The 56,253-nt window shown below is 57.5% G+C and carries 56 protein-coding genes, 2 tRNA genes and 1 pseudogene (1 of these 59 only partly in view); 28 read left to right on the plus strand and 31 right to left on the minus strand.

Annotated features, from left to right (window positions below; translation table 11 throughout):
* Positions 1-102 precede the first annotated feature (102 nt).
* Genes mtnC through DXY31_RS11690 form a run of 4 tightly spaced genes read right to left on the minus strand, consistent with a single transcriptional unit; the run spans position 103 to position 2,576 of the window.
* On the minus strand, positions 103-849 hold the full coding sequence (gene mtnC, locus DXY31_RS11675) for an acireductone synthase (protein ID WP_114993947.1): 747 nt from the start codon (positions 847-849) through the stop codon (positions 103-105).
* The gene (gene mtnB / locus DXY31_RS11680) at positions 846-1,457 is read right to left on the minus strand and encodes a methylthioribulose 1-phosphate dehydratase (RefSeq protein WP_114994194.1); all 612 of its coding nucleotides are present in this window, start codon (positions 1,455-1,457) and stop codon (positions 846-848) included. Before mtnB ends, mtnC begins: the two co-directional genes overlap by 4 nt.
* A gap of 52 nt (positions 1,458-1,509) precedes the next feature.
* Positions 1,510-2,361, minus strand: coding sequence for a DNA-formamidopyrimidine glycosylase (locus DXY31_RS11685; protein ID WP_114993948.1), 852 nt, complete (start codon positions 2,359-2,361; stop codon positions 1,510-1,512).
* A gap of 5 nt (positions 2,362-2,366) precedes the next feature.
* Entirely contained in the window at positions 2,367-2,576 is a 210-nt protein-coding gene (locus DXY31_RS11690) for a photosystem I reaction center subunit IV (protein ID WP_066912053.1), read from the minus strand.
* A 156-nt stretch (positions 2,577-2,732) separates the two neighbouring features.
* On the opposite strand from DXY31_RS11690, the gene DXY31_RS11695 reads away from it, so the two are divergent.
* Both DXY31_RS11695 and DXY31_RS11700 read left to right on the plus strand, forming a co-directional pair.
* On the plus strand, positions 2,733-3,755 hold the full coding sequence (locus DXY31_RS11695) for a hypothetical protein (RefSeq protein WP_114994195.1): 1,023 nt from the start codon (positions 2,733-2,735) through the stop codon (positions 3,753-3,755).
* 42 nt (positions 3,756-3,797) lie between these two features.
* Positions 3,798-5,285 carry an ATP-dependent DNA helicase RecQ gene (locus tag DXY31_RS11700; RefSeq protein ID WP_114993949.1) on the plus strand — a complete coding sequence of 496 codons (1,488 nt, stop codon included), beginning with the start codon at positions 3,798-3,800 and terminating at the stop codon, positions 5,283-5,285.
* Between the two features lie 7 nt (positions 5,286-5,292).
* Here DXY31_RS11700 and DXY31_RS11705 read toward each other — a convergent pair whose 3' ends face one another.
* Together DXY31_RS11705 and DXY31_RS11710 are read right to left on the minus strand one after the other, a co-directional pair.
* Entirely contained in the window at positions 5,293-6,369 is a 1,077-nt protein-coding gene (locus DXY31_RS11705) for a LysM peptidoglycan-binding domain-containing protein (protein ID WP_114993950.1), read from the minus strand.
* Between the two features lie 78 nt (positions 6,370-6,447).
* On the minus strand, positions 6,448-7,848 hold the full coding sequence (locus DXY31_RS11710; protein ID WP_114994196.1) for an aldehyde dehydrogenase family protein: 1,401 nt from the start codon (positions 7,846-7,848) through the stop codon (positions 6,448-6,450).
* Positions 7,849-7,967: 119 nt separating this feature from the next.
* Between DXY31_RS11710 and DXY31_RS11715 the strand changes: the two genes are divergently transcribed.
* Entirely contained in the window at positions 7,968-9,662 is a 1,695-nt protein-coding gene (locus tag DXY31_RS11715) for an alpha-amylase family protein (protein ID WP_114994197.1), read from the plus strand.
* On the opposite strand, the gene DXY31_RS11720 is transcribed toward DXY31_RS11715, so the two are convergent.
* The 4 genes from DXY31_RS11720 to DXY31_RS11735 all read right to left on the minus strand — a co-directional run bounded on the left by DXY31_RS11720 (position 9,656) and on the right by DXY31_RS11735 (position 13,115).
* Positions 9,656-11,224, minus strand: coding sequence for a glycerol-3-phosphate dehydrogenase/oxidase (locus DXY31_RS11720; RefSeq protein ID WP_114993951.1), 1,569 nt, complete (start codon positions 11,222-11,224; stop codon positions 9,656-9,658). The two genes, DXY31_RS11715 and DXY31_RS11720, sit on opposite strands and share 7 nt — an antisense overlap.
* Complete coding sequence (gene glpK / locus DXY31_RS11725; RefSeq protein WP_114993952.1) at positions 11,217-12,722, minus strand: glycerol kinase GlpK; 1,506 nt, start codon at positions 12,720-12,722, stop codon at positions 11,217-11,219. Before glpK ends, DXY31_RS11720 begins: the two co-directional genes overlap by 8 nt.
* A 229-nt stretch (positions 12,723-12,951) precedes the next feature.
* A tRNA-Thr gene (locus DXY31_RS11730) sits at positions 12,952-13,023 on the minus strand.
* A gap of 10 nt (positions 13,024-13,033) precedes the next feature.
* Positions 13,034-13,115, minus strand: a tRNA-Tyr gene (locus DXY31_RS11735).
* Positions 13,116-13,220: 105 nt separating this feature from the next.
* On the opposite strand from DXY31_RS11735, the gene aroQ reads away from it, so the two are divergent.
* From aroQ to DXY31_RS11755, 3 genes are all read left to right on the plus strand, one after another.
* On the plus strand, positions 13,221-13,664 hold the full coding sequence (gene aroQ, locus DXY31_RS11740) for a type II 3-dehydroquinate dehydratase (protein ID WP_114993953.1): 444 nt from the start codon (positions 13,221-13,223) through the stop codon (positions 13,662-13,664).
* On the plus strand, positions 13,661-14,287 hold the full coding sequence (locus DXY31_RS11745; RefSeq protein WP_114993954.1) for a tRNA-(ms[2]io[6]A)-hydroxylase: 627 nt from the start codon (positions 13,661-13,663) through the stop codon (positions 14,285-14,287). Before aroQ ends, DXY31_RS11745 begins: the two co-directional genes overlap by 4 nt.
* Positions 14,288-14,455: 168 nt before the next feature.
* Entirely contained in the window at positions 14,456-14,689 is a 234-nt protein-coding gene (locus DXY31_RS11755) for a hypothetical protein (RefSeq protein ID WP_114993956.1), read from the plus strand.
* 4 nt (positions 14,690-14,693) lie between these two features.
* On the opposite strand, the gene DXY31_RS11760 is transcribed toward DXY31_RS11755, so the two are convergent.
* The gene (locus DXY31_RS11760) at positions 14,694-15,239 is read right to left on the minus strand and encodes an acireductone dioxygenase (RefSeq protein ID WP_114993957.1); all 546 of its coding nucleotides are present in this window, start codon (positions 15,237-15,239) and stop codon (positions 14,694-14,696) included.
* 61 nt (positions 15,240-15,300) lie between these two features.
* Between DXY31_RS11760 and DXY31_RS11765 the strand changes: the two genes are divergently transcribed.
* On the plus strand, positions 15,301-16,092 hold the full coding sequence (locus DXY31_RS11765; protein ID WP_114993958.1) for a precorrin-2 C(20)-methyltransferase: 792 nt from the start codon (positions 15,301-15,303) through the stop codon (positions 16,090-16,092).
* Positions 16,089-16,715, plus strand: a complete 627-nt coding sequence (locus DXY31_RS11770) for a DUF4079 family protein (protein WP_371639389.1) — start codon at positions 16,089-16,091, stop codon at positions 16,713-16,715. Before DXY31_RS11765 ends, DXY31_RS11770 begins: the two co-directional genes overlap by 4 nt.
* A 12-nt stretch (positions 16,716-16,727) precedes the next feature.
* Here DXY31_RS11770 and DXY31_RS11775 read toward each other — a convergent pair.
* The 3 genes and pseudogenes from DXY31_RS11775 to DXY31_RS11785 all read right to left on the minus strand — a co-directional run.
* Positions 16,728-18,710: pseudogene (locus tag DXY31_RS11775) on the minus strand (glycosyltransferase family 2 protein); the annotation flags it as partial.
* A complete protein-coding gene (gene dusB / locus DXY31_RS11780) occupies positions 18,707-19,711 on the minus strand; it encodes a tRNA dihydrouridine synthase DusB (RefSeq protein ID WP_114993959.1) in 1,005 nt (334 codons plus the stop codon). The pseudogene DXY31_RS11775 and the gene dusB, both read right to left, overlap by 4 nt.
* 51 nt (positions 19,712-19,762) lie before the next feature.
* Complete coding sequence (locus tag DXY31_RS11785; RefSeq protein ID WP_114993960.1) at positions 19,763-20,344, minus strand: hypothetical protein; 582 nt, start codon at positions 20,342-20,344, stop codon at positions 19,763-19,765.
* An 81-nt stretch (positions 20,345-20,425) separates the two neighbouring features.
* Between DXY31_RS11785 and DXY31_RS11790 the strand changes: the two genes are divergently transcribed.
* Entirely contained in the window at positions 20,426-20,890 is a 465-nt protein-coding gene (locus tag DXY31_RS11790) for a DUF1823 family protein (RefSeq protein WP_114993961.1), read from the plus strand.
* Positions 20,891-20,893: 3 nt separating this feature from the next.
* On the opposite strand, the gene DXY31_RS11795 is transcribed toward DXY31_RS11790, so the two are convergent.
* Positions 20,894-21,277, minus strand: a complete 384-nt coding sequence (locus DXY31_RS11795) for a L,D-transpeptidase (RefSeq protein ID WP_114994199.1) — start codon at positions 21,275-21,277, stop codon at positions 20,894-20,896.
* 183 nt (positions 21,278-21,460) lie between these two features.
* Here DXY31_RS11795 and der point away from each other — a divergent pair, with 183 nt between their 5' ends.
* From der to proC, 6 genes are all read left to right on the plus strand, one after another.
* Positions 21,461-22,828, plus strand: a complete 1,368-nt coding sequence (der, locus tag DXY31_RS11800) for a ribosome biogenesis GTPase Der (RefSeq protein WP_114993962.1) — start codon at positions 21,461-21,463, stop codon at positions 22,826-22,828.
* Positions 22,829-22,833: 5 nt separating this feature from the next.
* Positions 22,834-23,751, plus strand: coding sequence for an energy-coupling factor transporter transmembrane protein EcfT (locus DXY31_RS11805; RefSeq protein WP_114993963.1), 918 nt, complete (start codon positions 22,834-22,836; stop codon positions 23,749-23,751).
* A 17-nt stretch (positions 23,752-23,768) separates the two neighbouring features.
* A complete protein-coding gene (locus tag DXY31_RS11810) occupies positions 23,769-24,035 on the plus strand; it encodes a PipX family protein (RefSeq protein WP_066911974.1) in 267 nt (88 codons plus the stop codon).
* Between the two features lie 22 nt (positions 24,036-24,057).
* Positions 24,058-24,720 (plus strand): YggS family pyridoxal phosphate-dependent enzyme, encoded by a 663-nt coding sequence (locus DXY31_RS11815; RefSeq protein ID WP_114993964.1) that lies wholly within the window; start codon positions 24,058-24,060, stop codon positions 24,718-24,720.
* A 97-nt stretch (positions 24,721-24,817) separates the two neighbouring features.
* Entirely contained in the window at positions 24,818-25,393 is a 576-nt protein-coding gene (locus tag DXY31_RS11820) for a cell division protein SepF (protein WP_114993965.1), read from the plus strand.
* A 12-nt stretch (positions 25,394-25,405) separates the two neighbouring features.
* Positions 25,406-26,224, plus strand: coding sequence for a pyrroline-5-carboxylate reductase (gene proC / locus DXY31_RS11825; RefSeq protein WP_256359631.1), 819 nt, complete (start codon positions 25,406-25,408; stop codon positions 26,222-26,224).
* Here proC and DXY31_RS11830 read toward each other — a convergent pair.
* From DXY31_RS11830 to hpf, 5 genes are read right to left on the minus strand one after another with little or no spacing between them, the layout of a single operon-like run.
* Entirely contained in the window at positions 26,221-27,405 is a 1,185-nt protein-coding gene (locus DXY31_RS11830) for a glycosyltransferase family 4 protein (RefSeq protein WP_114994200.1), read from the minus strand. The genes proC and DXY31_RS11830 overlap by 4 nt on opposite strands.
* Before the next feature lie 28 nt (positions 27,406-27,433).
* Positions 27,434-28,813 carry an MFS transporter gene (locus DXY31_RS11835; RefSeq protein ID WP_114993966.1) on the minus strand — a complete coding sequence of 460 codons (1,380 nt, stop codon included), beginning with the start codon at positions 28,811-28,813 and terminating at the stop codon, positions 27,434-27,436.
* 29 nt (positions 28,814-28,842) lie between these two features.
* The gene (gene recO, locus DXY31_RS11840) at positions 28,843-29,631 is read right to left on the minus strand and encodes a DNA repair protein RecO (RefSeq protein WP_114993967.1); all 789 of its coding nucleotides are present in this window, start codon (positions 29,629-29,631) and stop codon (positions 28,843-28,845) included.
* On the minus strand, positions 29,628-30,308 hold the full coding sequence (locus DXY31_RS11845) for a 2-deoxyribose-5-phosphate aldolase (protein ID WP_114993968.1): 681 nt from the start codon (positions 30,306-30,308) through the stop codon (positions 29,628-29,630). Before DXY31_RS11845 ends, recO begins: the two co-directional genes overlap by 4 nt.
* Before the next feature lie 37 nt (positions 30,309-30,345).
* Positions 30,346-30,933, minus strand: coding sequence for a ribosome hibernation-promoting factor, HPF/YfiA family (hpf, locus tag DXY31_RS11850; protein ID WP_114993969.1), 588 nt, complete (start codon positions 30,931-30,933; stop codon positions 30,346-30,348).
* An 11-nt stretch (positions 30,934-30,944) separates the two neighbouring features.
* Between hpf and lipB the strand changes: the two genes are divergently transcribed.
* The 6 genes from lipB (at position 30,945) to queA (ending at position 38,738) form a co-directional block, all read left to right on the plus strand.
* Complete coding sequence (gene lipB, locus DXY31_RS11855; protein ID WP_244279742.1) at positions 30,945-31,676, plus strand: lipoyl(octanoyl) transferase LipB; 732 nt, start codon at positions 30,945-30,947, stop codon at positions 31,674-31,676.
* Between the two features lie 68 nt (positions 31,677-31,744).
* Positions 31,745-33,688, plus strand: a complete 1,944-nt coding sequence (locus DXY31_RS11860) for an AMP-binding protein (protein ID WP_114993971.1) — start codon at positions 31,745-31,747, stop codon at positions 33,686-33,688.
* A 72-nt stretch (positions 33,689-33,760) separates the two neighbouring features.
* On the plus strand, positions 33,761-34,204 hold the full coding sequence (locus tag DXY31_RS11865) for a YlqD family protein (protein WP_114993972.1): 444 nt from the start codon (positions 33,761-33,763) through the stop codon (positions 34,202-34,204).
* A gap of 64 nt (positions 34,205-34,268) precedes the next feature.
* Entirely contained in the window at positions 34,269-35,633 is a 1,365-nt protein-coding gene (locus tag DXY31_RS11870; protein ID WP_114993973.1) for a dihydrolipoamide acetyltransferase family protein, read from the plus strand.
* A gap of 72 nt (positions 35,634-35,705) precedes the next feature.
* Positions 35,706-37,601 (plus strand): APC family permease, encoded by a 1,896-nt coding sequence (locus DXY31_RS11875; protein ID WP_114993974.1) that lies wholly within the window; start codon positions 35,706-35,708, stop codon positions 37,599-37,601.
* Positions 37,602-37,616: 15 nt separating this feature from the next.
* Positions 37,617-38,738, plus strand: coding sequence for a tRNA preQ1(34) S-adenosylmethionine ribosyltransferase-isomerase QueA (queA, locus tag DXY31_RS11880; protein WP_114993975.1), 1,122 nt, complete (start codon positions 37,617-37,619; stop codon positions 38,736-38,738).
* 61 nt (positions 38,739-38,799) lie between these two features.
* Here queA and cysK read toward each other — a convergent pair whose 3' ends face one another.
* The 3 genes from cysK to DXY31_RS11895 all read right to left on the minus strand — a co-directional run bounded on the left by cysK (position 38,800) and on the right by DXY31_RS11895 (position 42,561).
* Positions 38,800-39,786: a cysteine synthase A gene (gene cysK, locus DXY31_RS11885; protein ID WP_114993976.1), complete on the minus strand. Its 987-nt coding sequence runs from the start codon at positions 39,784-39,786 to the stop codon at positions 38,800-38,802.
* Positions 39,787-39,919: 133 nt separating this feature from the next.
* Complete coding sequence (locus DXY31_RS11890) at positions 39,920-41,407, minus strand: PLP-dependent transferase (RefSeq protein ID WP_114993977.1); 1,488 nt, start codon at positions 41,405-41,407, stop codon at positions 39,920-39,922.
* Positions 41,404-42,561, minus strand: coding sequence for a PLP-dependent aspartate aminotransferase family protein (locus DXY31_RS11895; RefSeq protein WP_114993978.1), 1,158 nt, complete (start codon positions 42,559-42,561; stop codon positions 41,404-41,406). Before DXY31_RS11895 ends, DXY31_RS11890 begins: the two co-directional genes overlap by 4 nt.
* A gap of 84 nt (positions 42,562-42,645) precedes the next feature.
* Between DXY31_RS11895 and DXY31_RS11900 the strand changes: the two genes are divergently transcribed.
* Positions 42,646-42,903 carry a hypothetical protein gene (locus DXY31_RS11900; protein WP_114993979.1) on the plus strand — a complete coding sequence of 86 codons (258 nt, stop codon included), beginning with the start codon at positions 42,646-42,648 and terminating at the stop codon, positions 42,901-42,903.
* 162 nt (positions 42,904-43,065) lie between these two features.
* Here DXY31_RS11900 and DXY31_RS17055 read toward each other — a convergent pair whose 3' ends face one another.
* The gene (locus DXY31_RS17055; protein WP_244279744.1) at positions 43,066-43,365 is read right to left on the minus strand and encodes a Nif11-like leader peptide family RiPP precursor; all 300 of its coding nucleotides are present in this window, start codon (positions 43,363-43,365) and stop codon (positions 43,066-43,068) included.
* A 130-nt stretch (positions 43,366-43,495) separates the two neighbouring features.
* On the opposite strand from DXY31_RS17055, the gene DXY31_RS17560 reads away from it, so the two are divergent.
* Complete coding sequence (locus tag DXY31_RS17560; RefSeq protein WP_256359634.1) at positions 43,496-43,699, plus strand: DUF3104 domain-containing protein; 204 nt, start codon at positions 43,496-43,498, stop codon at positions 43,697-43,699.
* A 911-nt stretch (positions 43,700-44,610) separates the two neighbouring features.
* Here the strand turns inward: DXY31_RS17560 and DXY31_RS16490 are convergent.
* The 3 genes from DXY31_RS16490 to DXY31_RS11930 form a co-directional block, all read right to left on the minus strand.
* Positions 44,611-45,492 carry a hypothetical protein gene (locus DXY31_RS16490; protein WP_137024974.1) on the minus strand — a complete coding sequence of 294 codons (882 nt, stop codon included), beginning with the start codon at positions 45,490-45,492 and terminating at the stop codon, positions 44,611-44,613.
* Between the two features lie 112 nt (positions 45,493-45,604).
* On the minus strand, positions 45,605-45,991 hold the full coding sequence (locus tag DXY31_RS11920; protein WP_114993983.1) for a type IV pilin protein: 387 nt from the start codon (positions 45,989-45,991) through the stop codon (positions 45,605-45,607).
* 2,586 nt (positions 45,992-48,577) lie between these two features.
* Positions 48,578-48,760, minus strand: a complete 183-nt coding sequence (locus tag DXY31_RS11930; protein ID WP_114993984.1) for a hypothetical protein — start codon at positions 48,758-48,760, stop codon at positions 48,578-48,580.
* Positions 48,761-49,598: 838 nt separating this feature from the next.
* Here DXY31_RS11930 and DXY31_RS11935 point away from each other — a divergent pair.
* Entirely contained in the window at positions 49,599-49,898 is a 300-nt protein-coding gene (locus DXY31_RS11935) for a hypothetical protein (protein WP_114993985.1), read from the plus strand.
* Between the two features lie 143 nt (positions 49,899-50,041).
* Here the strand turns inward: DXY31_RS11935 and rpsD are convergent, their stop codons facing one another.
* Positions 50,042-50,650, minus strand: coding sequence for a 30S ribosomal protein S4 (rpsD, locus tag DXY31_RS11940; RefSeq protein WP_114993986.1), 609 nt, complete (start codon positions 50,648-50,650; stop codon positions 50,042-50,044).
* 74 nt (positions 50,651-50,724) lie between these two features.
* Between rpsD and yidD the strand changes: the two genes are divergently transcribed.
* The 3 genes from yidD to DXY31_RS11955 are packed head-to-tail and all read left to right on the plus strand — an operon-like array spanning position 50,725 to position 52,824.
* Positions 50,725-51,003: a membrane protein insertion efficiency factor YidD gene (yidD, locus tag DXY31_RS11945; protein ID WP_114994202.1), complete on the plus strand. Its 279-nt coding sequence runs from the start codon at positions 50,725-50,727 to the stop codon at positions 51,001-51,003.
* A gap of 4 nt (positions 51,004-51,007) precedes the next feature.
* On the plus strand, positions 51,008-51,292 hold the full coding sequence (locus DXY31_RS11950; RefSeq protein WP_170953680.1) for a glutaredoxin family protein: 285 nt from the start codon (positions 51,008-51,010) through the stop codon (positions 51,290-51,292).
* A gap of 26 nt (positions 51,293-51,318) precedes the next feature.
* Complete coding sequence (locus DXY31_RS11955) at positions 51,319-52,824, plus strand: UDP-N-acetylmuramoyl-L-alanyl-D-glutamate--2,6-diaminopimelate ligase (protein WP_114993988.1); 1,506 nt, start codon at positions 51,319-51,321, stop codon at positions 52,822-52,824.
* A 105-nt stretch (positions 52,825-52,929) separates the two neighbouring features.
* Here DXY31_RS11955 and DXY31_RS11960 read toward each other — a convergent pair whose 3' ends face one another.
* Positions 52,930-53,832, minus strand: coding sequence for an alpha/beta hydrolase (locus tag DXY31_RS11960; RefSeq protein ID WP_114993989.1), 903 nt, complete (start codon positions 53,830-53,832; stop codon positions 52,930-52,932).
* Positions 53,833-53,866: 34 nt separating this feature from the next.
* Positions 53,867-55,069, minus strand: coding sequence for an aminotransferase class V-fold PLP-dependent enzyme (locus tag DXY31_RS11965; protein ID WP_114993990.1), 1,203 nt, complete (start codon positions 55,067-55,069; stop codon positions 53,867-53,869).
* 202 nt (positions 55,070-55,271) lie between these two features.
* Here DXY31_RS11965 and DXY31_RS11970 point away from each other — a divergent pair, with 202 nt between their 5' ends.
* Positions 55,272-55,991 carry a DUF4079 domain-containing protein gene (locus tag DXY31_RS11970; protein WP_114994203.1) on the plus strand — a complete coding sequence of 240 codons (720 nt, stop codon included), beginning with the start codon at positions 55,272-55,274 and terminating at the stop codon, positions 55,989-55,991.
* On the opposite strand, the gene DXY31_RS11975 is transcribed toward DXY31_RS11970, so the two are convergent.
* On the minus strand, positions 55,988-56,253 hold the 3' end of the coding sequence (locus tag DXY31_RS11975; protein WP_114993991.1) for an urea ABC transporter substrate-binding protein. The gene runs 985 nt beyond the window's last position; 266 of the gene's 1,251 nt are visible here — the last part of the coding sequence; its start codon lies off the right edge, out of view; the stop codon is at positions 55,988-55,990. The genes DXY31_RS11970 and DXY31_RS11975 overlap by 4 nt on opposite strands.

The raw sequence follows: 56,253 nt of genomic DNA on the forward strand, positions 1-56,253 counted from the left end.
TTTCTATCACGCTAGTGATACGAAGAAAGCCACCCCGGAGAGGGTGGCTTTTTTTTGCCTCGACGCGCTTTTGCTGCTGTCAGGCTTAACTCAGCATTGGTTTTAATCCGGGTTATTGATCTTGGAAAGATCAATGTCGCAAAGTTGTTGTGCCACTGAGTGGTTGCCAGGGTCTTGATGCGGATTGCCCTTACGTATGCAGAAAATAGTGTTCATTCCTGACCGCTGGGCTGCATCGCATTCGCCTGGATGGTCGCTGACAAACAGCACCTGATTGGATTGAACGCCTAGTTTTTGAGCAATGTTTGTATAGCTTTGCTGAGTCAGCTTGGGTCCTGTGCGTGTGTCAAACCAATGGCAAAAACGATCTGTGATATTTCCTTCGCTGGTATGGGCGTAAAGGAGTTTCTGAGCATGAATGCTGCCGGATGAGTACACGGCAAGACTGATGCCATTGTTTTTCCAGACATCGAGCTGTGGTCGCACATCACTGAATAAGGGTGATTTCAGCTCGCCAGATAAGTAGCCTTTTTCCCAGATAATTCCTTGCAATTCTTTGAGGGCTGTGGATTTTCTGTCTGATCGAATCAGGTGCTGTAAATACTCTTCCACCTCCCCTGTTGATGGTGGCTTTTGCCTGGTTTCACTCAGCATTGTTTGGCTGTGTGGATCCGAATCAGTCCACCATTCCTCGATGGCTTCATGCACTATTGCATCAATCTCTTTATCGCTTGGTCTGCACATCAATGCCGCTTTCATGTTCTTTTGGGCGAAAGGAAACAGCGTTTTGCTGACGAAATCGATGGGGCATGTTGTTCCTTCGATATCCAACACGATGGCCTGAATCACGAGTGACTCCCGAGTAGTGATTGTCTCCAGGTGAGTTCCAAGAGGAATTCAAGGATTTCGGTGTGGCGACGAGCTTCTCTCAGGTCGTCGCCCCATGCGTAGAGCCCATGCCCTGAGACCAACAGTCCATGAGGGGCTTCACTCATCCGCCCTGCTGCTGCTTCGCTCAGTGTCTGTAGATCCTGGCTGTTGGCAATGATCGGCACGTTGACTCTGGTGTTGTGGGTGGTCACCCCTTTGATGCCTTTCAGCATCTCCCAGCCCTCAAGAGTCACGCTGCCTTTGTCCAGCTCCGTTCTCGACAGCAGAGTTCCTGACAAGGAATGGGTGTGCAGTACGGCCCCTGCTCTGCAACAGTGAATGATGCGCAGATGCAGCAGCGTTTCTGCACTTGCTTTGCCCACTCCTCGGATGACGTCACCGCTGCTGTTCACTTCGATCAGATCTTCGGGTTGAACCGATCCCTTATCGACTCCGCTGGGGGCCATTAACAATCTCAGAGGCTCACGTGAAGCCACAACGCTGAAGTTCCCCCCCGTGCCGTCGCACCAGCCTCGGCGATGCAGCAGCTTGATCGTGGCTGAGAGTTCTTCAGCAGCCTGAACCAACGGTTGCGAGCCTCCCACTTTCCCGTCTTCTCTGTCCTATCGCATCCGAGTTTCAGGATTGGCAGGTGGGGCACCAATGGGTGCTGCGTCCCGCAAGCTTCACCCGCTCAATTGAAGTGCCGCAGTTCAAGCAGGGTTGCCCGGTGCGTCGATAGACCGCGGCCTGCCCTCCGTAATTGCCGTTGACGCCCTCAAGGTCACGGAAATCACTGAACGTTGTGCCTCCAACGCCGATGCTGATCTCGAGCACGTGCACAAGGCTTTCGCAGACTTGTTCAAGTTGTTTGCGGTTGAGCCTGCCTGCTGGTGTTTGGGGTGCAATGCCTGCTGCGAACAGGCTTTCATCGGCATAGATATTTCCTGCTCCTGCAACAAGTGATTGGTCCAGCAGAGCTGCCTTGATCGAACGTGTGGACCCTTTCAACTTCTTCTGTAGATAACCAGCGTTGAACTCTTCGTTAAAGGGTTCCGGCCCTAGTCGCTTCAATCCGGTGATCACGGAGTCGGTGGCGGTGCCCTTTGGTACCCACCACATCTCTCCGAAGCTGCGTACGTCGACGAAACGCAGCTCCTGCTCCTTCGCATTCCAGAAGCGCGCCCGTGTGTGTTGACAAGGTTCTGTGGGTTCTTCGTGCCACTGGAACTGTCCGGTCATGCGTAGATGTACACCCCAGCAACCACTGGGCTCTCCGGTGTTGGGATGGAGCAGCTGAGCGATCAGATATTTGCCACGTCGCTGCCAGTCGCCAACTGTCTGACCAGCAAGCCCCTGGCAAAACGCTGTCGAACCCCCAGGGCTGGCCACAGCCCTCTCGCGGAGGATTTCGGCCTCCTGGATAACAAAGGATTGGAGACGGCTCGCCAGTCCCCGGCGAACCGTCTCAACTTCCGGAAGTTCCGGCAAGAGACTCAGGCCGGCTCGAGTTCGTCGAGCGCGAAGTTGTTGGTGTTGATGCCACCATCTGAACCCTGCAGGCCGTTGTAGTTGACCTGTTCGAACCTAACCACGACTGGGTAGCGGATGCCCGACGTGTCGATTGAGGCGACCTTGCCGACATCGTTGAACCAGAAGGACTCAGGGCGCTTGATCCGCACCATGTCACCGCGGGAGATCGCCATCGCTTCGTAGCAATTAAAAGCTCATTGAGCGTATCTCTAGGTCCTTCCCTGCAGTGCCGTTGCGTCACACAATGTCGCCCTGATCCGCCATTTGCCGGCTCTGCGCCATGCCAGCATCCAGCCTCCGGAGTGCTGCCTGCCTTGCTGCCAACGAATATGGAAACTCCAGTTCTGGAGCTGGATCTGCCAGATCCTGAGCAGGACGACATCAGCACGATGGAGTTTCTGGCTCGCTTGGAACAGGCCTGGGCTGTCTGTGACAAGTTCGATCTACAGACTGAGATCTGGCGTGGAAAGATCCTCAAGGCTGTTCGCGATCGTGAAAAGAGAGGGGGAGAGGGACGTGGTGCAGGATTCCTGCAGTGGCTCAGGGAGCGGGAGATTAGTAAGACCCGGGCCTACGGTTTGATCCAGCTTGCAGAGTCAGCGCAGGAGATGCTGGGTGAGGGCGTGCTCGAGGAGACCAGCGTCAATCAGTTCTCCAAACGCGCCTTTATGGAAACAGCTCAGGCGGCTCCTGAGGTGCAGCTGATGATCTCTGAAGCTGCCAATGAAGGGCAGGAGATCACTCGCAAGCAGGTCCGACGCCTGACCGATGAGTTCATGGCCGCCACGAGTCCTCTGCTCCCTGAGGAAATCCGGCAACGCACCCAGGAGAATCTGCTGCCACCAAAAGTTGTGGCGCCGCTGGTGCGTGAGTTGGCCAAGCTGCCGGAGCCACAGCAGGAGGACCTGCGCAAGGTGCTGCGCGATGAGCCTGAGCTTGATCGCATCAAGGATGTGACCCACACCGCTCGATGGATCACCAAGGCCACGGAATCCAGTGTCGCCGTCCGCGCCTTCCAGCAGGGTGAGCTTGATCTGGAGAAGGCGATGCAGGAAGCGCAGCGGCTGGATGCACTCGGATTGCTGGCTGATGCAGTCGGTCAGGCTCAGTCTCTGGAATCGGCAGTGCTCAAACTGCATACTTCTTGGCGACGACTGGGTGGTTTGCAGGAACGGCTTTGGGTGGAAAGTGGAAGCAGTACGCCGTACCTCCGGGATGTGCTCTCGGCGCTGCAGAGTCTCAGCGGTGCAACGTTGCGGGTGTCTCTGGGCGAATTGGCTGGAGGGAAGCGGGTGCGACTCCAGTTGGTTGAGGAATCACCGGATCAGCTGGATCCTCCTCCGATCCACTAGATCTGGGGCTCGGTAGGCTATGCACACCATCTATGGAGTGCTTTGGACCTGCTGCTGGATGCGCTCAAGCGCCATTACGGCTGGTCCGATTTTCGGCCAGGACAGCGTCCCGTTGTGGAGTGCCTATTGCAGGGTCAGGACTGCTTGGCAGTGCTGCCGACCGGTGGGGGAAAGTCGCTTTGCTACCAGTTGCCTGCTCTGGTGAGATCAGGGCTTGTGGTGGTGATCTCACCATTGGTGGCCCTCATGGAGGATCAGGTTCTCCAGTTGAGACGTCGAGGCATCGCAGCGGCCTGTCTTCATGGAGGAATCCAGCTAGTTCAGAGACAACAGACGCTCTCGCAGCTCAGCGACGGATCTCTGCGGCTGTTGTATCTCGCGCCGGAGCGTCTTCAGGGTGAAGCTACCCGTGCCGTTCTGCAGGAGCATGCCGCCAGAGGCCATCTGGTGGCGCTCGCTGTGGATGAAGCCCACTGCATCAGCGCCTGGGGGCATGACTTCCGTCCTGATTACCGCCGGTTGGGTGAGTTGCGAGCACTCTGTCCAGGGGTCCCTCTGGTGGCCCTCAGTGCCACAGCTGCCCCCAGGGTCAGGGCAGATCTTCTCCGTCTTCTGCATCTCCGGCGGCCGCTGATCCAGGTGGGATCGGCTCGGCGTCATAACCTGCACTACGCCATGCGACGGCGGGTTGGAGATCCCCTGCAGGATGTCATGGAGGCCTTGGAGAATGCCCGCGGCGCCTGTCTGATTTACGCCCGCACCCGTGTTTCGGTGGAGCGCTGGACTGAGCGTCTCTGTGCCAACGGGATTAAGGCCATCGCCTATCACGCCGGTCTTGAGCCTGATGTTCGGCATCGGGCTCTCGAACATTTCCTGGAAGCGCAGGATCCTGTGCTGGTGGCCACTGTGGCTTTCGGTATGGGGGTCGACCGGCCAGATGTCGGCTTAGTTCTGCATCTGGATCTGCCGAGTACCCCGGAGGGTTATCTGCAGGAGTCAGGTCGTGCCGGGCGGGATGGCAAGCCGGCTCACTGTCTGGTGCTGTTCTCGCCGAGGGATCGAACCAGTCTTGGATGGGCGATGCAGAGTGCACTGCGCCGTTCATCCGCCAGCGATGCCGTTGAAGAGTCGCGTCGGATTGAGCTGGCGCAGCAACAGTTGCGACGTATGGAGGCCGTAGCAGAGGGTGAAACATGCCGAGAACAGGCTCTGCTGCTGTCCGTCGGTGAACTGGTTCCTCCCTGTGGGCGTTGTGATCGTTGTCTCTCCGGTGCCTCGAGGCAGGACTGGTCTGACCAGGCCACGGCTGTCTTGGAGTTGCTGGCTGAGGTTCATGGCACAGACGCTCGCAGGCTGAGCGAACGGCTCAATGCTGAAGAAGGGCGCTCGGCGCACTGGGGATGGCTCACGCGGCGGCTGGTTCAGGAGGAGTTGATCCATGAAACCGATGACGGCAGCCAGCGCCTGTATCTGAAAGAAAGCGGCCGGCGCTTTCTACGCCATCCCTGGCCTTTGCACTACGCCGCTTAGCCCGTGTTCAACCCTTTGCAGCTGTACAGCGATCCTTGACGAGCGACTTCTCGAATTCAGACTGGGGTGCGATCCAGCTTTTCCACATCCCGTTCGCGCCAGTTGCATTGATCTTCCTGGCAGAACAATTCACAGCCACGTAGAGAGATTGTCCATCGCTGTTCAGTGTTGGAGCCACCTCGCTTCCACCCATCGACTGCCAATTGCCCCAGTCGACCTGAAGTGGGCCGTAGGTGCGCCAGGACGCTGGCTTCGGCTGAACGCTTGTTGTGGTTGCCTGGCTCGCCTTGGCAGTTGTTACGGGTTTGACAACCTGGGGCTTCGCAGCCACGGGTTTCGCAGCCTCTGATTTCGCAGTTGCTGGTTGGGCCGCTGAAGGCTTGACGCTCTCAGGTTTTGACTGGGCCTGAGCTGGCTTCTGCTCAACGGGCTGGCTCTCGGTTGCCAAGGGTTGCCGTTCAGCAGCTGTTGTCGACGTGGTAATCGATGTGTTGCTGTTGCTTTCGGTGGAGCGCAGCATCAGCTGGGTTCCGATGTTGACCTGATTGGGATTTTGGATGGCATTGATGTTGATCAATGACGTGATCGGGATGTCGTAGGCCCTCGCGATCTGAGTGAGCGTTTGGCCACGGGCCACGGTGTGGGAGATGGCATTTGGCTTGGCCTGAATCGGCACTGGCTTCGCAGCGGCTTTGGGCTTTGCCTGAGGAAGCACCGCGTTGCTGGGCAGCTTCAGGGTCTGACCAATCTCAACATGATCAGCACTCGACAGTCCATTCAGGGCCATCAGCTGACGCTCACTGACTCTGTACTGCGCAGCAATGTCGCTGAGAGTGTCACCTGAGCGCACGTTATGGCGGCCCTTTCCTGCTGAAACGCTCCCCGGTAGCCGAAGTGTCTGACCGGCCTCCACATGATTTGAGTTTCTGATGCCGTTCAGGCGCATCAGACTGTTTATCGAAACGCCGTAGCGAGCGGCAATATCTGAAAGGGTCTCTCCTGACTTGACCGTCACGTTGGCGCCATGACTGGCGAGTGGTGTCAGGGCCATTGCGGCCAGGACGGTCAGGAGGGTGCGGCGCATGCGTGTCCGTTGGCTGGGCGAAAGATAAGGTGCCTCCCGTGGCGCGCCAGTCCCAGGCTGTACTTATTTCAATGCTGGTTAGCTCAACAAACGACGGAATGTTTCCGGCTTCAGGGTGTAAGGCGGATAGCGCTGAGGAAGATCAAGCCAGAACGGACGCCGCAGCACAGATCGCTCATGGGAAAAGGTTCTAAATCCTGCTTCTCCGTGATGGGCTCCCATCCCGCTGGCTCCCACTCCACCGAAGGGCAGATCGGGGACGCCACATTGCATCAACACGTCGTTGAAACACACACCACCTGAGCTGGTGCTGCGCAGCACCAGCTCCTGGTCACAGTCGTCACCGCCAAATAAGTAGAGAGCCAGCGGTTTGTCCTGCTTCTGGATCCTTTGTATGGCCTCATTCAGATCGGTGATCTCCAGTACTGGCAGCAGCGGTCCGAACAGTTCATCGGCCATCAGCGGGTCCTGTTCGTCTTGAACGCTGATCAGAGTTGGTGCAATTCGGCGTCTGATCGGGTCCGACTCACCGCCGAGCAGCACACGGCCTTCGTCTTTGGCCTGGTTCAGCAAAGCCTCCAGTTGGCCGAAATGTCGGTCGTGAATCAGACACGCCAGTGATTTGGATTCAAGTGGATCGCTGCCGTAAAGCTTCAGCCGTTCCTCGGCGATGGCTTGCAGCAGAGGCGCACGCATCTCTGATTGGACAAGCAGATGATCCGGCGCGATACAGGCCTGACCCGCATTGAATCCCTTCCCCCAGACCAGCCTGCGTGCCGTGATGGACAGATCGGCACCAGGCAGCACGATCGCAGGGTTTTTGCCGCCGAGCTCCAGAGTGACCGGCGTGAGATTGGCGGCGGCCCCCTCCAGCACCTTGGCTCCGATCTTGCCTCCGCCAGTGAAGAAGATGTGATCGAAGCGCTGCCTCACCAGTTGAGCTGCAACAGCTCCATCGCCGTTGACAACCTGAACCAGATCGCTAGGGAAGTGCTTGGGCACGAGCTTCTCGATGAGCTCTGCGGTTGCCGGGGCATGTTCAGAGGGCTTGATCACGGCGGTGTTGCCGGCCGCCAGGGCGCTGACAAGAGGCCATAACGTGAGGCCGAACGGCAGATTCCAGGGGCCAATCAACAGCACGCATCCGAGTGGCTCACGGATCAGATCGGCACGGCCGGGCTGCTGTACCAATGGAACACGGATTCGGCGTGGACGCATCCAGGCCCGAAGTCGTCGTTCAGCGAGTTTGAGTTCCTGTAGCAAGGTCACAACTTCTGCCATCCCCTCTAGGTCTGGCTTGGCAAGGTCATGGCGAAGGGCTTCGAGAATCTCTGACTCGTGTTGTGTCACAAGCTCACGCAGGCGCTGAAGCTGTTCACGACGCCAGGTTTCCGGCCTGGTAATGCCTTCCAAAACGGGTTTGCGCAGGCGTTCCAGGTCGGTTTCGGTGAAAGCTCGTGCAGCGTTGGCCTGGACCATGACGGGGATGAGCGTGCTGAGTATGGCGTGCATGCTCGCAGTTTCGTGGGCTCAACCGTTGGCGTAGGGATGACGTTGAGCACGATCGCCACTACACCGTGATCAGAGGCAACGGCCTGATGAGTCAGCAGCAGCCGTGGTGGAACGGTGCCGTCATCTATCAGTTGATCGTGCGCAGTTACCGCGATGGCAATGGGGACGGGATCGGAGACCTGCAGGGGTTGGCAAGCCGACTTCCCTATCTGCGTTGGCTTGGGGTGGAAGCGATCTGGCTGACGCCCATCTATCCCTCACCGCTGGATGACGGTGGATATGACATCACCGACTTCAAAGCGATTCATCCGGATCTGGGTGATCTTTCAGCGTTCCATCGTTTTTTGACGGCCGCGCATGCGCAGGGCCTCAAGGTGGTGATGGATCTGGTGATGAATCACACCAGCACCCTCCATCCATGGTTTCAGCGCGCTCGATGGGCACCACAGGGCAGCCCTGAGCGTGAGATCTATGTGTGGAGTGATGACCCGCATCGTTATGCGGATGCACCGGTGCTCTTCCGCCATTTCGAGTCGTCGAACTGGGAATGGGATGAGGTGGCAGGTCAGTACTTCCTTCACCGTTTCCTGCGCCATCAGCCTGATCTCAACTACGCCAATCCCTTTGTCCAGGAGGCGATGTTGGATGTGGTGGATTTCTGGATTGATCGTGGTGTCGATGGCTTCCGCCTTGATGCGGTGCCTTTCCTGTGTGAAGAGGAGGACTCACGCTGTGAGGGGCTTCCTGAAACCCACGCTTTTCTCAAGCGACTGCGCCAGCGAGTGGATTCCCATGGCCGGGATGTTTTGTTGGTGGGGGAAGCGATCCAGCCTGTTGGCGAAATCGCGCCCTATTTGTTGCAGGATGAACTCCACGGCGCCTTCAACTTCGCTCTGACCGCACACCTCTTTGCTGCGATCGCCAGCGGCAGTGTGGAGAATCTGCGTCAGTGTCTTGAGGAGGCACAGAAGGTCGTTAGTGGCTGCCGCTGGGCCTTGCCTCTGCGGAACCATGATGAGCTGTGGCTGGGAGATGGTCACCTGATCCCGGAGGAGGTGATCCAGACCATCCGTGCCGGTCTGCATCAAGGACAGGGACATTGGCTCAACTGGGGAATCAACCGTCGCCTTGCGCCATTGCTCAATGGAGATCCTGGATCTAACCGTGTTCTTCACGCTTTGCTTTACAGCTTGCCGGGGATGCCATGCCTCTACTACGGCGATGAGCTGGGCATGGGGGATTGGCCAGGACTGCGCGACCGCGATCCCAATCGCACGCCTATGGCCTGGACTCCTGCACGTAACGGGGGGTTTTCAACTGCACCTGATCCGTTGCTTGTGCTGCCACCAATTACTGCTCCCGGCTACGACTACCGCGTTGTGAATGTTGAAGTGCAGAAGCAGCTGCCTGGTTCACTGCTGAACTGGCACCGTCGCATGCTCACCTGCCGGCGATTGTTGCCGGCGCTGCGACATGGCAATTTCGAGCTTCTGAAATGTGCCCACCCAGGTGTGATCAGCTACGTGCGCTGTGACGGCAGCATGACGGTGCTGGTGGCTGCCAACCTTTCGGCGGCTGGGGCCTCTCTGCACCTTGACCTCAGCCGCTGGAGCGGTGTGCGCACGCGTGAAGTTTTCTGGGGGTGTGAATATCCGCCTGCTTCGGAGGATTGGTTCGTTTATCTGCCAGCCCATGGATTCAGTTGGTGGCTCATCGGTGAAGTGGAGGATGTGAACTCCGAGCGATCAGTGAACACTGAGTTAGTGAACTCCAATCAGTGATTCAGTTCCAGAGGTGTGCTGTTGGCGTGGCCGCACTGCTCAAGAATTTCATTCACCAAAGGAGTCAATCGTTGCGCTTCATCGCGGTCGACCATGGCCAGCCGTGTTCGCCGGGCCAGCACGTCTGTGACGCTTCTCGCCTTTTCGGCTTCGACGGCATGCCGTAGCTCTCCTCTGCAGATTGGCATCACTGAGCTGAGAGGTTCCCGCTCTGCTTCTGACCAACTGTTCACTAGGGCCTCCGCATGGAGGCCATGACCGCTTTCAAGATGTTCAATCTGTTCCGCTTGCTGCGGCGATTTCGGCAAAAGATCCTGGAGGGTTGACCGTTGTGCAATCAGACCGTTTGGGGTTTGCAGTGGATTGGCGTCAGCGCCGATCAGGGGCAGTTCATCGGGCGCTGGCAGTGACTGTCCGAGTTGCTTCTCAACGGCAACGAGTGTGTCGAGAGCCATGGGACGACAGGTGGTCCATTTGCCTCCCATCACGCTCACCAGACCGCTTTGCAGCGTCTCCACCTCGTGCTCACGCACCACACGGCTGCTGTTCATGTCGGCATCGGCAGGCTTAAGCAAGGGTCGCCCTCCAGCCCAGCAACTACCGATTTCAATGCTGTTTAGGCCTGGGAACCATCGCTTCACGTAGTCCAGGAGATAGCTCTGCTCTTGATCGGATGGCACAGCTGCTTGCTGTTGGCTGCAAGGCGTGTCGGTTGTGCCCACCAATGTGCTCCCGAAGAAGGGCAGCATGAACAGCACCCGGCCGTCATCGGTGGACGGCAACAGCAGGCCAATTTGCTGTGGACAGAGTCGCTGCTTCAGCACCACATGCACTCCGCGGCTGGTCAACATGCGTTCCTGGCAATCGGGTTCGGCCATGCGCCTCAGCACATCGGCATGAATCCCAGTGGCGTTGACCACCACGCGGGCTTGCCAGCGTTCTCTGTGTCCATCCGGGCTTTCGCTGATGGCCCCGCACACCTTCCCATGGCTGTCTTTTTCCAGCTCCACCACCGGGGTCCGCGTGCGGACCACCGCCCCGTGCTGCTCGGCGCTAAGTGCCATCAGCAGGTTCAACCTGGCATCGTCAAACTGTCCGTCGCTGTAAGCAACCCCACCGCGGATATCGCTGCGCAGATCGGGCAACGCTTTCTGTAGCAGTGCTCGAGACATCAGCCGGCTGCTGCCGATTCCCGAACGGCCTGAGAGGGCGTCGTACATGCCGAGCCCAAGGCGGTAGTAGATCTGGCCGAAGAGCCCGTCTGTGGGCAGAGCCAGCTCAAGGCGATGGGCAAGAAATGGCGCCTGTTTCAGCCAATGACCGCGCTCCAGCAATGCTTCACGCACCAGTCGAAGCTGAGCGGTGTCGGCGGTTTTGAACGCTAGTTCGAGATAGCGAACACCTCCGTGCAAGAGCTTGGTGCTGCGCGAACTGGTGCCGCCACCAAGGTCATGGCCCTCGAGGAGGGCCACCTTCAGCCCGCGCTGGACGGCTTCATAGGCCACGCAGGATCCAGCGGCCCCACCGCCGATCACCAGAAGGTCGAAGCAGTTGTCATTCATGCCAGCGCAGGCTCCTTGAGATGGCGTCACTCCATTGCTTCAGCCAGTTTTGGCGTTGTTCGCAACTGAGCGAGGGATTAAAAACGTCCGCCTGCTCACCGCGGAGGGATTCCAGACCCTGCAGGCTGTTGATCACTCCGGCCTGAACGCCTGCCAACAGCGCGACTCCACGGGCGGTGCTCTGTAGATAGGCAGGACGTCGGACCCTCAGTCCGGTGCTGTCGGCCTGGGCCTGCAGCAGTGGATCAGATGCGGCCGCGCCACCGTCCACGGCCAGCTCTCCGAGCTCCTGGCCAAGGGACTGCTCCGCGACCTGAACCAGTCCTGCCACCGAGAGCGCAATGCCTTCGAGGGCTGCACGGGCGATTTGTCCGCGACCGGTGTCGCGGGTCAAGCCGATTAGAAGTCCGCGAGCACCAGGATCCCAATGCGGTGTCCCCCAGCCTGTGAAGGCTGGAACGAGCATGACTCCTCCCGAATCTTCAACGCTGAGGGCCAGCCGGTTGACGTCTTCAGATCTCTCGATGATCCCCAATCCGTCTCGGAGCCACTGCACCACCGTGCCGGCGTTGAAGAGACTGCCCTCAAGGCAATAGGTGGGCTCACCCTGGTCGTCGGTCCAGCCGAGGGTGCTCAGCAACCCTGCATCACTGCGATGAATGGTGCTGCCCGTATTCACCACAAGAAACGCACCTGTGCCGTAGGTGCATTTGGCTTCGCCTGGTTCTAGGCACAACTGGCCCAGCGTGGCGGCTTGCTGGTCGCCGAGTAGGGCATGGATCGGGACTCCGGCAAAGGGGAGTCCCGATGCAATCGTTCCAAAGTCGCCGCGGCAGGGCACAAGCTCCGGCAATGCGCTCAGGGGTAGGCCTGTCCGTTCGCAGAATGCATTCACCCACTCCCGTTTTTTCAGGTCCATGAGCAGAGTGCGGCTGGCATTGCTCATGTCCGAGCAGTGCCGGCGGTTCCCGCTGAGGTTCCACAGCAACCAGCTCTCCACCGTGCCAAAGCAGAGATCGTCGTTGGCGGCAGCGCTGCAGGCGCTTTGTTCATGCAGCATCAGCCAGCGGATCTTGCTGGCGCTGAAGTAAGGGTCTAGGAGTAGTCCGGTGCGGGCACACCATTCCTGCTCCAGGCCTTCCTCTTTCCACTGCTGACAGATGTCCGAGGTGCGGCCGTCCTGCCATACCAAGGCCGGGCCGCAGGGCTGTCCATCGCTGCGGCGCCACAGGATCGTTGTTTCCCTCTGATTGCTAACGCCGCAGGCCACAACAGCATCTTTCTGTTCCTTGCTGATGGTTTGTTCCAGGCGCTCCATCGCCAAGCGCTGGCTTTCCCAGATTTCGCGAGGGTTCTGTTCCACCCATCCGTCTGCTGGGTAGCTGATGGCTAGAGGAGCGCTGGCACTGGCAACGGGGAATCCACGCGGGTCAAACAGGGCGGCGCGAGAGCTGCTGGTGCCCTGATCCAGTGCGAGAAGGAGGGGCGTTGCTGCCATGGCCTAGTCGTTTTTCAAGTGCTAGCGGCACTTGTCGGCTGTCGCCACATGATGCGCTGATGTCGCATCACCAGGGCATTGTTGCTCTTGGGCAGGTTTTCATCGATCAAACCTGAGCTGGCCGAGCTCTTTAGAGCTGACGCAACTCAACACCAGAGCAGACGTTCTGAGGAGCAATCCATGCTTGATTGCCTCTGGACTCAACACCGGGTGCCTGGGTGTTGAATGAAGCCCTTGTCGAGACTTGAACTCGAGACCTCTCCCTTACCAAGGGAGTGCTCTACCGCTGAGCTACAAGGGCTTGTGGTGGATGGGCCGGGTTGGATTTGAACCAACGTAGGCAGAGCCAGCGGATTTACAGTCCGCCCCCATTAACCACTCGGGCACCGACCCGAACCACTCGAAGAACTTACCAGTCGGCCTGGCGATCCTTTCAGTGATCTGTGTCTCTCGTTGGTTCTCGATACGATCAGGTTCAAAAGGAATTCTCGTAAGGCCATGCGCCTGCTGCTCCTGAACGGCCCCAACCTCAATCTGTTGGGGCAACGAGAACCTGGCCTCTATGGACATCAGACGCTCGAGCAGATTGAGCAGGATCTGCATCTGCGTGCAACGGCAGCAGGTGTGCAGCTGGAGTGTTTTCAAAGCAATTTCGAGGGTGCGCTGGTGGAACGCGTCCACCAGGCCATGGGTGTTGTGAACGGGATTCTCGTGAATGCAGGCGCCTACACGCACACGTCGATTGCTCTGCGTGACGCTCTGTTGGGAGTGGCGATTCCTTATGTCGAGCTTCATCTCAGCAACACGCATGCCCGAGAGGCCTTTCGCCATAACTCGTTTCTGGCCGATCGTGCCGTTGGCGTGGTGAGTGGCTTCGGGCCCTTCAGTTATGACCTGGCCTTCGATGGCCTGCTGCATCACCTGCGCAGAGCTGCCCTATGACCATCACCTCGTCGGTGACGAGCATCCGCTGGCTGGCAGCACCCACCAGCCGTTGCTGGGTTGAGCAGGCCATTGCCAGGCCGATGGAGGTGCTGATCGACCATGCTCATTGCGAACGTAAAGCGGCTGGGGCGGCTGTTCAGCTGATGTTTCGCTATTTGTGCGAGCCAGGCCTGGGCGAGGCTCTCAGTCCGCTGGCGCGGGAAGAGCTGGAACACTTTGAACGGGTGTTGAGGCTGCTCAAGGACCGGGGACGCTATCTTGAACCCCTGCCCTCTCCCGGTTACGGAGCATGGCTGGCCAAGCAAGTACGCCGAGGAGAGCCCGAGCGCATGCTCGACTCATTCCTGGTTGCGGGGCTGATCGAGGCCAGAAGCCACGAGCGCATGGCCCTGCTCGCTGAACACAGCCCCGATCCAGATCTGCGCTCGCTCTACGGTGACTTATTGAAGAGCGAAGCCCGCCATTTCGGCCTCTACTGGGTGCTTTGCGCAGACCGTTATCCCAGGGATGTGATCGTGCCTCGGCTTCAAGAGCTGGCCGCGGCGGAGGTGGATGCTTTGCGCGGTGAGCTGGCTGCACCGGAAGCTGTGCGCATGCATTCAGTTGGAGTTGATGCGTGATCAGGGATTGCCTGTCTATTTCCAGATACTGCAAGGCTTTCAGGTGTTCGAGAATGGCGCGACCGCCAGACTCGGGAAGTTCGTAACGAGAGTCCAAAAGAAGTCTGAAGAGACACGCCATGGAGCCTGGGTCACTTCTAGAATTGACCCAGTCACTTTGCAATGTCGATGCCAGACCCTGTGATCGCTGTTGCAGATTCGCTGCAGGCTTTGCGTAACGGCACCACTGATGAGCAATGGGATGGCCTCAAGTCCAACCCTTTGGTTCGTGACCTAATCGGTCGTTGTGCTGACCTAGAGGCCGCGATGTTGCTGGATGAACAGGCCTTGGCAGCTGAGTTGCCCTGCAGGACTGCATCGTTGAAATCCGCTGTCGACGCTCGTTTGCTGCTGGCGGCTTGAGCGTCTACGAGGTCTTGAGGCGGGGATAGCGATCGGCGATTGCGTTTCCGGTGAATTCAGCAACCCATCCGTTCGGATTGTTGAAAAACCTCAATGTGCAGAAATAGGGCGTTTCTCCCATATCAAACCAGTGAGGCGTTCCAGCGGGAACGCTGATCCAGTCATCGGTTTCACAGAGCACCTGCATCACTTCATCGCCAATGTGCAGGCAGAACAGGCCGCAGCCTTCCACGAAGAACCGCACTTCGTCCTCTGCATGGACGTGCTCATTCAGAAACTTGCGGCGCAGGGACACACGATCCGGATGATCGGGAAGCACCCTGATGGCATCAACGCTGGGGTAATGCCCTCGAGCCTGGGTTCGTTCGATTTCGCTTTTGTAGTTTTCCAAAATCTGTGCGGATGAGGCGTTGGTTTCGGGCCGATGCTGGGTTTGCCAGCGTTCGAAGCCAATGCCGCGTTGCTTCAGTAGATCCTGAATTTCCCTGCCCTCTCGGGTTTTCAGCAGGATGCTGTTGGATTGGGCTGAATAGAGAGTCAGTTCGCTCATGGGCCAGAAGCAATCCTGAAGCAGCGCATCAAAGCTGTTGCCACCCTGTTCAGCATGCTGGATGGCTGGTTGGCTTGCATTGCCGTTGTCCGTCTCGTCCGAGTGTTCTCCAGATCAGCTGGTGTTGGTGGGCGTAGGCCCCGGGGATCCTGAGCTGCTCACCGTGGCTGCAGTTCGAGCGCTGGAAGCTGCTGATGTCGTTGCCCACCCCATTGCTCATGAGGGGGCTGAGGGCATGGCTCTTGCGATTGCGTTCCGCTGGATCCGGCCTGATCAACGCTGCCTGCCTCTGTTGTTCCCCATGGTGAATGAGTCTCAGCCACGGATCACAGCCTGGAGACAGGCTGCTGATGTTTTGGCCGCAGAGGTCAAATCCGGCAACCGGGTGGTGTTGCTTTGCGAAGGGGATGTGTCACTGTTCGCAACCGGGAGCTACGTGCAATTGGCTCTGCGGCGCCATCACCCTGATGTGCCGTTCCGTTTGATTCCAGGCATTCCCTCGGTGTGTGCCGCCGCTGCCGCTGCCGTCGAGGGATCTCTCGATGTCCCTCTGGCGTTTCAGCAGGAGGGCTTGCTCATTCGCCCCTGTCCTGAGACCAATGCCGAGTTGATCGCCTTGCTGCAGAGTGCGCGCAAGACCTCCACGGTACTGGGTTTGATCAAGCTGGGACAGCGTTGGTCCTGGGTGCGAGCAGCTCTGGAGCAGGAGGAGCTGCTTGATCGGGCTCTCTTTGCGCAACGGGTTGGTTGGCCTGATCAGTGGGTGGCAGCGGCTCATGCGGTGCCCGACGATGTGAGGCCCTACTTCTCATTGCTGCTGATCCGTCAGCAATGGCCTGAGGTGTTGCCTTGATCGCCGCTTTGCAACCGTTGACACCCCTCCAATGGCTTGCGCTGGTGCATCCGGTATTAATCATCCTATTTGTGTATCCGGTGATCGGCGCCACGATTCGACTTGGGATTCTGGCCAGAGAGCGTCGTCTGGAGATCAATCCCATCGCCCCAACCGTGCCTGTTGAACACGTCGATCACGGTCGATGGGCAACGGCTGGTTTGCTCGTGGCTGTGCTGTTCGCTTTGAGTCATGACCTGGCTGCCGCAGATGCAGGACTGAGCAGCTGGGTCCTTGCCATCCTGCAGGCATCAGGGGTTGTGTTGGCGTTTTTGGCCCTGTTGCGCACCCGTCGGCTGGCCCTGCGGCTGCTCTTTGCCTGGAGCTGTTGGCTGTTTCTGCTGCTGATCACGATCCAGCCTTTGCTAGTGACTGATCGTGCCCTCGCTGCCCCTGCGGTCTGGCAGTCGCACACCTGGGGCGGACTTTTGTTGCTCGCTTTTCTGCTGCTGACCATGGCCTGTCAGCGCGAGATTGCCGGGCGCCTGTGGGTGCGCCGTTTGCATGTGTCTCTCAATGTTCTCGTGGCCCTTTTGCTGGCGACTCAGGCGATCACAGGGACCCGTGATCTCTGGCTTGGCTGAGTGTGGAGGCGGGGGGTTCTGTGGCATCAGGCAGCGATGGAACGGACGTCGTGAGGGAAGGATGAACAGACGGCTGATCAGGACGATCAATGCTCGCCACTCAGGCGTTGCCTGGCGTTCCGGCCAGCAGTAAGGCCGGCAGAACAACCAGAGAATGAGCTGTTGTCGTGCCGTGTCGCTGAGTTCCTGCCAGCGAAGCGCTAGTTGATTGCCTTTGCTGGTCTCCAGTTCAACGGGCAGTGCCTGCACGTCGTCAGTCCAGCGAAGCCTGCCGATCTTCGCTACTGCTGGCATTGCCATGGCTGCCTCTAGCTCCACACCGCTTTCGCTGAGGGCTGTAATTCGACACGGTCGCCACTCCCCGTCGCCGTCTTCCAGCTCTGCCGGCAAGGACACGGCTTGCCAAGGTGCCGGATCCCGTGCGGGTGGATCCCAGCAGGCACGCAGTGCAATCCAGAGGCTGAGCAGGTTGATCACCGCCCAGGTCAGGCCAAGCGGCCGGGAGTCAAGGATCTCGCTGTCTAGTGATGCCGTTGCCACCAGTCCAAACAGGTTGACAAGGTTCAGCACCAGCAGCACCAGTAGGGGGATCACCAGCACGATGCTGAAGCTGCCCCGATTGCGTTTCTGGTGTTTCGGTGTCACACGAAAACCACCGATATGTCCCATCAGATTGGTGAACACCGTCAGCGTCAGCGGCACCGTTAGCACCCAGCCGGTGAGTTCGCTGAGCAAGGCTGTGCGGGAGCCGCGGTTGATCCAGCCGATGCTGAGCAGAAGTGTTGCCCAGAGTGGCAACAGCATCCGGAGGGCTTCACTGGTGCTGATCAGGATTGGAAGAGTGCCAAGCAGGCCGTAGCTGAGTGGCATCAGCATCAGCACCAGCCGGGGCATGTTGTTGAACCAGTGCACAACGCCTTCGAGATAGGCCATCCGCTCGCCAAAGCGGAGGTCGCCCGGACCCAGTGGACCATCACGCAGTCGCAGACTTTGCAGCGTTCCATTCGCCCAGCGTTGGCGCTGACGCACAAAGTCGGCCATGGTTTCCGCCGCTAGGCCCGCACTGAGCTTCTGTTGGAGATAGAGCAGTTTCCAGCCCTTGCGACGCAGCCGCAGCCCCGTTACGAAATCTTCTGAGATTGCCTCTTGCTTGAATCCTCCGACTGAATCAATGGCGCTGCGTCGAGCCAGAAAAGCAGTGCCGGCGCAAACCACTGCGCCCCAGCTATCGCGAACGGGTTCGATCCATCGATAGAAGCTCTCTTCATCGGGCAGTAACCAACGCTCCATGCCCAAGTTCCGCATCACAGGATCGGCATTGATGAAGGTCTGCGGGGTCTGAAGCAGCCCCACCGAGGGGTCCCGGAGAAAGCCAATGCAGCAATCGAGAAAGTTTCGTTGCGGAATGAAGTCGGCGTCGAGCACCGCCACCAGCTCGCTGCTGCAGTGCTTTAAGCCGTCATTGAGATTGCCGGCTTTGGCATGGGTGCGAGCCGGTCGATGGCGGTAATGGCAGCCGTGCTTGAGAGCCAGTTCTTTCACCTCGTCTCGGCCACTGTCATCCAGCACCCACACGCAATGGTTCCGATAGTTCTGATGACTACAGGCGATCAGGCTCCGTTCCAGCACCTCAAGGGGTTCTCCGTAAGTGGGCACGAGAATGTCGACCGTCGGCCTCCAGTCGCTGTTCTGCCACTGGTCTTGCAGCTGCTGCACCGTGCCTCGACGGTCGGGAAAGCGACGCCAGGCCAGCCATAAGGGCAAGAGTCCTGACAGGAGCAGCCAGGCTTCAGCAGTCAGCAATAACAGGCTTAACCCCGTGCTCAGGTTCGTGCTCAGGTTGAGGCTGCTGGTGATCCGCCAATGCAGATACCGGGCGGTCAGCAGGCTGATGAGCAGGATCAGACTGCGTCGTTTCCAGATGGGGCTTTGCTGCTCAGGCTGTCTCCTCAGCCAAACAGGCCATACCAGCACCATCAGTGGCAGCCAGTTCAAGCCAGCTGCTCCTGCTGTTGTTGAAGCAATGTCAGTGCCTGATCAGGGGTGGTTGCACGCATCAGCTTCTGGCGGAACTGAGACGCTCCGGTGAATCCTGTGCAGGTCCAGCTCATGTGTTTCCGCGCGATCAGCAGGCCGTGAGCTCCCCGCGAGTCAACCAGGGCCTGCAGTTGTTCAGATGCCAGCATCAGGCGTTCCCGCGGACCGGGCGTGAGAGGAATAATGCGTCCGCTCAGCGCCGCATCGATCTGACCTACCAGCCAGGGAGCGCCCATGGTTGCTCTCCCCACCATCACCCCATCGGCTCCGGTTTTCTCAAGGCAGCGCAAGGCGGCATCAGGACTATTGACATCGCCGTTGGCGATGACCGGAATGCTGAGGGACTGCTTGATCAATGCAATGGCTTCCCAGTCCGCGGATCCACTGAAACGTTGTTCTCGCGTACGACCGTGAACGGTCAGCAGCGTTGCACCCGCATCCTGCAGCTGCCTGCACCAGGACACTGCCACTTGATGAGACCCTGCAATTTGCGGCTGATTGCACCATCCCAGGCGTGTTTTCACGGTGATAGGCACGCCAACGGCTGAAGCTACGGATTCCACGATCCGGCAGGCCAGATCTGGATCGCGGATCAGGCCGCTGCCACCGCCCTTGCGGGCGATTTTGCGGACAGGACAACCCATGTTGATGTCGATCAGAAAGGCACCGGCGTCCTCGGCTCGTTGGGCTGCATCGGCCATCGCCTCGGGTCTGTGATCAAACAGCTGAACGCCGATGGGCCCCGTTTCCTCGCTCAGCTCCTCGACTTTGCCCCTGCCGTGGCCCAGCTCAAGGCTGGTGGCGTTCACCATTTCCGTGAACAACAGAGCATCTGGCGCCCAACGTCTCACCAGAGCACGGAAAATTTTGTCGCTGACTCCTGCAAGTGGAGACTGCAGCACGTTGCAGCGCAGAAAGCGCTCAACGCTGCTTCCACTCAACCGCAGGCCCCGAACCATGGGATTTAATCAATTCGCCCATTCTCGCCAACACCAGGCCCCAGCGTGGTTTCAGGCTGCAGACTTATCCAGTCCAAGCCGGCTACGGGTGTTGCGAACCTGGGTTTCGATGGCGTTGCGGAGCCAGGCTTGGTTGGACCAGTCTTCATAGAGGGCCAGTCGCTCCACTTCCTGCATCAGATCCAGCGGTAGCTGAAGGTTCACGTTCTGAATGCTGTGGGGACTGGCCAGTCCCCCCTGGTGGGGAGCGTCGAGATGAAGCACTTGCACCTTCAAAACCTGAAGCCTGGTGCCAGCACGGGGTTGGCGGTGTCGCACCTGACGCACTGTCAATCGCACGGAGCAACCCGCACGAATTCGTTGCAGGCCTCTGTTGCCAAGAGGAGCGTCACGACGGTCGGCAAACACCGGAGTGCTGATGCCGGTCTTGCTGCTGTAGCTGAAGCACACCATGCCCTGTGCATCCCAGGGAGGTGGAGACACTGCAGCGCTAGGCAGGTTTTTTAGCAGACGTCGGCGATCGCGTTTGGCGGTTGTCATGACCTCGTCTGGAAGCCGAAAAATCAGACGCTGCAGGCGCGCATCACTAAGAAGTGACGTCTTCGGTTCCAGTGCTGTGTCGAAGACGTACATGCGTCAGAAGTTAATAGAGGTAATCAAGGGTTGTTGTGGTATCAGGGCTATGGCAACGGCTGTGGATGACAGCATGCGGCGATGGCATCACATTCCTGGAGTCTGAGCCGGACCCTTCTGATGGTGATCCTCGAGGATCGTCTCAGCGATCGATTCGTGGCCTCGCTGGTCTGGGAGCGATTGGGGTATGTCCCCCCTGAGGCTGGTGAGGGGCCATGGCTGTCCGGACCTGCAACCCCCGCCGCCTGGAGAGAGGCCTTTCCGGAAGCCCCGCAGGTGATTGCTTCGCGGCCCGCTTCAGTGCGTCTGACCCGGTCGATTCCTAAGGAATCCAAACAGCTGCTGAAGCAGCAACTGCAGTTCGGCGGCTACCGCATCACGGAGCTCTATCCAAGGCGCACGCGCCGTGCCACCGCGGTGAACTGGTTGCTGGCCTGGCTGGTTTCAGCTGGTGAACAGCTGCCAGAAGACGGGGCTCTGCCAGCTCTGCTCGATGCTCCGGCGGATCCTGTGCAGGGGCACCCAGGCGATCCGCCGGTGCAATGAGCTTCACACCTGAATGACCACTTTGGTGCCCTTGATCGTGTTCTCAAACAGCCAGCGGGCTTGATGCGTGGGCATGCGTACACAGCCATTGCTGCGGGGAACACCGAAGGCCTGGCCGGCATCTTCCTGCCATGGAGCGCCGTGCATGCAGATCATCTCGTTGGCGGTGATGCACATCGCATAGGGCACACCGGGTGCGACATAGTTCCGGCCGCGCATGGTCACGGAGCGATATTTGGTCAGCACCTTGGCTTCACCAGTGGGGGTTGGCGTGGACGCTTTGCCGGTGCTCACGGGGATGACCCGCACGATTTCATGGTTGTTGTCGTAGACAGTGAGCTGTTGATCTGAGAGGTCAACCACCAGGGTGGCGATCAGTTCGAGCATGATGGCTTGACAGCGGGTGCACTGATCTACCGCTAGCTGTCTCGCTTGAGACTTACTGGTCTCACTCGGAAAGAATTCCAATTCTTGTCGGTGAAATGAAAAGTCGAGCTGCTTCCGTTCCAGGGCCTCATCCCACCGACAGACGCCTCTGTACTGTCAAGACTGTTCTTGCTGTAGACCTTTTTGGCGCCTCCCGTCGTCGCGATTATCGGGCGCCCCAACGTTGGTAAGTCCACGCTGGTGAATCGTCTCTGCCGCAGTCGAGAGGCGATCGTTCATGACCAGCCCGGTGTGACCCGTGATCGCACCTATCAGGATGGCTATTGGGGGGATCGGGAATTCAAGGTGGTCGACACCGGTGGACTGGTGTTCGATGACGACAGTGAGTTTCTGCCTGAAATCCGTGAGCAGGCTGCGCTTGCTCTTGAGGAGGCCAGTGTCGCTGTGGTGATCGTTGACGGTCAGCAGGGCCTTACGGCATCGGATGAGGCCATCGCGGAGTTCCTGCGCGGTCAGCGTTGTCCAACGCTGCTCGCCGTGAATAAGTGCGAGTCACCGGATCAAGGGCTGGCCATGGCTGCGGAGTTCTGGAGCCTCGGATTGGGGGAGCCTTACCCCATTTCTGCAATTCACGGGGCAGGCACTGCAGAAGTGTTGGATCAGGTGCTCACATTTCTGCCTCCAAAGGATCAGGAGGGTGATCTGGAAGAGCCGATTCAGATGGCCATCATCGGCCGTCCGAATGTGGGCAAATCAAGCCTTCTAAATGCCATTTGCGGTGAGCAGAGGGCCATCGTGAGTCCGATTCGAGGGACCACTCGCGACACCATTGACACCAGCATCGTGCGTGAAAACCGTCCCTGGCGCCTGGTCGACACTGCTGGTATTCGCCGCCGCCGCAGTGTCAACTACGGGCCTGAATTCTTTGGAATTAATCGCAGTTTCAAGGCGATTGAGCGCAGTGATGTGTGCGTACTGGTCATCGATGCACTAGACGGTGTCACTGAGCAGGATCAACGCCTGGCAGGTCGCATCGAAGAAGACGGTCGGGCCTGCGTGGTTGTTGTCAACAAATGGGATGCCGTGGAGAAGGACAGCCACACCATGACGGCCATGGAGAAGGAGCTGCGTTCCAAGCTGTATTTCCTCGACTGGGCTCCGATGCTGTTCACCTCAGCGCTCACTGGCCAGCGTGTCGACAGCATTTTCGCCCTGGCGGTTCTGGCCGTGGAGCAGCACCGTCGTCGTGTTAGCACCTCTGTGGTCAACGAAGTGCTGAAGGAAGCCCTCAGTTGGAGGAGCCCGCCCACAACCAGGGGTGGACGTCAGGGCCGGCTGTACTACGGCACCCAGGTGGCAACTAGGCCCCCCAGTTTCACTCTGTTCGTGAATGACCCCAAGCTTTTCGGTGACACCTATCGACGCTATGTCGAGCGTCAGATCCGTGAAGGGCTCGGGTTTGACGGCACTCCCTTGAAACTGTTCTGGCGAGGGAAGCAGCAGCGTGACGCCGAAAAGGATCTGGCCAGGCAGCAGAACCATCAGGGCTGAGCAGCATGGATTGGCTGAGGCAGATTCCGATCGGGCAATACGTGGATGGTGCCGGTGGTTGGCTGCGCCAGCTGGATCCCCGTCTGAAGCTGTTGTGGGTTCTGGTGTTTCTGCTGACGCCGGTGCTGGCAGGTCCGCTGTGGCGAGTGGCGCTTGTGGTAGCCCTCCTGGTGATCACGTTGGTGAGCGGACTGCCAGTTCGGCTGTGGTGGCGCTCGTTGCTGCTGGTCAGCGTTCTTGGTTGCGCAGTGGGATTGCTGGCCATGTTGCTGCCGACTGGTGATCCTGGAGCCAGCTTGCACCTGCGGCCACCGGGGGAGATTTCAGGCCTCACGCTGACCTCGCCCTCCTGGGAGTTGATTCGCTTGGGGCCTCTTCAGTTGGGATCTCTGAAACTTGGCCCGCTTGTGGTCGATCGCCGCTCGGCTGAGCTGGGGTTGAACAGCGCCACCTTGATCGTGACCGTTGTCCACAGCGTGAATCTGATGTTGCTGTCTACCCCCAGTGAGGAGTTGATGTGGTCTCTGAGTTGGTGGCTGGCTCCCCTTGCTCGGCTTGGCGTGCCGATTGATCGACTGAGCTTTCAGTTGCTGCTGGCCCTTCGCTTTCTGCCGTTGGTTCAGGAGGAGCTCCAGAACTTGTTGCGCTCCCTGGCTAGTCGTGCTGTCAACCTGCGCCAGCTCGGTTTCAAAGCTTCCTTTGCTCTGGTGCTTTCAGTAGGGGAGCGCCTTTTGGCCAACATCCTGCTGCGTGCTGAACAGGGTGCCGAAGCGCTGCTTGCTCGAGGTGGAACTTGGTTGCCTGCTGATGCGTTTCGTCCAGATCAGGCCACGAAGAGTGCCGCCTGCAACATTCTTAACGGGGTGGCTGCTGTGGGGCTTATCACTGTTCTGGTGCTGCGCGGAAGGTACGGTGCTCTTTGATCCCTGTTTTCAGGCTTGTGAGCGCTGAGGGTTATCTCAACCACCCCACCTTTGGGATGCTCTACAGAGTGGCCCCTGCCGGGGAAGGTCGTGACGTGTACGCCACGTTGTATGCCCAGCGCATGTTCTTTCTCGTCACTCTGCAGCCTCGAGGGGCTCAGTTCGAGGTGATTCCCTATCTGGATGCGCGTCATCACGCTGAGTTGAATCTCGCCCGGCGTCGCCGGGATTCATCGGAGGATTACGGCAGCTGGAAGCAGTTGTTTGATCAGACCTTCATCTGACCATGCAAGACGGACCGCTCCGGTGACAGAGATTCAGAGTCGCTGGCAGCAATTGCAACAGCGGCTCCCGCAGGGAGTCAAGTTGCTTGCTGTGAGCAAGATGCAGCCTGCTTCAGCAGTTCGAGAGCTTGCCGCTTGCGGTCAGATCGATTTTGGTGAAAGTCGTGTACAGGAGGCCTTGCCTAAGCAGGAAGCCCTGTCGGACCTCACCCATTTGCGCTGGCATTTCATTGGACGGCTGCAGGCCAACAAGGTGCGTGCGGTCGTGAAGGCCTTCAGTTGGATTCATTCCATCGACTCGATGGCACTGGCGCTGCGTTCATCTCGAATCGCACTAGAGGAAGGGCGATGTCCCTCAGTGCTGTTCCAAGTCAAGCTGAGGCCAGATCCCTCCAAGGGTGGCTGGGACCCTCACTCTTTGAAAGAGGCTTGGCCGGTGCTGCGTGAGTTGCCTGGCCTGAATGCCTCCGGGCTGATGACCATGGCCCCATTGGGACTGGACAGCAACGAGCGTCAGGGCCTTTTCAGGGATTGTCGCAATCTGGCGGATCAGCTTGAGCTATCTCAGTGTTCGATGGGCATGAGTGCCGATTGGCCCCAGGCGGCCGCCGCCGGTGCGACCTGGGTCCGTGTGGGATCAGCCCTATTTGGTGCACGGCCACCTTTAACCCCTGAAAGAAAATGATCAGATCAACGTTGCGAGATGGACATCAATTCATCTGGACACGCTTGCTCACAACTCCCTTGAGCGCTATTCAGGGTCAAGGTTCTGCAGATTTCCAGTGTCGTTGATTTCTCGCCTTCGTGCGGTCGTTGCTGGTGATGATTACCTGGACGGCGATTATGACGAGCTCGACTACGACACAGGTGAGCAGGAAGACACTATGCAGGGCATGTCATCTGCAAACACCAGCGCTCTGGCTCCTCTGGATGCATCCAATCCCTTTGAGATGGACCAGAATTTCTCAGGCTCGAATGTGATCGGTATGCCTGGAATCAGTTCCGGCACTGCAGAGGTTTCATTGATGGAACCGCGCAGCTTTGATGAAATGCCAAGGGCGATTCAGGCCTTGCGCGAGCGCAAAACAGTGATTCTCAACCTCACGATGATGGAGCCCGATCAGGCTCAGAGAGCGGTTGACTTCGTGGCCGGTGGAACCTTTGCCATTGATGGGCATCAAGAGCGTGTTGGTGAAAGCATTTTCTTGTTTGCCCCGAGTTGCGTCACCGTGACCAACGCCAGTCAGGACGAGAGCACCACTCCTACTGTTGTCACTAAGGATGTGGAGCAGGCTTCGGCTGAGAGCAGCGTTGCCCCCGCGCCAGCCTGGTCCGTTTCGGACGCTGCCGCTCTCTGATTTTTCGCTTCGGTGACCGTTTCCGTTGGTGTGATTGGCCTGGGCCGGATGGCCCAGGCCCTGATTTTTCCTCTCATTGAGAGAGGCAAGCTTCAGTCAGCCGATGTCATCGGGGTTGTCGGCAGTCAAGCGTCCGTCGCCAGGTTGACCCCTGAATTGCCCCAGGGTTTCGTTGTTGTTACGGCCTCTGATTCCAGGGCTATTGACGCCTGGAATGCCCCTGTTCAGTTGCTGGCCATCAAGCCCCAGCAGCTTGATGCTGTGGCTGAATGCGTTGGCCCACCTCAACCCGGCCAGTCAGCGCTGCTGATCTCGGTGTTGGCGGGTGTCACGTTGGAGCGTCTTCAGAGCCAATTCCCAGGGCGGGTCTGCGTGCGTGCTGTTCCCAATACCCCTTGTTTGGTGGGTGAAGGGTTGTGTGGGCTGTCATGGGGAGAGGGAATCACGGCGCAGCAGCGTCAGTGGGTCATGGAGGCCTTCGATCCTGTGAGTGAGGTACTTGAGCTGCCGGAGTCGAAGCTGGATGCGTTTCTGGCGTTGACCTCCTCTGGCCCTGCCTATGTGGCTTTGGTTGCCGAAGCCATGGCTGACGGAGCAGTGGCCGCTGGTTTGCCGCGTGAGCAAGCCCACCGACTCGCTCATCGGACACTGGCCGGAACCGCCGCATTGCTTGATCAGCAGCAGCTTCATCCAGCTCAGCTCAAGGACATGGTGGCCTCCCCTGGGGGCACGACGATGGCGGCTCTTCGCAAATTAGAGAACGCCGGTGTTCGGACAGCCCTGATTGAGGCGGTGATTGCTGCCACTGAACATGGGCGAGCTTTGCGCTAAGCCGCAAGCGGAGCTCTTCGCATCAGATCGCCATACAATTGTTCGAGGGCGTCGATGTTGCGGCTGATGGTGTATCGCTGCAGTACTCTCTCGCGGGCTTGTCGACCGAGTTCGCTCGTGAGCACAGGCTGATCGCGCAGCACCGGAAGCAGGGTGCGCAGTTGGCTGGTTACGCCCAGGGTGCTCATCACGATCCCTGCCCCGCCGGCGAGCACTTCTCCATCAGCTCCAGCATCGGTGGCCACACAGGCACAGCCACTGGCCATGGCTTCAAGTAGGGCGAGTGACAGCCCCTCAACAAGGGAGGGAAGCACGAACACCTCGGCGCATTGCAGTAAGGCAATGCGCGTGGCCAGATCTGCTTCATAGCCCCACCAGAGCACGTCTTCGTCGTAGCTGTTTTGAAGGGTGCTGCGCAGAGGCCCTTCGCCGACAATCACCAGACGACAGCCTTCCATCGGCACCAGACGCCAGGCCTGCAGAAGAGCCTCCACGTTTTTCTCCGTAGCGACGCGCCCCATGTAAAGGAAGACGCGCTCCTGGCCGAGTCGGGAACGCACCTGATGCATTGGACTGCCGAGTGGCAGTGCTATTCCAGGCTCTCTTTGTGGGGTAGAGGGAGTCCACTGGTGGGTGTCAACCCCATTGGGGATCACGGCTAGGCGGTCTTCACGCACCCCAAGACGCGCCAGGAATTCAGCTTGTAGATCAGAGAACACGATCACTCGGTCGTACTTGGAGAGTGCCGGTGCGTAGAGCTGATAGGTGAGTTGCTGTGTGCCTGCCGTCAGGTTGCGAAGGCTGGCATCAAAGGGAGGGTGGAAGGTGGCTACCAGCGGCACCCCCAATTGCTGACAGAGCTCCGGCAGTCGGAAATCCAGCGGCGACAGCGTGAGGCTCGCATGCACTAGATCGGGTTGCAGGCGTTCCAGCGATTCCCGCAACTCACGCTGGGCACCCGGTGAGGGAATCGTGTAAACCTGCGATTTCACCAGATAGGGAAGGCTGACATCCGGATCATTGGCTAGAAGCGATGTGCTGCTGCCGGGTGCCTTCGGATTATCGAAGTGAATGAAACTGGTCTGATGACCCCGTGCCCTTAGGGCCTCGGTTGTACTGAGCCCATAGGTGACATTGCCGCAGAACGGAGTTTTTTTGCCTAGCCAGGCAATATGCGTCACCGCCACCGTTCACAAGCCATGGCCGACGCTAGCAGCGCTGCCAGGGCTGTTCGAGCAAGGCGGCAATAAGAGCCAGCAGGGCGAGCAACCACAACACCGGACTGAGCCCGATGCTGCTGACCAGAGTGCCTGCCAGCACTAGCGGCAGACTGAGGGCGATGTTGATCAGGTTGTTTTGAAGGCCAAAGACTCTGCCTCTCTGGGATACCGGAGTGTCCTCCTGGATGGTGGTCTGCGCCGGAATGGCAACGAGTGCGGCTCCAATGCCGAGGATCCCGCAGAACGCCAAAGTGCTGTTGAGCGAGCCCTTGAACTGGCTGAGCAATACGAGTGAAAAGGTGATTAAGCCAAGGCCTGCTGATGTGAGTCGGCGCCGACTGAAGTGATGACCAAGTTGGGCCATCATCACGGCGCCAAGGGCCATGCCCAGTCCGCTCATTGCTAGCAACATGCCGAAACCAGAGGGACCAAGACTGCGAATCAGGCCTGCCAGCTGAAGGGCCAGAACATAGAGAGCGGCCAATAGGCTGTAGAGCAGCACCAGGTGAACCATGGCGTTGCGCACCGTGGGGATACGCTTCAGCACCTGCAGCCCTTCTCCGATTTCGTGCCACACCGATCGACCATCGTTGTGGATCTCCCGTTCCCGGTGGCGGACCGCCAGCAGGCTCAGGGCCGCCATGCCGTAACAGAACGGCAACAGAATGAACTCTCCACCGCGTATGCCAACCGTGCTGAACAGATGGTTCAGTCCTCGCAGGATCGGCTCACCTAGCGCGAAGCCAACGATGGTGGCTCCCATGCTGGTGGTTTGGTAAAGCGAGTTTGCGGCCAGGAGGTGTTCGCCAGGCACAAGCAAGGTGATGGCCGCCTGTTCGGCAGGTGCAAAAAACTGCGTAAGGATCGATTCGACAAACGTCATGCCGATCAGACCCCAGTAGCCCCAGGGCAGTCCAAGGATCAGGGGACCTGGAATCAGGAACAGAGGGGTCAGCATCACCATGAGTGCCCTCAGTCCGTTTGAGGCCACCATCACGCGCCGTTTGGGCCAGCGGTCAACCCATACCCCCGCCACGCTGCCTAGGACCATCGCCGGCAGCGTGTTGGCTACGAAGATCCCTGTGGCCAGAAGGGTGATGACCTTTGTGCGGGTACTGATATCGAGGCCGTAATCGGAGGCCACCTCCGCAAGAACGCCGTTCTGCTGTGTTGTGAGCAGCAAGTGCTGATCGATCAGAAAGACCATCAGCACGATGTAGAACTTGTCCGCCAGTTGGGAGAAGATCTGGCCGATCCAGAGTTTGCGGAAGTCGCTCAGGCGCAACACAGCCTGGAGACCGCGGCCTCTCTCGGGATTGTTGCCGGTGGGTAGGACCGGCTCTGGACTGTTCAGTGGGGATCCGCTCAAGGTTCCAGCAATGATCGGGTCATGATCGCTTACGGCGATGGCATGCAGTTGCCGACCATCTCCAGCGAGCGCACCGGGCGGGGCAGATGGGTGCGGCACCAGCATTCCAGGACAGCCAGGAGCTTTAGCCACACCGGACGTGGGCCCATCAGTTCGCCATCGCGTCTTCTGGGCAGTTCTGCCCTGGGCAACCGTTGCAAAAGAGCCAGCTCGGATGGGTTGAACTGCAGTGTGGCGCCCGGTAGGGAGCCGATCGCTAGTCCCTCTTCAGGGAGAAGGCTGCAGCGCCATTCCCACTGGCCAATCGGAGGAGCCAGCTCTGCTCCGGTGCGGCAGCAGATTTGCAGTGGAATTCCATAGCCGCCCAGCGCCAGCAGATGGACTCCCGCCTGCACGAGCATGGCCAGGCAGAGATCTGGGTCGGGTTGGGTGGAGCGGCTCAGGGTTTCCAAGCTTTCGAGGTGAATTAGCACCGTCTCCAGCATTCCGGGAACAGGGTCGCAGTCGCTCACAAGGGCAATCGCCAGTTCCGCCAGAGCCTGGGCTGCTGCCAGCGTTTCCAGTTGTTTTGCAACACCGCTGTAGTTATGCACGACCTGAAGCTGCCGCACCCGCTTCAAACTGCGACGACCCACCACCTGCAGATTCAGCAGGGTGAGCGGAACTGCAGCGGCAAGGCTGCTGCGTGGTTTGCGTGCTCCGGGCACGGCCAGGCGCACGACACCCTCGTCATCACTCAGCAGGGTCAGCAGTCGGTCATGCTCGCCGAGGGGGCCCACTTTGAGGGCCAGTCCCGTCAGGCGCTTGTCCCCACTCATCGCTTTTGCCGCAGGGCCTTCACCAACGCTGGACCGTGACTGGTGCCCAGCGCGATTGCTCCTGCTTCCACAAGATCAAGGGCCTGCTCAAGCTCTCGGATCCCGCCGGCGGCCTTGATGGCGCATCGGCCTCGGGTGAGCTGCCGCAGTTCTCTGATCTGCTCCGCTGAGACTGCAGCCCCGAATCCGTTGCCGGCCTGCAGCGATGCAGCGCCTGCATCCATGGCGGCCTCGGCGGCTAGAGCCAGCTGCGCTTCATTGAGCTGATTCACATCCAGCACCACGGTCATGGGCAGATCCAGTGCTGCGATCGCCGCCAGTTCCTCGGCGAAGCTGTTAGCTCGACCATTCATAAGCGCCGACCAGTCCGGTGTGACCTCCAGAGCTTCGGCCCCATGGGCAGCCGCCCATTCGGCTTGGGCCTGTTTCAGCTCGGCGGGCAGCGCCCCAAATGGGAAGGCAACTGTGGCGATCAGCTTCACCGGACCCTGGCCTCCCAGGCGCCTGCGCACGACTTCCAGGTGAGTGAGACTGACGCAGACACCGCCGAATCCCAATTGGCGGGCAGCGTCGCAGAGCGTGAGCAGTTCCTCCTCCTGCAGCAGTGGATTGAGCAGAGCCTGGTGAATCAAAGGGGGGATGTCCGGCAGGTCCTGCCGGCGCGGTGACTTGGTCATCGCTGAGCAAACGACGGATCAAGTCGTCACGAAAGGTTCAGTTGCGTGCCTGGATCACTCCATAGCCACCGTGGTTGCGCCGATAGATCACCTGGAGCTCGCCGCTTTCACTGTCGCGGAACAGATAAAAGTCATGGTCGATGAGATCAAGCTGAGTGCGGGCATCATCCAGCGTCATCGGCGGCATGGCGAAGTACTTACGCCTCACCCCCGGACTGGGCAGCTGAGCCTCCTTCCCCTCGAGCAGTGAACCGTCTATGGGGCTGTCATCCAGCACTGCTTCAGTGGTTGGGGTCTCGCTGGCCCGGTGGCCATGGCTGTGGTGATGGTCGCTGTGGCGTTCTTTAAAGCGTCGCAACTGCCGTGCCAGCTTGCTCGCCACTAGGTCAATGCTGGCGTAGAGATTCTCACTGCGCTCCTGGGCACGAATCACTGTGCCATTTGCGAAGACGGTGACCTCGGCCGTCTGCTGAGGAACGCGGGGATTGCGGGCCACCGATAGATGTACATCCGCTTCTTGAACAAGATCGTTGAAGTGATGGATCGCCCGATCAAGCTTCGTCTCGGTGTAATCCCGTAATGCGGGAGTCACATCCAGATTGCGACCATGGATCAAGAGCTTCATGCATCCCTCCGGTGCCTGCGCCTAACGGAAAGCTAGTGACGCCGTTGAATTCCGGAACCGGGTCTTCGGCATTTCTTTTTCAGCCTGATCAGCTGGTGCCTTTCCAGCAGGCCTGGGATCTGCAGCGCCGCTGGCAGGAGCGTTTGCTCCTGGAGTCAGCAACCGACGCTGATCCAGAAGCGGTCTGGCTGCTGCAGCACCCACGCTGTTACACCCTCGGCCGCGGCGCCAGTGAAGACCATCTGTTGTTCGACCCAGAGCATCCGCCGGCCCCACTGCATCGCATCGATCGTGGTGGGGAAGTGACGCATCACGCACCCGGTCAACTGGTTGTTTACCCGGTGTTGGATTTGCGCCGTCGTCGAACCGATCTGCACTGGTATTTGCGGCAGTTGGAACAGGTGGTGATTGATGTGTTGCAGGTGCTCGGTCTACAGGGGGAACGCATGGAAGGACTCACCGGGGTCTGGATCGATCAGCAGAAGGTGGCGGCAATCGGTGTCGGTTGCCGTCGCTGGATCACACAGCATGGTCTTGCCTTGAACGTGACCTGCGAGCTGGAGGGTTTCCAGTCCGTGGTGCCCTGTGGCATCAAAGGGCGAGCTGTCGGTCGACTTTGCGACTGGATTCCTGATCTGGAGATCGAGATCGTGCAACCTTTGCTGCGCGATGCCCTGGCTGCACGCTTCGAGCTGATCTGGCGCGAGAGCAACCCTGATGCGGCGCTCACCGGTGCACCCTGATTGCCGAAGCATTTCGATTGCCGAAGCAGCCTTGAGGTGATAGGCCTGGGCGACTGCATAGCGTTCCCGTGACTGCCGCCGCTCAATCCACCTGGCATCCAACCTCCCGCGAGCAGGCGGCACTGGCTCACCAGGCTCATGTTCAACGTCTCGGCCGGGTGGATCAGGTCTGGCCCTGGTTGAAATCCCATCACGGTGATGTGATGGCCGTTGATGCTCCCCATGCGGCTCATCCGGAGCGTCTCAGCTATCAACAGCTGGCGGAGCGGATTGATCAAGCCGCTGCCGCATTCCGCAGTTTGCGGATCGGCAGCGGCGATGTCGTGGGCCTTTTCGCGGAAAACAGTCCTCGCTGGCTCGTGGCCGATCAGGGGCTGATGCGAGCAGGTGGCATTGATGCGGTGCGTGGGGCAGCAGCACCTGTGGAAGAGCTGCGCTACATCCTCGAGGATTCGGCGGCCGTCGCGCTGGTGGTGCAAACCGCTGATCTGTTGCAGCGTCTACAGCTTCCGGCGGAGCTGCAGGAGCGTCTGCGTTTTGTGCTCGTGCTTGAGGGTCCAGCTCCTGAGGGTGCGATCGATTTCGATGCTTTTTTGGCCCTTGGCGATGGTCAGGAAGTACCCGATCCAATGACTGGACGGGACCGCGCCTCTGCGCCAGCCACCACGGCCACGATCCTCTACACGAGCGGAACCACCGGTCGGCCCAAGGGCGTGCCTCTCACGCATGCCAACCTCCTGCACCAGATGCGCAGCCTTGCCTGTGTCACCCGACCGGAACCCGGATCACCGGTGCTGAGCGTTCTGCCGATCTGGCATTCCTATGAACGCAGCGCCGAGTACTACTTCTTTTCCTGCGCCTGTTCGCAGAGTTACACCACGATCAAGCAGCTCAAGAAGGATCTGCCTCGGGTCAAACCGGTGATCATGGCCACGGTCCCCAGGTTGTGGGAGGCGGTTCAGGCTGGCTTCGAGGATGCCGTTAAGACATTCCCCGCATCCCGTCAACGCCTGTTGAGGGCTGCCCTGGCCAACAGCATGGCCTACACCCTCGCCCGACGCCGCAGCCGTGACTTGATGATTCAACCGTTGCGCAAGCGCGACCGTCTGAAGGCTGCGGCAGAGGCGAGCCGTCGATGGCCAGCCCATGCACTGGCTTCCAAGCTGATCTGGCCCAAGCTGAGGCAGCAGCTGAGTGGTGGAAAACTGCGCTTTCCGATCAACGGAGGAGGTGCCATTGCTCCCCATGTGGATTCCTTTTTTGAAGCGGTGGGCATTGAGCTCTTGGTTGGGTATGGCCTCACGGAAACCAGTCCGGTGGTGAGCTGCCGGCGGCCGTGGCGCAACATCCGCGGCAGCTCCGGTCTGCCCCTCCCGGAAACTGAGTTCCGCATTGTTGATGCCGAGACCAGGAAGCCACTCGGGTTCCGGGAACGTGGAGTGGTGCTGGTGCGTGGTCCTCAGGTGATGGGTGGCTACCTCGGCAAACCTGAGGCCACTGCAAAAGTTCTTGATACCGATGGCTGGTTTGATACGGGCGATCTGGGCATGCTTCTCCCCGACGGATCTGTGGTCCTGACAGGACGGGCCAAGGACACGATCGTGCTCAGCAGCGGTGAAAACATCGAGCCTGGGCCGCTTGAGGAGGCGCTGGTCTCCAGCCCCTTGATCGAGCAGGTGATGTTGGTGGGGCAGGACGAACGTCAGCTCGGAGCCCTAGTGGTGCCGCGGGCAGATGCGATCAAGGCCTGGGCCAGCTCCCAGGGCTGCGATCCAGGTGATGACCTTGGCGGTCATCCGGGTGATCAGCGCTTGCTCAAGCTGCTGCGCGGAGAGCTGAACCGACTGTTGGCTGACCGTGCAGGATCCAGGGCTGATGAGCGTCTTGCCGGTGTGGCTCTCGTGGAACCCTTCTCGATAGAGAATGGTTTGCTCACCCAGACCCTCAAGCAACGCCGAGATCGGATCACGGACCGGGATCGCTCGTTAATCGAGAGCGTGTATGGCCGCTGAAAGCCATCAGGCCAGGGTCGGGTTGACCATCCGCCGTGGTACTGAGACGCTTGGCGCTGCTTCCCCGCCCCAATGTCTGACGGCACCACTCTGTCGATCAAGCGTTCCATCACCATCCGTGCCGTTGTTACACCGGCCTGGAAGGAAGAGGCCGAGCGTGAGCTGAGCGCTGGCATCTCAACCACCGACCAGCAATTGGCCCAGCTGGAACAGGAGGGTCAGCAGGTTGTTGATGATGTTCGTCGTCAGAGCGCCAACCCCCTTGATCCCCGTGTGCAGGAGCAGGTCGCTCAGGTGCAGCAGCAGGTTGCAGCCAAGCGTGCTGAGCTCGAAGAGCAGAAGCGCAATCTTCTGCAGCAGCAGGCCCAGGTTCGCGATCTTGAAATGGAACAGATCGTGGATCAGGGTCAGCTTGAGAGCTTCTGCGATATTCAGGTGGGCGACAACCTGGTGAGCAAAATGCAGGTTGCGGTGGTGGTGCGCGACGGTGTGATCGAGTCGATCGAGCAGGGCTGAGCGCTGATGGGGGCCGGCCTGCCGGCCCGTAAGATTTTTCTAGTCAGCTCCTCTGGAGACGGTTTTGGCCACCCACGACATCTTCATGCCTGCCCTCAGCTCCACGATGACGGAGGGGAAGATCGTTGAGTGGCTCAAAAATCCTGGCGACAAGGTGGGCCGAGGCGAGTCGGTGCTCGTGGTCGAGTCCGACAAGGCCGACATGGATGTTGAATCCTTCAATGAGGGTTATCTCGCGGCTGTTTTGATGCCCGCTGGCAGCACGGCTCCTGTGGGCGAGACCATTGGCTTGATCGTGGAGACCGAGGCAGAGATCGCCGAGGCTCAGGCCAAGGCTCCGTCGGCTGGTGGATCGGCTCCGTCACCTGCAGCCCCTTCTCCCGCAGCCCCTGCGCCAACTGCCCCCGCTCCAGCTGCCGCCGCTGTACCCGCACCCGCACCCGCTCCTGCTCCTGCTCCCGTTGCGGTTCAACCGCCAGCCGCGCCAGCTGCTCCGGCTACTGCACCAACGAGCAATGGTCGACTGATTGCCAGCCCTAGGGCGAAGAAACTGGCTTCTCAGATGGGCGTCGACCTCAGCGGGGTCCGCGGTAGTGGTCCCAATGGTCGAATTCAGGCGGAGGACGTGGAACGCGCTGCTGGGCGTCCCATCAGTGTGCCCCTGGTCGCAGAAGGGACCGCCGCTGCTGTGAGTGCCGGAGCCGCGAGCGCCACCAAGGCTCCCAGCTCCCCTGTAGGCAACAGCTTTGGTCGGCCTGGCGACACCGTGCCGTTCAACACCTTCCAGGGTGCGGTGAACCGCAATATGGAAGCCAGCCTTGCCGTCCCTTGCTTCCGTGTGGGCTACACGATCACCACGGATCAACTCGACGCCTTCTACAAGCAGGTGAAGCCCAAGGGCGTCACGATGACGGCTCTTCTGGCTAAGGCCGTAGCCATCACCCTCGCTCGTCATCCTCAAGTGAATGCTGCAACCACCGCTGCGGGCATGAGCTATCCCGCCGATGTGAATGTGGCTGTTGCCGTAGCCATGGAAGACGGTGGTTTGATCACCCCCGTGCTGCGTCAGGCCGATCAAACTGATCTGTATGAGCTCTCACGCCAGTGGGGGGATCTGGTGAAGCGCTCGCGCAGCAAACAACTTCAGCCAGAGGAATACAGCACCGGAACTTTTACCCTCTCCAATCTCGGCATGTTTGGAGTGGACCGCTTCGATGCCATCCTTCCTCCTGGCACCGGTGCCATCCTCGCGGTGGCTGCTTCAAGACCTGCCGTTGTGGCTGGAAAGGATGGCTCCATCGCTGTGAAGCGTCAGATGCAGGTCAATCTCACGGCGGACCACCGTGTGATCTATGGCGCCGATGGTGCTGCGTTCCTCAAGGATCTGGCGGAATTGATCGAAACCCGCCCTGAAAGCCTGGCGATCTGAATCATCAGCAGAAGACACTCAGCTGCCGAGCTCAGGGAACCTTGCCACTCTTGATTTGGTGTAGGTCGCTCTGTGTCTGTTCCATCCTTTTCACGCCTGCTGGGCCGTCCCCTGCCGCGTTCCAGTGCAAAGGATGAGCGACTGCCCAATGTTCAGGCATTGCCGATCCTGTCTTCGGATGCTCTGTCTTCCGTGGCCTACGCCACGGAAGCGGCGCTTGGAATTCTGATTCTGGGAGGCAGTGCCGCTCTTCGGCTGTCGCTCCCCATCACGGTAGCGATCATCGCTTTGATCACGATCGTGGTGCTGTCGTATCGGCAGGCGATCTCGGCCTATCCCAAGGGTGGCGGTTCCTATGTGGTGGCCCGCGACAATCTCGGACGCAATGTGGGATTGGTGGCAGCCGCTGCGCTGCTGATCGACTACACCCTCACTGCAGCGGTCAGCCTGATGGCAGGTACCCAGGCGTTGTCTTCGCTGGATCCATCATTTTTGGCCTACGAGGTTCCGATCGCCTTGCTGCTGCTCGTGCTCGTGGGCTGGGCCAACCTTCGCGGGGTCAAGGAGGCGGGGCGAGTGTTCTCCATTCCCACCTATGCCTTCGTGGTGATGATTGTTCTGCTCACGGTTGCTGGGCTAAAGGATCTCACCTTCCATCACGGCTGGAGTCCCGATGCTCCTCCTCTCAAGGCTGCGTTAGAGCCGATCGGCTTGTTTCTGATTCTGCGGGCGTTCAGCTCCGGCTGCTCAGCGATGACTGGCATCGAAGCCATCGCTAATGGTGTGCAGGTTTTTCGGGAGCCTGCTCCAGTCAATGCCCGTAAAACCCTTCTGGTGATGGGCATTCTGCTGTCGGCGATGTTCCTCGCGGTCAGCACGATGGGCTTCATGTACGGGGTGGCACCCAATCCCGACATCACCGTGTTGGCTCAGATCGGTCAGCGCGTCTTTGGTGATGGCAGCGTTCTGTACTGGATCCTGCAAATCTCAACGCTGCTGATTCTGGTGCTGGCAGCGAACACGGCCTTCTCCGGATTCCCGCGTCTGGCGGCAATGCTGGCGGAGGACTACTGCTTACCGATGCAGATGAAGTTGCTGGGTGATCGGCTCGTTTACCAGAACGGGATCGGGGTGCTGGTGGCAATCACGGCGCTGATCATCGTGATCTGCCGGGGTGACACCACCGTGGCCGTCAATCTGTATGCCCTTGGAGTCTTCACTGCTTTCACGCTGTCGCAGCTGGGTCTGGTGCGTCGCTGGTGGAAGCTTCGCGGAGAGGGCTGGCGGGGGCGGATGGCCATGAATGCGCTCGGATCACTCACCACCTTTCTGGTGTTGATGGTGATCGTGGTGAGCAAATTTGAGGAGGGGGCCTGGACCGTGGTGATTGCCATTCCACTGCTGGTGTGGGGGTTGGCCTTGATCCGCCGCCGATACCGGGAGATCTTCACTGCCATTGCTCTCGACCCTGATGGCTCGTCACTGAGGCTGGTTCCCCGCGATTCACCCACCGGGCACCACGCAATCGTTTGGATCGCGGGAATGATGCAACCCTCCTTTGAGGCGTTGCGTTACGCCTGTTCGTTCGCCGATTCGGTGACGGCGGTGATGGTGGTGCAGAAGGAAGAGGATGCCGGCAAGCTCAGCCAGATGTGGGATCGCTATGCGGGCACGGATACCGGTGCTCTGGAGCTGGTGCTGCTCGACAGCCCATACAGTTCGCTGCTGGATCCCTTCTGTGACTTTGTGAAGGAAGAAGAGCGACGGCATCCCGAGCGCACCACCACGGTGGTCATGCCTGTGGCCATTCCCAGGGATCGACTGGATGTGGCTCTGCTCAACCAAAGGGCTCGCAACCTGTTCGAGGCGCTCTCCGACGACCAAAGCAGGGTGTTTTCAATCGTGCGCTACTTCATTCCCCGCTTGGCCAGCAAGGGAGGGTCGTTGCCTTCAGGCAGCATGGATTGATCACGTTCAAGCGTTGTGGTGGATCCAAGGGATCTTCAGCTCAGCTCCTACGACTACCGCTTGCCTGATGAGCGGATCGCGCAGGCACCGGTGGAGCCACGCCATGCAGCACGACTGCTGATAGCACCCCCCCTGAACCAACCCATGACGGAGCTGATGCATCGTCGGGTGTGGGATTGGCAGGATGAGCTGCGTCCTGGCGACCTGCTGGTGGTCAACGACACACGGGTTTTGCGTGCGCGCTTGAGGGTGCGGCGTTCCGGCGGTGGGCTTGCGGAGCTTTTGGTGCTCGAGCCCCGCGGCGAAGGCCGCTGGTTGTGTCTTGCCAGACCCGGTAAGAAATTGAAGCCCGGTGATCAGGTTTGGCTTGAAGCCCTCGAACAGGAGCCCATTCCTCTGCAGGTGTTGGCATCGGATGGCGCAAGTGGTGGTCGCATCATCCAGTTCCCTGCGGCTTTCGTTGATGCTGCAGCGATTGAAAACCTCCTTGAGCGCTATGGAGAAGTGCCGTTGCCGCCCTACATCACGCGTCATGACGAGTCGGATCAGGAGCGTTATCAGACTCGCTACGCCGCCAGGCCAGGAGCGGTTGCTGCTCCAACGGCGGGCTTGCACCTCAGTGACGAGCTCCTGAAGGTGATCCGCAGCCGCGGCGTTCAATTGGCCACGGTGACCTTGCACGTGGGGTTGGGGACATTCCGGCCCGTGGAGACAGAAGATCTCACGGATCTGAGTCTGCATAGCGAATGGGTGGAGGTGACTCCTGAGCTTGTGGAAGCTGTCGTGGCGTGCCGGCAGCGTGGAGGACGTGTGATTGCCGTGGGCACGACTAGCGTGCGGGCTCTGGAGGGAGCTGCGGCCGCAGGGGGTGGCAGCCTGCAACCTCTAAGGGGACCTGTGGATTTGGTGATCCAGCCCGGCTTTCGCTTCCTGGTGGTGCAGGGTCTGCTCACCAACTTTCATCTGCCCAAGAGCTCGCTGCTGCTTCTGGTCAGCGCTCTGATCGGACGCAGCAGGTTGCTTGAACTTTATGAAGTCGCCATTCACGAGGGCTACCGCTTCTATTCCTATGGCGATGCCATGTGGATCGCTCCGGATGCTGTGCTTCCTGGTGTGACGTCACATGCTGATGGTTGAGCAGCTCGGCATCAAAAAAGCCCCGGTGTTCCGGGGCTGAGTGGTGTGCAAACGCTGAGGTTCAGGCTGTGACGGGTTGCTCGATGATCCCGGTGGGAACATCGGCGAACATCACTGAAGAGAGGTAGCGCTCAGCCAGATCGGGGAGAACAACCACGATGGTCTTACCGGCGTAGGCGTCTTGCTTGGCCAGGCGAATAGCGGCTGCGGCTGCAGCTCCGCAGGAGATGCCCACCAGCAGGCCCTCTTCCTTGGCCAGTCGAAGAGCCATCTCAACGGACTCGTCGTTGGTCACCTGTTCCACCTTGTCGACCACGGAGAGGTCGAGGTTCTTGGGAATGAAGCCGGCGCCGATCCCCTGGATCTTGTGGGGACCTGGCTTCAGCTCTTCGCCGTTCATGGTCTGAGTGATCACAGGGCTGTGGCTGGGCTCCACCGCCACTGATTCGATGGCCTTGCCTTTCTCATTTTTGATGTAGCGAGATACGCCAGTGATGGTGCCGCCGGTGCCGACGCCGGCCACCAGAACGTCGATAGCGCCTTCGCAGTCGTTCCAGATCTCAGGGCCAGTGGTCTTTTCGTGAATCTCAGGGTTGGCGGGATTCTCAAACTGCCCGGGCATGAAGTACTTGCCAGGGTCGCTGGCTGCGATCTCCTTGGCTTTGGCGATGGCACCAGGCATGCCCTTGGCGGCTTCGGTGAGCACGATTTCAGCGCCAAGAACGGCCATCACGCGGCGACGTTCGATCGACATCGACTCGGGCATCGTGAGCACGAGCTTGTAACCGCGAGCGGCAGCGGTGAAGGCGAGAGCAACGCCGGTATTGCCCGATGTGGGCTCGACGATCACCTTGCCTTCGGTGAGTTCACCACGCTTCTCGGCATCCCAGATCATGTTCGCGCCGATGCGGCACTTCACGCTGTAGGCGGGATTACGGCCTTCGATCTTGGCAAGAACGGTGGCTTTGCAGTCCTTGGTGACATGGTTCAGACGCACCAGGGGGGTATTACCGATGGCCTGGCTGTTATCGGCGTAAACGCGAGACATGAGGGAGTCGAAAAAATGGCCAATTTTCGCAATTTAGGGAGACTCTCAGTCAGGTGCCTGGCTCTTAAGAGCTTGTTCAAACTCTGTCAATCCAGCAGGCGGTAACTCAGCATTCATCAACTCAGTTTTCCGCTCACGCGTTCTCCAGAGCCAGCTGGAACCGCTTCCAGAGATCCTGCCGTTCCTCAAGCCCTACTGAGACACGCAGCAGATGGGATGGCACATTGCAGCGTTTCGCCCATACAAGCTCTTCGTAGTGAGCAAGAAGCACGTAGGGGCAGACCAGAGTGAAGGCGGTGCCGAGACTTGGTCCCTTGCAGACCGCCAGTGCGTCATAGACCTTCTGTGCCGACTGGGTTCCTCCTTTCAGTTCAAAAGAAAGCAGACAGCCATGGCCAGCACCCGGCCGCTGCAGAGCTTTGAAGTTCTCGCATTCACCCGGATGAAACACCTTCGCTATGGCGGGGTGGTCGCGTAGGCGTTCAGCCAGGAACAGTGTGTTGCGATTGAGCTGGTGCACCCGTTCGACCACGTCTTCGCTGCCCTGGTCGAGGGCAATCACATCGACGTCGGCAAGCTCCGCCAATTGCTGCAAGGCGCGAGCTGATGCGGCGAGCTGATCTCTCCATTTGGAGTGGGGACTCAGCAACAGACTTCCTGCCAGCACATCGCCACGGCCGGCAAAGCTTTTGGTGAGCGAGCTGAAGACCAGATCGGCGTGGGGCAAGGCGTCGATATTGACCCCGGCCCCGATGGTGTCGTCGGCGATCACCGGAATGCCCTGCCGGTGGGCAAGCCTGGCGATTGTTGACAGATCAATGCAGCGCAGCAGCGGATTGCTTGGTAGCTCCACCACCACTGCCGAGGGCTGAAGACGCTCGAGGGCCGCGCTCACGCTGGCTGCACTGTCATCCAGCAGCAGTTCGGCCCCGTTGAACACCACCTGGGGCAGCTTGAGCACATCCACATAGGGAAAACCGATCTGCAACACGGGCCTGTTGGGCCGAATGGCCGAGATCAGTTGAAGTGCTCTGTGCAGAGCGGACATGCCGGAGGGGTGGAGGCTGATCGACCCCCTATCGCAGCGATAGATCCGCTCCAGGCGCCGGATCACATTGCTGCGGGCGTTCTCAGCTGCGGAATCGCTGGCGCCCTGCTCTTGACCAAGGGCAATGGCCGCCAGCCTGGAGGATGCTCCAAGGCCAGTGTGTTGCCAGTAGGCCTTCGCGGCAGGAGTGCTGGCAGCATTGGCAATCAGGCAGGTCAGCCCATGAATGTTGATGAGCTGTGTTTCTGACGATGGCCTTGTCCTGCGGCAATAGGTGAGAGCGGCTTCAGCTGCCGCGCGGTTGGGATAGGGCCAGCTGCTTGCTCCATTGGAGCGGGCAACATTGGAGACCTTCAGCGAAAGCTTCGCTACTTGTGCCACCAGCGGATGCTGACCGAATCGCGGATACACCGCCCGCAAGGCTCCTCGACAAGCTGGATCCTGTTCCTCGTAGGCGATGACATCACTCCATCGAGGCAGGGCCACCGAGACGGCATGGGTGGCATCAGGAAGAGGGTGGCCGAGATCTCTGCCTTGCCAGCAGGGATCGCGCAGCAGGTCGCGCGAACTCATTGGAGCAAGCAAAGTGCCTGGTCGAGATCAGCGATCAGATCCGAGGCTTCTTCACAGCCCACCGAAAGACGGATCAGGCCATCGCTGATGCCCAGTTTCTCTTTGACCTCCATTGACACCGAAGCGTGGGTCATGGTGGCTGGGTGGCAGATCAGGCTCTCCACGCCTCCAAGGCTTTCGGCCATGGTGAACCATTGCAAGGCCTTGCACATGGCGTAAGCCTGATCACGGCTGGCTTCGACTCCGATCGTGACGATGGCCCCACCGCTGCTCATCTGCTGCACTGCCACCGAGTGTTGGGGGTGATCCTGGCGATGGGGATAGCGCACCCAGTTCACCTGGGCATGGTTGGCGAGGTGGTCAGCCAAAGCGGCCGCATTGGTCATCTGCTGTTTGAGTCGCAACGGCAGGGTCTTGATGCCGCGGGTGATCAGCCAGCAATCGAACGGAGAAGGCTGCAGGCCCAGGGCTTTCTGGGCAAACTCCATCTTTTGCTGCCAGGCCGGATCGTCAGTGCAGACCGCACCACCAAGGGCGTCGGAGTGTCCGTTGATGTATTTCGTTGTGCTGGTGAGTGAAAGCGTGGCCCCAAGCTGCAGGGGTCGCTGCACAAGAGCAGTGGCGAATGTGTTGTCCACCACCACGGGCACATCGATGGCCGCGGCTGCAGCGCAGACCTGTCTCAGGTCGATCACCTTGAGCAGCGGGTTGGTGGGACTCTCCAGCCAGATCATCGTTGGCTTTCGAGCCGCGATGCTGGAGACAGCCTCGGGTGATGTGAAATCCACCCACTCAGTGCGGATTCCGAATTTGGCGAACACCTGTTCAAACAGCCGCACAGTGCAGCCGTAAAGGTTCTCCTCGCAGAGCACCAGATCCCCTTGGCTCAGACCGGAGGCAATCGCCGTGATCGCGCTGACTCCCGACCCAAACACCGTGGCATGGTCGCAGTGCTCAACCGAAGCGAGCACGCCCTCAAGGATGCGGAAGTTTGGATTTCCAGAGCGTGTGTAATCGAAACCACCCGCGTTGCCGTGAGCAAACGTCGATGTGGAGTAGATCGGCGGCATCACGCTGCCCGTCCCCTCCGCAAAGCTCTCCCCGTGGTGAATCGCCCGGGTGGCATCGCCTGGTGTTGGTGCTGGGCGCTGCAATTGATGGCTGCGATCAGGTCTCAAAACTAGGAAACAGGCTGACTGTCGCCGCTAGCGTCGAATCCGACATAGAGACCAGGAGCCTTGACTGACACCTCAGTACCACAGAGCCATAAAGATGAGTGGCGGGATCATGTGCTCAGCGAAATCGTCACGTTTCTGAGCGAGAACAAGCAGCAGATTCATGCTCGCTACCTCGAGCAGCGGCAGGGTCAGCTCTCTCATGATCTGATCGAGCAGGAGGGACTGATGGATTTCGAGCTTGCTATCACTTTTCTGGAAGACAAGCCCAAAGGCTTCGGGTTGGGACTCGGCTTTTTTAAGGCGAACCTGATCCGTTGAAGTGACCGCGCCACTAACGCCAGTTGCGTCGTGAAAGTTGATATCCATGGGGCTAATCAATAAAAAGCTCCTAAAAGTTGCTGTCAGTTATTGCCTAATGCAGTTCTTACGCCGAAGCTCAGAATCTCTGTAAATACGAAATATCTCATGTCTTAATGCAAGTTATCCATTCTGGATGGGTTTTGCAGGAGTAAGTGTTGCATAGTGGAGCGCTTTATAACGAGTGTTGTCACCCACAGCCACGTTTTTTAATTCAGCTCTTGATATCACTGAGTGAGGTGATCCTGTTGAGCTTGATTCGTCCGTAGAGAGGCTAAATCCTACCTCTTTGGCAATTGCAGCCACTGCTTCAGTATCAGCAGCGGCTTTGAGTTTCTCCTGAAGGTTGATATCACCTTTCACTTTTTCAAGGAATGATTGAGATCGTTTATGAACAATGGTGATTGGCCAATTCAGAAGCAATAGCCATGCCCAGTAAAAGTTCGGAGTGAGCTCGATCTTTATGGAAGTGGCTCCAGGAATGACCGTGTTCGTGCGCCACGACGAACTGACTGGAGGGAAGCACGACAATGATTGGTAGATCGAACACCTCATCTATGGCGGCGGCGCTGCCCGTGACCCGAAGATCCACAACCTTTTCCAAATTGCTGATGTGGACTCCAGCGAGATCAAGTGGGACAACGCTGACCTTGGGACCCGCAAGAAATATCGATTTGTTCACCTGCTTTTCACCAGAAATACTCTGACTTCTGACCAGAGTTTGACCAAACGCTCAAACATGAGACATGCAGAGTGAAGATGTTTGGGATCAATCCCACAATCCTTTGATGTAATGCCTGAAGGACAAGCAAATAAGGCTCTTAAGGAAGAGTCACTATCAAAAAAAATCAAAGACAATATTGACGACAGTGGCAGCAAACAGCCTCAACGACCGTCAATCTGGGACCTCTTGGATGTGTTGTGGTGGATTTAAGATCAAATAATAGTTATTCAACGCCATCCCTGTCATGGGATGGTAAAGACTGAAAATCATGCAAGTTGATTCATTCGCGTGAATAATCTTGAGATAGATGATTCTAAATTACTGGACATAGTTTGAACTCAGTCAATGCGGACGTTGATCACGCCACTGGCCGGCTCATCGCCGCAGCAATTCCTTAGAGATTTTGTTGCCATGTAAGGCTTGCTGCAGGCTTGGCCTTGCTTCTCAGTTTGATTGACTCATCCGCAAAGATTGATATGCCGTCTTCAGCTGGATTAAATCCATCAGCGAGTGGTGGATCTCTTTTTCTTGCAGAAGCAGTTTATTACGTTCCCTTCTATTCAATACTTTCTAGGTAGCCGCTTGGCTTCAGGGTGAATCCGATTCCCTGGCAAGCCGAGTCTTTACAGGTTCTCTCTGCTTCTAGGCGTGAAGGATCATTGCTGTCGAAGGCTGCTAGTCCGCCGCTAGCTCATCTGCGAACTATTTGAAAAGACTTCGCTTCAAGAGAGTATTCTCAAACTGAATGCTGTCGATTTCCTGCATCAGTTAATTTAGGCTTCTAAAGCATTAAAAACCCCGCACTTGGCGGGGCCTGATTGATCTAGAGATTCTGTCGGGAGATTCGTAGAGAAACTCAACGCTTCTCCCTTTTCTATTCTCGAGTTTTTTGTTTCTGTCAGTCCACGCGTGATGCCCTCAGGCTTTTTGGCAGAAGATTTAAATCAATACCTCCTTCGGATTCCGAATTGACTGATACGGTAGTTGGATTTGTTAGCAGTAAGCACATGTGGTTTGCCAGTTACCTTACGGGTATAAACTCTGCGAACATCTTGTTGGGATGCTTGATGAATTCTGCCCGACTCAATATATCTCGGATCACGATATCTAGGATCATGATGCCTAGGGTCATGATGCCTAGGGTCATGATGGTGATGTTGCTGCTTTGTATCACTTGATTGTTCATATCTAGAATGATCTTTATGGTCTGTTGCGTACTTTTCTTTGCTTGACGTCTTGCCTTTGGAGGATTTATCGCAGTCCTTCTTATGTTTTTCATTGCTTGATGTGCTGTTTCTGGAGGACTGGCGATCGTTCGTAGTGTATTTTTCATCACTTGATGTTCTATCTCCAGAAGACTGATGTTCCTTCGTTCTGTAGTTTTCTTCATATGATCTCCCATTTGTAGACGCCGATGTGCCCCCCGCGTGCACATGATTGGTACTTGTTGTCGTGGCTTCGACATCTGTTGCGATTGAATTAAATCCTGAATCAATGGAGCCCGCTCCTGAATCAATGGAGCCCGCTCCTGAATTAGTGGAGCCCGCTCCTGAATTAGTGGGGCCCGCTCCTGAATTAGTAGGGCCCGCTCCTGAAGCTGATGTTCCTAGCCTGAAAGCACGAGTCGCAGACATTTCGTATTTGCTTTTGCCTTCCCAGCAAGTAATCATAAAAGCATTGTTACCAATGCCTTGAAGCTTGCATTGGTCGGGTGTTTTTGTTAATGACGATTTGCCTTCATTTTTGGCGGCAAATGTGACGGCTTGTGTTTCGGCAACACCGAAATTGGTGGCTCGCTTTTGAGCAATAACTGGTTGAATTGCCATCCTAGATATGCCTGGAGCAGCGGATCCAGCAATGACTAGGGTGACAAGAACTGAAGTGAGATTCATGGTTTTAGTTTGGTGGTTTGGTTATTTGGGTATTTAATTGTCAGATTTAGGAGATCGTAGACTTAACTGGGAATTCCGGAATGCCATCTTCATCAATAACAACTGTCCAGCGATCTTCGCCTCCTTCAGCAACAACTGATCCTGTTTCGATGCAGTTGTAAGTGGCAAGAGTCACGTCAGATCCAGCATCAGCTTGAGTGACGGTTGGTACTGGGTGTTCGAAGATTAGTGCAGTTGAACAATCTCTAGCAGCGTCAACAACGAATTGCTTGGCGTTACTGGAATTAGTGCTTTCAAAAGCTCTAGTAAAGCTTGGAAGAGCTAGTGAACTGAGGATGCCGACGATTGAGACGGTGACCATCAGCTCAATGAGTGTGAAACCGTTTTGCTTTTGATTGCGCTTAGCAATAAAACGGCTGAGACGAGTTTTCATTGGTTTTGAGTGAAGTAATAGAGGTCTCCCTCCGATGCACACACCATCTCCGGATCTACTGTCTGCTGTGATGACCTGAGACAATGAAGGCTGTGATTCTGCTCACAGCGTCCTGAAGACTGAATTGTTTTGCCGAGGGGTGGGGTTAGTCACCCACAACTTGCAAGACCACCCTGCTTTCCCTTTAAGGGGCTTGTATTTCTTTCAAACACCTCGCATGGGTAGCAGGCTTTACGACCATTATTCAATAAGACATAGTCATTGCTTGCTCGCATATCTTCTTGACCAGGGAACTTCCGCCAGTGTGTAGCGTGTCAATACTTAAACTTCCTGCGTGCAAAGTTTAGATTATGCAACGGTTGGCTTCTATCTAAAATAGATGTTTTGATAACTATATCCGCAATCTTTGAAGGATTGTGGTTTTCATTGTTAAACTAATTTCTTGATCTGCTTCCGTGAGCAATCATTGTTTTGTGGTTTTTATCATTGCTGCTTAACTCGGTAAGATATTTAAACTATGAAGCTAGCCAACTCTGTTAGGGTTAGGGATTAAAAAGAATCTGCCGATAACACCAGCAATAGCGACAAAAGTAGACAGTTTCATGTATTTGATAAAAGGAGAGAAGGTCGTCGCTCCCGGACCTCTTGACCATCTCCGCAACCAATTCGATTCATATCACTTAAAGGCTTGAAACAGCAACCATTAACTCTCCCCACTCGGGGCGGATCGCTACATGATCAGGTCCGTCGGTTGATACCCGTCTAGCGTCCGTGCCCATGGGGTAGCTTCCGGATGCCTGCCTCGAGTTGTCTTCAAAAAATGTCCGGACTACACTTTCCCGGCTCAGGGGGCATCAATGTAGGCCGAGTCCCGACTGATCAGTAAGACGGAGCCTTGTTTAAGCCTTAGCGCGTCAAAGCTGATGTCAGCAACATTTGCAATGAGGTTGTTGGCTTTTTATTTCTAATCAGCTATCAATATTAAGGAGCCATGTATAGACCATGCATCAAAAACTTTTAGGGTTTCTTGCCGTTGCTCTCCTTTTTGCTGGATGCAACGTTGACGTCAAGATGCTTGAGGAATGTAAAGATAAAGATGGAAAACCCCTGCCTGAGTGGATCTGTCGCAAAGGGGGGCCAGGAGAAGGTCAAGGCAATTAGACCACTAAAAGATGGGTATGGCAAATACAACGGCTTTAAAGGTTAAAGGTCTATCCAATAAAAAAGACCCAACGCCTTGGCGACCGCTGGGTCTCATGGTTGTCCGTGTAAGGAGTTGGATGCCCTAGTGAGGAGAACCAACTCTATAAATCATAGCAAACACATGTACTATCTGCTAGTGAATTTGTACTCATTTGCGTAGACAGATGATCCGAGCTGCTCTTCAAGCAAAAAGGCTCTTCCTGCTCATGACTGGGTGATGCCAGTAAAAGACATGCACGTTCCGCTGGGGTGCAGGGTGGGGGTGAGGAGTTGGGACTCATGCTGTGAAGGGCCAATTGTTTCCGAAAGCGCGAAAGCTTGTGCCGTTTGCCCCACTGGTCGCAACTGATTGCATGGCCATGCTCAGCGAATAATATCTATTTGTGAGGAGAAAACACTCGCGGGGTGGAAACAAGGCAACACTCCCTCAAGAGTTTTCAGAACCCCTGCCTTCGGCAGGGGTTTCTTTTTGATTAATTGGCCAGTGAACATTGTGCGCACATTGATGATCAGTGGTGCAAGTCGTGGCATCGGGCAGGCCATTGCAAAGAAGGCATTGGCTGATGGTCACCGCTTAAGCCTCGGTCTCAGAGATTTGAACTCGGTACAAGGTTCAGTGCTGGATCCAGACGTTGCTGGAAAACATCGCGTCATGCTGCACTCATACTCAGCCTGAAGATATTGCCGAAATAAGCTCTGCACTGCTTAAGTTTGACAATAGAGCTGTTCCTTTTGAAGTATCTGTTAACTCAATCTTGGATGGTAATGAGTCTGTTAAAGTGTCTGGATTTGGTGGATGGTCTATTAACTAAATAGTTGCACGTTCGTTGTGTTGTTTGGAGCAATGGATATTTTGGAGATGCTTGGCTTGCTGGCAAGCAGGCCTAAAACAGTGATTGGGATTGCTCGTTTCACTGCGTTTGCTGTTGTATTGGCGATCTACACACTCAATTGCTGATCGAAAGTTCTCGGCTACCCCACTGCACTTGGTACTGAGCATCAGAGTCTTTCATCAAATCAGGTGCAGCAGTCTGAGCTGATGTTTAACCAGCTTCATGTCGGGCAATCATCAGATTGATGGTGTCCTCAGGCTGCTTATCAGGGGGACGCAGCTTTAAGTCATGACTTGTGGGAAGCAGGTTGAGTCTGTTCTTTTGGGAACTTCTTGTCTCCAGAGGTTGAAGGCGGCAGAACGGGTGGGCCTATGGTTTAGGCTCTCATCTCGTTATCAGTGCTGTCTGGTGGCGGACGCACGCAAATGGATCAATCAAGAATGCATGTTGTTTATTTGGCATAACAAGACCTATGTCAATGAAAACGACGGTTTCTTTGTTGAGTGCTTCTGGTTGCGATCTTGCGTTTTGAGTGGCCCTCGTTATGACATCAGCGCTTTTCATTGGCTTTGTTGTCAAACATCCATTCCATCATTCCCTTGCTGTCGTTTTTAAGGGAGACAATTCCGAAGCTCACTAGAAACACCAGCGAGACAGTGATCAGAACAGCTGCACTGATCTCGCTGATTTCCAGATTTCCCAGTGAAAGAGTGAGTAACACTAGCCAATTCATTCAGCCGTTTCGCATCGTCCTTCTCTGGGGACTGGGCCAAGAATGAGGAGCATTTTTTCGTCTGGAAATGTCTGATTGACAGACAAAACTGATATCAGCCAGTTCAACATTTTATTCGACCATATTGGACAAGGTTAGCCCTGGCCTTTGAGTTGGAGTTCGCCAGTTAGAGCCGCTTATCAACACTCAATATCGTTGTATCCGATTTGACTCAGCAAACGATGCTTTTGCGGTTTGGTGTTTCCGGTCAAGATGGCGATGGCTAGTGCTGCGATTGCGTGAGTACGACCAAACGTTCATGGTGCGTAGCGGTCCATGCCAGTGGTCTTTTGGATGAATCTCAATCCAAAGCAAAAGGGGCCGGATGAATCCGACCCCTACCACCTACTTCTTTTGATGATGGCAGTGAAGTTAACTCTTGCAGGGAAGCCTTAACGTGTCGAGACCAACTATGTCGTTGCCGTCAGGACTGAGCCTCGCGTTCCTGAATTTGCTCAGTGGTCTCGGCATCTGCTGAGTTCTGGCTGCGCTGACATCCAGCTGAGCCTGCGAATGCAGGAGCTGAAATTAAAAGCGTTGCGCAGAGGAGAGTTGAGAGGCGAAGCATCGTTGTGAATCAAGTTTTGAAATGTTGGCGAATCAACCCCTTCGACCGCGAGCATCAACCACCAGACTCAAAAAATCAGGCCATATGAAACCAGCCTCGCCGCCCGATTGGTTTGACTCTTTCCGTGACAAGTTCAGGCGTAAGGCATTGCTCATATCGTCGTCAGACGCTGCTTGATCCCAAAGCTCATCTATTGCTTAGTGGCTTAAAAATGCTGGCTGACGCAAAGTGATGTCATCAAAGGGTGCGACCGTGTTTTGTATTCAACGGCTTTCTGACAAAGGCTGGGACTGCATCGCAGAAAATCTCAACCTGCTTGAAGCAAGAGCGAAAGCAACACTTTGGTCTCAAGAGCATGCAGCTGCCTTTCGGGTCGTGAGTGTCGATCAATCCGACATGCAGTTTCTCTGCAGGGATGGGGTGATTCTGGTTGATCTTTCCGAACCAGCGGATCTGACTGCCGCTTTGGAGGGGCAGCCATCCGTGCTGATGGAAGACATCTCCTGGAAAATTCTGGCGGAGGCCAACTGAAGCTTGCCGCTATGGCTTGTGGTGAGAGGTCGTTTGAGTGACCCCTCTGCTAACGATGCATTGATTTCGACATAAAAAACCCCGCTCCAGAAGAACCGTGCGGGGAATACAAAGCAAGAACGTGGTGAGATGCGAGGCAGGCCTCAGACTTTGCGGGAGTAGTACTCCACCACCAACAGTTCATTGATCTCGAGAGCGACCCATTCGCGTTCGCACTTACTGATCACCTTGGCGTTGAGCTTTCCTTTGTCGAGCTCTAGATGGGGGGGCACGTTGGCAAGACCTGGGAATTCCAGGTTGCCTTCAGCCAATTTCTTGCTGCCCTTGCGCTCACGGACGGCGATGACATCACCGGCCTTGCATTGATAGCTGGCGATATCGGTGACGCGGCCATTCACGGTGACATGGCCGTGATTCACAAGCTGGCGGGCGCCAGGCACTGTGGGGCCGAAACCGAGGCGGAAGCAGACGTTATCGAGACGGTTTTCGAGAAGTTTGAGCAGGTTGGTTCCTGTGGAACCGTCCTGAGCGCGTGCTTTTTTCACGTAGCGCACAAGTTGGCGTTCGGAGACGCCGTAGTTGAAACGAAGCTTCTGCTTCTCTTCAAGGCGGATTGCATATTCAGAGCGCTTGCGACGGGCTTGGCCGTGCTGACCGGGTGGATAGGACCGCTTTGCGGCCTTCCGGGTGAGACCAGGGAGGTCTCCCAAGCGCCGCGTGATCCTCAGGCGAGGGCCGCGGTAACGAGACATAGGTGAAGAAGGTGTTGGACCATTCACGCTGATGAAACGCCATGCTGGACTTGATGTCAGCTTTGCGTTTCTGCATGCGCGAACCACCCATCCTATCTGTCGGCTTCCTCGAGACCGTTGGACAGGGTTTCAGCAAGGCCATGGCCCAACTGATGATCGCAGCGATCGGTTTTTATCGCAGCTGGTTGTCTCCACTATTTGGCCCACGTTGTCGCTTCATTCCCAGCTGCAGTGCCTACGGATTGGAAGCGATTCAGCGCCACGGCCCCTGGCGTGGTGGCTGGCTCACTCTGCGCCGGGTCTGTCGCTGTCATCCCTTTACCCCCTGCGGTTGTGACCCCGTTCCTGATTGAGTCCATGCATCTGACCTTGTTCAGCAGGCAGGGCTGCTGCCTATGTGAAGGCTTGGAGCAACGGCTTCAAGGCCTAGATCTCAGTCGCTTCGAGCCACCGCTGAGTTTGGAGGTGATCGACATTGATGGCGAGGGGATTGATCCGCAACTGCGGACTCGTTACGACCTTGAAGTGCCGGTTCTGGCACTGCAGGGCAAGCCCTTGCCACGGGTTTCCCCTCGCCTGAGCGGTGAGGGACTGTTCAATTGGTTGCAACGGCACTGCTCCAGCATCGCCGGATCGGACTAGAACGGCCTCAGCTTTAGGAGCCGGTGATGACGCAGACGCTCCATTCGCTGCTACAGGCAGTGCTGCTTCCGCTGCCGGCGGGACTTCCCAATCCCGCGGTTACATCGATCACCTGTGATTCCCGCAGTGTCGGTAAGGGCTGTCTTTTCATCGGCCTCCCCGGTGAACGCGTTGATGGCGGCCGTTTCTGGCCGGAGGCCCTGAAGGCTGGAGCCGTGGCCGCGCTGATCGGGTCTCAAGCAGCACAGTTGAATCCGCCCTCTGATCAGGATCCCGTGCTGGTGATTCCTGAGCCGGTGTCCCATTGGGCCGGAGAGCTGGCTGCCGCCTTCTGGCAGCAGCCCTCATTGCGCATGCATTTGATTGGTGTAACCGGCACCAATGGCAAGACCACCACAACCCACTTGATTGAACATCTGAGCCTGGAGTGCGGTTGTCCTGCAGCACTGTTTGGAACACTGGTCAATCGCTGGCCCGGACATAGCGTGACGTCGACGCATACCACTGCGGTTGCGGATCGGTTGCAGGCTCAGCTGGCTGAAGCATTGAACCGGGGCACCGAGGTGGCGGCCATGGAGGTCAGTTCCCATGCTCTGGATCAGCAGCGCGTCGCGGGTTGTCGTTTTTCTTCCGCGGTGTTCACCAACCTCACGCAGGACCACCTCGACTACCACGCGACGATGGAGGCCTATTTCGAAGCTAAGGCGCGTCTGTTTGCCGATCCTTTCCTGATCGGGGAAGGCCCCAGGGCGGTGGTGAATGTCGACGACCCCTGGGGGCGTCGTCTGGCGGATCGCCTTGGCGATCGCTGTTGGCGCTGCAGCCTCGACGAGATGGCCGATCTCAGCATGCGTGATCTCGTAATGACGTCTAGCGGTGTGGAGGGAATGCTGCTCACACCTCGAGGGGAAGGTTGTTTTCATTCGCCTCTGGTGGGTCGCTTCAATTTGATGAATGTGATGCAGGCCATCGGCTCGCTGCTCCAGCAGGACCTGCCACTGCCCCTGTTGTTAAGGGCCCTTCCGCATTTCCGAGGTGTTCCTGGCCGAATGGAGCGGGTGCTGCCTTCCTCCCCTGCTGCAGACCAGCTGCCCGCCGTTGTTGTGGATTACGCCCACACCCCGGACGGTCTACGCAGCGCTCTTCAGGCCAGTCGTCCCTTTGTGGATGGACAGCTGGTGTGTGTGTTTGGCTGCGGTGGAGACCGTGATCGGGGCAAGCGTCCTCAGATGGCCTCGATTGCTGCAGAGCTGGCTGATCGCGTTGTGGTTACATCCGACAATCCACGTACGGAAGATCCTCAGCGCATTCTCGACGATGTGGTGGCGGGGCTTTCTTCAGGCATCGACTACCAGGTGGAAGCTGACCGAGCGATCGCGATCGCTCAGGCGATTGCTCAGGCAGGACCTGGCGATCTTGTCTTGATCGCCGGTAAAGGGCATGAGGATTACCAGATTGTGGGCACTGAAAAGCTGCATTTCGATGACCGAGAAGAAGCAGAGCGAGCGCTCAAGCAACGCTTCGATGCCTAAAAATTTGGTCGTTAAGCTTCAGTTTTTGATTGAGCATCGGTTTAATGATTGCCACTCAAGAGGCGATTGTCTTGAGTGATTTTGATGCTAATAACTTCTTTGCTCCTATCGATTTGGCTTTGATTGCTGTGCTGCTATTTTCACGAGATGATTGAGTTGTTCGCAAACGAGCTTGGGATGCTCGATCTGTATGAAGTGGCCACCCTGAGCTTTGAGAGCCGTGCTGTTTGGATTCTGGTTTAACCATTGCTTTTGCAGGCTATGCCAATTTCCTTTGATTGGAGCACTGGAATTCATTTCAGTAGATGACATGATGATGATTGGAAATGTGCTGCTCATCAGTGGCAGTTCTGCCACTTGCCTTTTGCTTGTCTTAAATCCTTTCTGTTGATAAAACCCATCGGCTGTTATTCCATTGTTTTTGCTTTGTCTTGAAACACCGTATAGCTTGTAGGCTTCCCTGCTAGGGATTGTTCCAATTGTTGTGAGGGCGATGTCAAATTGATTTTGAATCCGGTCTGAATACAGGAAATTGCTCGGCACTGGATCAACCATCAGCATGCCGGCGACTGAGTTAGGATATTTGCGTGCAAAATATCCTGCATAAAGTCCACCGTATGAGTGTGAAACGAGAATATATGGTGATTTGATTCGATTCCTGTCTAGGAGTTGGACAAATTTGGAATTGACGTGTTGCGCTGTGATCGGATTCGCTGAAGAGACGCTGAAATCTGGTGAGCTTTTGCCTAGGCCGCTTCTGTCGTACATGAACAGATTGCCGAGTTGTTTGATGCATTCAAAGAACGTTTTGTTTGTAGACCATGCTTCTAATGATGATCCCGTCCCATTTTGAAAGACAACGGTGCCTTTGAATTTTGAATGAGGATTTGGGTGGTATTGAGAATGCAAAAGACTGCCGTCAATTTCAGTGAAATTGACCTGAGCAGAAGCCTGAAAAGCCCAGAAAAAAGAAGATAAAATTATTAGTTTTTGGAATGTATTTTTCATGTCTTTTGAGGTTCGCCTCATGGCGTTCTTGGTGCTACCTGCCCTTTGCTGACAGCGTCCGAAGCTGATCGATGAGTTGCACCATGTCGTTCTCGCTGGTGCAGATATGGGTGCAGGCTCGCAGGCAGATCGGATCTGCCAAATCACGGATCCAGATCTGATCTGCCCCCAGTGCTTTCACCACATCGGCTGGTGTTGCTGCCGTTGTTTCAGAGTGCATTTGGAAACTCACGAGACCAGCAGGGGGTGGCCCATCAAGTAGTGGTGAGACCCCGGGGATCGACTGCAGATCTCTCCACAGCTGTTCGCTCAGAGAGCGGATGCGCTCGAGTCGAGCACCATCCGAGCCTTCCTGATCTAACAGCTCAAGAGAGCAGCGCAGACCAGCCATCAATGGCACGCAGCTGGTGGCCACCTCAAAGCGACGGCTGTCGTGATGGAAGGGGTCTGGATCATCAGCTACAGCCCGCGTTTCATCCTGAAGGCTGCGCCAGCCGATCACGGTGGGATGGGCCTCCGTGAGCATGCGCTCTGAGAGCGCCACCCCACCCAGCCCTTCCGGACCACAGGTCCATTTGTGCCCGGTAAAGGCATAGATATCGGCCGCTTGTGCCGCCTCCCCAACGGGGATCTGGCCGACGCTCTGTGCAGCATCCACGAGTAAGTAGGGCTGTGCCGGGTGCTGTTGTAGCTCTGCGGCAACTGCTGCGATCGGCATCTGCTGACCGGTGTTCCAGAGCAGATGCGACAACACCACCAGCCGGGTTCGGCTGGTGAGCTGCTGTTCGAGGGCCGCCAGTACGTCGCGATTGGTGCGGGCCTGCTGATCGTGGCCGAGCCTGCACTGCTTCACCGGCAGCGTGTGAACCTGCAGCTGGCGGCGCCGAGCCAGCTCATGGCAGGCCGCTACGACTCCGGGGTGCTCACAGTCGCTGATCAGAATGTGGTCGCCATCGTCCAGGGGGAGGCCCCAGAGCGGCAGCACACATCCTGTCGTCACGTTTTCGCTGAGGGCGAGCCGATGGGCTGGCACATTGCATAACCGCGCCAGACGACCGCGAGTTTTGTTCACTTCGGAGCTGATGTAGGGCCAGATGTCTGTGGTGAAGGGGCCGAGTTCCTGGATCCGTTTCCAGCTGGTGGTGATGGCCTCCAGAGAGGGCGTTGGCAGCGGCCCCTGCCCGCCGTAGTTGAAGTAGGTCTTGTTGGCCAGGGCGGGGCAGAGTTTTCTCAGCATTAGGGATCTAGACCTGATCTCATGATCGCTCCTGAACTCATGCCTAGCTGCGTTCTCAGGCTGCTCTGCATGAGGTTGCGCTGAGCGCTGCAGTCGGCGCTCTCGAATGGTTCAGTTTTTGAATTTCAAGACTTGGCTCTGCTGCGGAGTGTTCAGCCACGCCATGGCTACGTTGCGTTTGTTCGTTGGGTTGGTATCACCGATGGCCCTGGTGGACTGGCTCTGGATCCTTCACCCTGCGTTGGCGGTGGTGTTGGTCTATCCCCTCATTGGGATCGTGATACGACTGGCGATGCAGACACGCTCCAGGCGACTCAAGACCTCAAAACCGCCTGCGACCGTGGGACGTGACCACAGTGATCTCGGCCGTTGGCTCGCGGCAGCTGTGGTTGGTCTGGTGATTGTTGCGCTCACCGTGGTCATCGCAACGTCTGGACCGCTCGATCAGTTTCAAGGCGGCTTCCGCCGGGCTGGCACGCTGCTGCTGGTATTGATCGGAACCCTGCTCAGTCTTGGCGCGCTCTGGATGGCGAAGGCACCTGGCCTGCGGCTGGCGTTTGCTCTGATCACCTGGGCTGGTGTTCTGGGTCTGGGAGCTCAGCCGGAGGTTTGGCGATTGTCTGATGACCCTTTCTCTCCCGCGTTCTGGCAATCCCATTACTGGTCGGGTGTCGCGGTGGTGGGCCTGATGTTGTTTTCTCTCGGTGCCCGGCCAGAGATTCTGCGCGACCTGCGTCTGCGCCGCCTGCATGTCACCGCCAATCTGCTTGCTGCGCTGCTGTTCGTGGCGCAGGGCATCACGGGCACCCGCGATCTGTTGGAGATTCCACTGAGCTGGCAGAAGCCGACGATCTATGCCTGCAATTTCGAGACCCGCAGCTGCCCGCCGTTGGCCCCGCCAGCTCAGGCTTCAACGCCTTAGGGAGCGGTGCCGCTGCTGTGATTACAGTGCTGCCCTGCTGAGTCCGGATGATCAGGATTCCAGGGTTGGGGTTCAATCACGCCGAAATCTTTCACCACCTGGAAGTTTCCAGTGTCATCGGCCCTGCCAAGCAGGGAGCGCTTGTTGAGGTGCTGGCTGGGGGTGACGGTCAGCAAACCCTGCGGGGCTGCAAAGCTGGTTCCTATTAGATGCTGACGGACGTCTTTGGGATTGGTGCTGCCTGCGCTTTCCGCCGCGCGGG

The organism is Synechococcus sp. UW179A, assembly GCF_900473965.1.
GTDB lineage: Bacteria > Cyanobacteriota > Cyanobacteriia > PCC-6307 > Cyanobiaceae > Synechococcus_C.

Bases quoted from the DNA above. Each gene is read 5' to 3' on its own strand.
- DXY31_RS11705 (WP_114993950.1), bottom strand. From the start codon at position 6,369: ATGCGCCGCACCCTCCTGACCGTCCTGGCCGCAATGGCCCTGACACCA.
- cysK (WP_114993976.1), bottom strand. From the start codon at position 39,786: ATGTCTCGCGTTTACGCCGATAACAGCCAGGCCATCGGTAATACCCCC.
- DXY31_RS11765 (WP_114993958.1), top strand. From the start codon at position 15,301: ATGGCTGGTTGGCTTGCATTGCCGTTGTCCGTCTCGTCCGAGTGTTCT.
- DXY31_RS11710 (WP_114994196.1), bottom strand. From the start codon at position 7,848: ATGGTCCAGGCCAACGCTGCACGAGCTTTCACCGAAACCGACCTGGAA.
- DXY31_RS11790 (WP_114993961.1), top strand. From the start codon at position 20,426: ATGGCATCACATTCCTGGAGTCTGAGCCGGACCCTTCTGATGGTGATC.
- DXY31_RS11970 (WP_114994203.1), top strand. From the start codon at position 55,272: ATGGCCCTGGTGGACTGGCTCTGGATCCTTCACCCTGCGTTGGCGGTG.
- DXY31_RS11935 (WP_114993985.1), top strand. From the start codon at position 49,599: ATGTCATCAAAGGGTGCGACCGTGTTTTGTATTCAACGGCTTTCTGAC.
- DXY31_RS11715 (WP_114994197.1), top strand. From the start codon at position 7,968: ATGAGTCAGCAGCAGCCGTGGTGGAACGGTGCCGTCATCTATCAGTTG.
- DXY31_RS11890 (WP_114993977.1), bottom strand. From the start codon at position 41,407: ATGAGTTCGCGCGACCTGCTGCGCGATCCCTGCTGGCAAGGCAGAGAT.
- DXY31_RS11760 (WP_114993957.1), bottom strand. From the start codon at position 15,239: ATGAGCGAACTGACTCTCTATTCAGCCCAATCCAACAGCATCCTGCTG.
- DXY31_RS11955 (WP_114993988.1), top strand. From the start codon at position 51,319: ATGACGCAGACGCTCCATTCGCTGCTACAGGCAGTGCTGCTTCCGCTG.
- DXY31_RS11920 (WP_114993983.1), bottom strand. From the start codon at position 45,991: ATGAAAACTCGTCTCAGCCGTTTTATTGCTAAGCGCAATCAAAAGCAA.
- DXY31_RS16490 (WP_137024974.1), bottom strand. From the start codon at position 45,492: ATGGCAATTCAACCAGTTATTGCTCAAAAGCGAGCCACCAATTTCGGT.
- hpf (WP_114993969.1), bottom strand. From the start codon at position 30,933: ATGAAGCTCTTGATCCATGGTCGCAATCTGGATGTGACTCCCGCATTA.
- rpsD (WP_114993986.1), bottom strand. From the start codon at position 50,650: ATGTCTCGTTACCGCGGCCCTCGCCTGAGGATCACGCGGCGCTTGGGA.
- DXY31_RS11785 (WP_114993960.1), bottom strand. From the start codon at position 20,344: ATGTACGTCTTCGACACAGCACTGGAACCGAAGACGTCACTTCTTAGT.
- DXY31_RS11845 (WP_114993968.1), bottom strand. From the start codon at position 30,308: ATGACCAAGTCACCGCGCCGGCAGGACCTGCCGGACATCCCCCCTTTG.
- DXY31_RS11960 (WP_114993989.1), bottom strand. From the start codon at position 53,832: ATGAAAAATACATTCCAAAAACTAATAATTTTATCTTCTTTTTTCTGG.
- DXY31_RS11720 (WP_114993951.1), bottom strand. From the start codon at position 11,224: ATGAATGACAACTGCTTCGACCTTCTGGTGATCGGCGGTGGGGCCGCT.
- DXY31_RS11930 (WP_114993984.1), bottom strand. From the start codon at position 48,760: ATGAATTGGCTAGTGTTACTCACTCTTTCACTGGGAAATCTGGAAATC.
- DXY31_RS11690 (WP_066912053.1), bottom strand. From the start codon at position 2,576: ATGGCGATCTCCCGCGGTGACATGGTGCGGATCAAGCGCCCTGAGTCC.
- glpK (WP_114993952.1), bottom strand. From the start codon at position 12,722: ATGGCAGCAACGCCCCTCCTTCTCGCACTGGATCAGGGCACCAGCAGC.
- DXY31_RS11695 (WP_114994195.1), top strand. From the start codon at position 2,733: ATGGAAACTCCAGTTCTGGAGCTGGATCTGCCAGATCCTGAGCAGGAC.
- aroQ (WP_114993953.1), top strand. From the start codon at position 13,221: ATGCGCCTGCTGCTCCTGAACGGCCCCAACCTCAATCTGTTGGGGCAA.
- DXY31_RS11950 (WP_170953680.1), top strand. From the start codon at position 51,008: ATGCATCTGACCTTGTTCAGCAGGCAGGGCTGCTGCCTATGTGAAGGC.
- yidD (WP_114994202.1), top strand. From the start codon at position 50,725: ATGCGCGAACCACCCATCCTATCTGTCGGCTTCCTCGAGACCGTTGGA.
- recO (WP_114993967.1), bottom strand. From the start codon at position 29,631: ATGAGTGGGGACAAGCGCCTGACGGGACTGGCCCTCAAAGTGGGCCCC.
- DXY31_RS11965 (WP_114993990.1), bottom strand. From the start codon at position 55,069: ATGCTGAGAAAACTCTGCCCCGCCCTGGCCAACAAGACCTACTTCAAC.
- DXY31_RS11795 (WP_114994199.1), bottom strand. From the start codon at position 21,277: ATGCTCGAACTGATCGCCACCCTGGTGGTTGACCTCTCAGATCAACAG.
- dusB (WP_114993959.1), bottom strand. From the start codon at position 19,711: ATGGTTCGGGGCCTGCGGTTGAGTGGAAGCAGCGTTGAGCGCTTTCTG.
- DXY31_RS11805 (WP_114993963.1), top strand. From the start codon at position 22,834: ATGGATTGGCTGAGGCAGATTCCGATCGGGCAATACGTGGATGGTGCC.
- DXY31_RS11745 (WP_114993954.1), top strand. From the start codon at position 13,661: ATGACCATCACCTCGTCGGTGACGAGCATCCGCTGGCTGGCAGCACCC.
- DXY31_RS11865 (WP_114993972.1), top strand. From the start codon at position 33,761: ATGTCTGACGGCACCACTCTGTCGATCAAGCGTTCCATCACCATCCGT.
- DXY31_RS11755 (WP_114993956.1), top strand. From the start codon at position 14,456: ATGCCAGACCCTGTGATCGCTGTTGCAGATTCGCTGCAGGCTTTGCGT.